The 55,728-nt window shown below is 71.3% G+C and carries 49 protein-coding genes and 1 pseudogene; 10 read left to right on the forward strand and 40 right to left on the reverse strand.

What is annotated here, in order from left to right; all coding sequences use genetic code 11:
• The 8 genes and pseudogenes from C1J01_RS51140 to C1J01_RS08205 all read right to left on the reverse strand — a co-directional run.
• Positions 1-659, reverse strand: a pseudogene (locus tag C1J01_RS51140) (hypothetical protein); the annotation flags it as partial.
• Between the two features lie 52 nt (positions 660-711).
• Positions 712-1,191 (reverse strand): Holliday junction resolvase RuvX, encoded by a 480-nt coding sequence (gene ruvX, locus C1J01_RS08175; RefSeq protein ID WP_111177699.1) that lies wholly within the window; start codon positions 1,189-1,191, stop codon positions 712-714.
• 1 nt (position 1,192) lies between these two features.
• Positions 1,193-3,865, reverse strand: a complete 2,673-nt coding sequence (gene alaS, locus C1J01_RS08180) for an alanine--tRNA ligase (protein WP_111177701.1) — start codon at positions 3,863-3,865, stop codon at positions 1,193-1,195.
• Positions 3,866-3,887: 22 nt separating this feature from the next.
• Positions 3,888-4,118: a hypothetical protein gene (locus C1J01_RS08185; protein ID WP_111177703.1), complete on the reverse strand. Its 231-nt coding sequence runs from the start codon at positions 4,116-4,118 to the stop codon at positions 3,888-3,890.
• Positions 4,115-4,504 carry a DUF948 domain-containing protein gene (locus C1J01_RS08190; protein WP_111177705.1) on the reverse strand — a complete coding sequence of 130 codons (390 nt, stop codon included), beginning with the start codon at positions 4,502-4,504 and terminating at the stop codon, positions 4,115-4,117. The genes C1J01_RS08185 and C1J01_RS08190 overlap by 4 nt, the downstream gene beginning before the upstream one ends.
• A gap of 234 nt (positions 4,505-4,738) precedes the next feature.
• Positions 4,739-5,479: a cyclase family protein gene (locus C1J01_RS08195; protein ID WP_111177707.1), complete on the reverse strand. Its 741-nt coding sequence runs from the start codon at positions 5,477-5,479 to the stop codon at positions 4,739-4,741.
• Positions 5,480-5,530: 51 nt separating this feature from the next.
• Entirely contained in the window at positions 5,531-6,772 is a 1,242-nt protein-coding gene (locus tag C1J01_RS08200; RefSeq protein ID WP_438943106.1) for a replication-associated recombination protein A, read from the reverse strand.
• A gap of 100 nt (positions 6,773-6,872) precedes the next feature.
• Entirely contained in the window at positions 6,873-7,355 is a 483-nt protein-coding gene (locus C1J01_RS08205) for a DUF2231 domain-containing protein (protein WP_111177711.1), read from the reverse strand.
• A gap of 169 nt (positions 7,356-7,524) precedes the next feature.
• Between C1J01_RS08205 and C1J01_RS08210 the strand changes: the two genes are divergently transcribed.
• Positions 7,525-8,433 carry a peptidylprolyl isomerase gene (locus C1J01_RS08210; protein WP_111177713.1) on the forward strand — a complete coding sequence of 303 codons (909 nt, stop codon included), beginning with the start codon at positions 7,525-7,527 and terminating at the stop codon, positions 8,431-8,433.
• A gap of 66 nt (positions 8,434-8,499) precedes the next feature.
• Here the strand turns inward: C1J01_RS08210 and aspS are convergent, their stop codons facing one another.
• From aspS to C1J01_RS08225, 3 genes are all read right to left on the reverse strand, one after another.
• A complete protein-coding gene (gene aspS, locus C1J01_RS08215) occupies positions 8,500-10,233 on the reverse strand; it encodes an aspartate--tRNA ligase (RefSeq protein WP_111177715.1) in 1,734 nt (577 codons plus the stop codon).
• A gap of 67 nt (positions 10,234-10,300) precedes the next feature.
• Positions 10,301-11,557 (reverse strand): histidine--tRNA ligase, encoded by a 1,257-nt coding sequence (hisS, locus tag C1J01_RS08220; RefSeq protein WP_111177717.1) that lies wholly within the window; start codon positions 11,555-11,557, stop codon positions 10,301-10,303.
• Complete coding sequence (locus C1J01_RS08225) at positions 11,557-12,237, reverse strand: MBL fold metallo-hydrolase (RefSeq protein ID WP_111177719.1); 681 nt, start codon at positions 12,235-12,237, stop codon at positions 11,557-11,559. Before C1J01_RS08225 ends, hisS begins: the two co-directional genes overlap by 1 nt.
• Before the next feature lie 138 nt (positions 12,238-12,375).
• Here C1J01_RS08225 and C1J01_RS08230 point away from each other — a divergent pair, with 138 nt between their 5' ends.
• The 3 genes from C1J01_RS08230 (at position 12,376) to C1J01_RS51955 (ending at position 15,730) form a co-directional block, all read left to right on the forward strand.
• On the forward strand, positions 12,376-13,245 hold the full coding sequence (locus C1J01_RS08230) for a peptidylprolyl isomerase (protein WP_328589606.1): 870 nt from the start codon (positions 12,376-12,378) through the stop codon (positions 13,243-13,245).
• A gap of 62 nt (positions 13,246-13,307) precedes the next feature.
• Positions 13,308-14,537, forward strand: coding sequence for a DUF349 domain-containing protein (locus tag C1J01_RS08235; RefSeq protein ID WP_111177780.1), 1,230 nt, complete (start codon positions 13,308-13,310; stop codon positions 14,535-14,537).
• Positions 14,538-14,641: 104 nt separating this feature from the next.
• Positions 14,642-15,730, forward strand: a complete 1,089-nt coding sequence (locus C1J01_RS51955; RefSeq protein ID WP_235854325.1) for a cupin domain-containing protein — start codon at positions 14,642-14,644, stop codon at positions 15,728-15,730.
• A gap of 1 nt (position 15,731) precedes the next feature.
• Here the strand turns inward: C1J01_RS51955 and C1J01_RS08245 are convergent, their stop codons facing one another.
• From C1J01_RS08245 to pgsA, 22 genes are all read right to left on the reverse strand, one after another.
• Positions 15,732-17,921: a RelA/SpoT family protein gene (locus tag C1J01_RS08245; RefSeq protein WP_111177723.1), complete on the reverse strand. Its 2,190-nt coding sequence runs from the start codon at positions 17,919-17,921 to the stop codon at positions 15,732-15,734.
• A gap of 180 nt (positions 17,922-18,101) precedes the next feature.
• Complete coding sequence (locus C1J01_RS08250) at positions 18,102-18,620, reverse strand: adenine phosphoribosyltransferase (RefSeq protein WP_111177725.1); 519 nt, start codon at positions 18,618-18,620, stop codon at positions 18,102-18,104.
• A 183-nt stretch (positions 18,621-18,803) separates the two neighbouring features.
• Complete coding sequence (gene secF, locus C1J01_RS08255) at positions 18,804-19,796, reverse strand: protein translocase subunit SecF (RefSeq protein WP_111177727.1); 993 nt, start codon at positions 19,794-19,796, stop codon at positions 18,804-18,806.
• A 1-nt stretch (position 19,797) separates the two neighbouring features.
• The gene (gene secD / locus C1J01_RS08260; RefSeq protein ID WP_111177729.1) at positions 19,798-21,573 is read right to left on the reverse strand and encodes a protein translocase subunit SecD; all 1,776 of its coding nucleotides are present in this window, start codon (positions 21,571-21,573) and stop codon (positions 19,798-19,800) included.
• Between the two features lie 91 nt (positions 21,574-21,664).
• A complete protein-coding gene (gene yajC, locus C1J01_RS08265; RefSeq protein ID WP_111177731.1) occupies positions 21,665-22,039 on the reverse strand; it encodes a preprotein translocase subunit YajC in 375 nt (124 codons plus the stop codon).
• 213 nt (positions 22,040-22,252) lie between these two features.
• Positions 22,253-23,284, reverse strand: a complete 1,032-nt coding sequence (gene ruvB / locus C1J01_RS08270) for a Holliday junction branch migration DNA helicase RuvB (protein ID WP_111177733.1) — start codon at positions 23,282-23,284, stop codon at positions 22,253-22,255.
• 495 nt (positions 23,285-23,779) lie between these two features.
• Positions 23,780-24,400 carry a Holliday junction branch migration protein RuvA gene (gene ruvA, locus C1J01_RS08275; protein ID WP_111177735.1) on the reverse strand — a complete coding sequence of 207 codons (621 nt, stop codon included), beginning with the start codon at positions 24,398-24,400 and terminating at the stop codon, positions 23,780-23,782.
• Positions 24,401-24,557: 157 nt separating this feature from the next.
• A complete protein-coding gene (gene ruvC / locus C1J01_RS08280) occupies positions 24,558-25,088 on the reverse strand; it encodes a crossover junction endodeoxyribonuclease RuvC (RefSeq protein ID WP_111177784.1) in 531 nt (176 codons plus the stop codon).
• Between the two features lie 111 nt (positions 25,089-25,199).
• Positions 25,200-26,342, reverse strand: a complete 1,143-nt coding sequence (locus C1J01_RS08285; protein WP_235854326.1) for a GNAT family N-acetyltransferase — start codon at positions 26,340-26,342, stop codon at positions 25,200-25,202.
• A gap of 12 nt (positions 26,343-26,354) precedes the next feature.
• Positions 26,355-28,220 (reverse strand): carbohydrate ABC transporter permease, encoded by a 1,866-nt coding sequence (locus C1J01_RS08290; protein ID WP_111177737.1) that lies wholly within the window; start codon positions 28,218-28,220, stop codon positions 26,355-26,357.
• A gap of 135 nt (positions 28,221-28,355) precedes the next feature.
• Positions 28,356-29,105: a YebC/PmpR family DNA-binding transcriptional regulator gene (locus tag C1J01_RS08295; RefSeq protein ID WP_111177739.1), complete on the reverse strand. Its 750-nt coding sequence runs from the start codon at positions 29,103-29,105 to the stop codon at positions 28,356-28,358.
• 3 nt (positions 29,106-29,108) lie between these two features.
• Entirely contained in the window at positions 29,109-29,687 is a 579-nt protein-coding gene (gene pdxT / locus C1J01_RS08300; protein ID WP_111177741.1) for a pyridoxal 5'-phosphate synthase glutaminase subunit PdxT, read from the reverse strand.
• A gap of 643 nt (positions 29,688-30,330) precedes the next feature.
• The gene (locus C1J01_RS51960; protein ID WP_235854327.1) at positions 30,331-30,768 is read right to left on the reverse strand and encodes an MFS transporter; all 438 of its coding nucleotides are present in this window, start codon (positions 30,766-30,768) and stop codon (positions 30,331-30,333) included.
• Positions 30,735-31,118 (reverse strand): MFS transporter, encoded by a 384-nt coding sequence (locus C1J01_RS51965; protein ID WP_235854331.1) that lies wholly within the window; start codon positions 31,116-31,118, stop codon positions 30,735-30,737. The genes C1J01_RS51960 and C1J01_RS51965 overlap by 34 nt, the downstream gene beginning before the upstream one ends.
• A 108-nt stretch (positions 31,119-31,226) precedes the next feature.
• Positions 31,227-31,649 carry a MarR family winged helix-turn-helix transcriptional regulator gene (locus C1J01_RS08310; RefSeq protein WP_111177743.1) on the reverse strand — a complete coding sequence of 141 codons (423 nt, stop codon included), beginning with the start codon at positions 31,647-31,649 and terminating at the stop codon, positions 31,227-31,229.
• 90 nt (positions 31,650-31,739) lie between these two features.
• Positions 31,740-33,422 (reverse strand): alkaline phosphatase D family protein, encoded by a 1,683-nt coding sequence (locus C1J01_RS08315; RefSeq protein ID WP_111177788.1) that lies wholly within the window; start codon positions 33,420-33,422, stop codon positions 31,740-31,742.
• Between the two features lie 265 nt (positions 33,423-33,687).
• A complete protein-coding gene (gene pdxS, locus C1J01_RS08320) occupies positions 33,688-34,602 on the reverse strand; it encodes a pyridoxal 5'-phosphate synthase lyase subunit PdxS (RefSeq protein ID WP_111177745.1) in 915 nt (304 codons plus the stop codon).
• Between the two features lie 116 nt (positions 34,603-34,718).
• Positions 34,719-35,735, reverse strand: a complete 1,017-nt coding sequence (locus C1J01_RS08325) for a DUF3048 domain-containing protein (RefSeq protein ID WP_235854328.1) — start codon at positions 35,733-35,735, stop codon at positions 34,719-34,721.
• A gap of 63 nt (positions 35,736-35,798) precedes the next feature.
• Positions 35,799-36,335, reverse strand: coding sequence for a LemA family protein (locus C1J01_RS08330; protein WP_220039797.1), 537 nt, complete (start codon positions 36,333-36,335; stop codon positions 35,799-35,801).
• On the reverse strand, positions 36,332-37,462 hold the full coding sequence (locus C1J01_RS08335) for a glycosyltransferase family 4 protein (RefSeq protein ID WP_111177749.1): 1,131 nt from the start codon (positions 37,460-37,462) through the stop codon (positions 36,332-36,334). Before C1J01_RS08335 ends, C1J01_RS08330 begins: the two co-directional genes overlap by 4 nt.
• The gene (locus C1J01_RS08340; RefSeq protein WP_111177751.1) at positions 37,459-38,367 is read right to left on the reverse strand and encodes a phosphatidylinositol mannoside acyltransferase; all 909 of its coding nucleotides are present in this window, start codon (positions 38,365-38,367) and stop codon (positions 37,459-37,461) included. Before C1J01_RS08340 ends, C1J01_RS08335 begins: the two co-directional genes overlap by 4 nt.
• On the reverse strand, positions 38,364-38,987 hold the full coding sequence (pgsA, locus tag C1J01_RS08345) for a phosphatidylinositol phosphate synthase (protein WP_111177753.1): 624 nt from the start codon (positions 38,985-38,987) through the stop codon (positions 38,364-38,366). The genes C1J01_RS08340 and pgsA overlap by 4 nt, the downstream gene beginning before the upstream one ends.
• Positions 38,988-39,130: 143 nt before the next feature.
• On the opposite strand from pgsA, the gene C1J01_RS08350 reads away from it, so the two are divergent.
• The 3 genes from C1J01_RS08350 to C1J01_RS08360 all read left to right on the forward strand — a co-directional run bounded on the left by C1J01_RS08350 (position 39,131) and on the right by C1J01_RS08360 (position 45,206).
• Entirely contained in the window at positions 39,131-41,269 is a 2,139-nt protein-coding gene (locus C1J01_RS08350; protein WP_181448629.1) for an elongation factor G-like protein EF-G2, read from the forward strand.
• A gap of 124 nt (positions 41,270-41,393) precedes the next feature.
• A complete protein-coding gene (locus C1J01_RS08355; RefSeq protein WP_111177756.1) occupies positions 41,394-42,947 on the forward strand; it encodes a glycoside hydrolase family 10-like protein in 1,554 nt (517 codons plus the stop codon).
• Between the two features lie 183 nt (positions 42,948-43,130).
• Positions 43,131-45,206 (forward strand): hypothetical protein, encoded by a 2,076-nt coding sequence (locus tag C1J01_RS08360; protein ID WP_235854329.1) that lies wholly within the window; start codon positions 43,131-43,133, stop codon positions 45,204-45,206.
• Here the strand turns inward: C1J01_RS08360 and C1J01_RS08365 are convergent.
• Positions 45,162-45,692, reverse strand: coding sequence for an HIT family protein (locus tag C1J01_RS08365; RefSeq protein WP_235854330.1), 531 nt, complete (start codon positions 45,690-45,692; stop codon positions 45,162-45,164). The genes C1J01_RS08360 and C1J01_RS08365 overlap by 45 nt on opposite strands.
• A gap of 79 nt (positions 45,693-45,771) precedes the next feature.
• Between C1J01_RS08365 and C1J01_RS08370 the strand changes: the two genes are divergently transcribed.
• Both C1J01_RS08370 and C1J01_RS08375 read left to right on the forward strand, forming a co-directional pair.
• On the forward strand, positions 45,772-46,260 hold the full coding sequence (locus tag C1J01_RS08370) for an Asp23/Gls24 family envelope stress response protein (protein ID WP_111177762.1): 489 nt from the start codon (positions 45,772-45,774) through the stop codon (positions 46,258-46,260).
• Positions 46,261-46,311: 51 nt separating this feature from the next.
• Complete coding sequence (locus C1J01_RS08375) at positions 46,312-47,034, forward strand: PIG-L deacetylase family protein (protein ID WP_111177764.1); 723 nt, start codon at positions 46,312-46,314, stop codon at positions 47,032-47,034.
• 52 nt (positions 47,035-47,086) lie between these two features.
• Here C1J01_RS08375 and thrS read toward each other — a convergent pair whose 3' ends face one another.
• From thrS to C1J01_RS08390, 3 genes are all read right to left on the reverse strand, one after another.
• The gene (gene thrS, locus C1J01_RS08380) at positions 47,087-49,048 is read right to left on the reverse strand and encodes a threonine--tRNA ligase (RefSeq protein WP_438943105.1); all 1,962 of its coding nucleotides are present in this window, start codon (positions 49,046-49,048) and stop codon (positions 47,087-47,089) included.
• Between the two features lie 66 nt (positions 49,049-49,114).
• Positions 49,115-49,723 (reverse strand): glycoside hydrolase family 25 protein, encoded by a 609-nt coding sequence (locus tag C1J01_RS08385; protein WP_181448630.1) that lies wholly within the window; start codon positions 49,721-49,723, stop codon positions 49,115-49,117.
• A 30-nt stretch (positions 49,724-49,753) separates the two neighbouring features.
• Positions 49,754-50,653: a TIGR03564 family F420-dependent LLM class oxidoreductase gene (locus C1J01_RS08390; protein WP_111177768.1), complete on the reverse strand. Its 900-nt coding sequence runs from the start codon at positions 50,651-50,653 to the stop codon at positions 49,754-49,756.
• 100 nt (positions 50,654-50,753) lie between these two features.
• Between C1J01_RS08390 and pgm the strand changes: the two genes are divergently transcribed.
• Positions 50,754-52,385 carry a phosphoglucomutase (alpha-D-glucose-1,6-bisphosphate-dependent) gene (pgm, locus tag C1J01_RS08395; protein WP_111177770.1) on the forward strand — a complete coding sequence of 544 codons (1,632 nt, stop codon included), beginning with the start codon at positions 50,754-50,756 and terminating at the stop codon, positions 52,383-52,385.
• A gap of 23 nt (positions 52,386-52,408) precedes the next feature.
• On the opposite strand, the gene C1J01_RS08400 is transcribed toward pgm, so the two are convergent.
• From C1J01_RS08400 to C1J01_RS08410, 3 genes are read right to left on the reverse strand one after another with little or no spacing between them, the layout of a single operon-like run.
• A complete protein-coding gene (locus tag C1J01_RS08400; RefSeq protein WP_111177772.1) occupies positions 52,409-53,173 on the reverse strand; it encodes an SDR family NAD(P)-dependent oxidoreductase in 765 nt (254 codons plus the stop codon).
• Between the two features lie 5 nt (positions 53,174-53,178).
• The gene (locus C1J01_RS08405) at positions 53,179-54,531 is read right to left on the reverse strand and encodes an MFS transporter (protein WP_111177776.1); all 1,353 of its coding nucleotides are present in this window, start codon (positions 54,529-54,531) and stop codon (positions 53,179-53,181) included.
• Positions 54,532-55,569 (reverse strand): Ldh family oxidoreductase, encoded by a 1,038-nt coding sequence (locus tag C1J01_RS08410; RefSeq protein ID WP_111177778.1) that lies wholly within the window; start codon positions 55,567-55,569, stop codon positions 54,532-54,534.
• Positions 55,570-55,728: the final 159 nt, after the last annotated feature.

A 55,728-nucleotide genomic window follows, 5' to 3' on the forward strand; every position in this document is an offset into this window, starting at 1 on the left:
CCCCCGGAACGGCCAGGCTCCGCCGCACCATCGAAAGCCCCACCGGCCTGCACCGCGCCATCGAAGGACTCGCCACCTTGAGCCGCGCCGTCGAAGGACTTGCCGGCCTGCGCCCCCGCAGACCGCCTGCCGCCCTCGTGAGCTCGCTCACCGCCTCCCGCCACGACGCTCCGGCCAGCCTCCGCCTGCCCAAGACCATCCACCGGCCGCTCAGAGGCACCCTCCTGCCCAGCACCACCCCTCTGACCGGAGCCGTCCGCCGGCTGCTCGGGGGCGTCCGTCTGACCAGAGCCACCCGTCAATCGCTCGGGTGTGGCGTCGCGGCCGGCGCCGCCGAAGGCGCCGCTCGGTTGTTCGCAGCTCACCGCAGAATCGGGCGGCATGGCCGGATGCTGAGCGCCCGGCTCTCGCTCGCCGCGCGTTGGACCGTCCACGGCCTCGGGACGGGTGTCTCCCTCCGGCTGCCGATCGCCGGTACCGGAGGGGCGCTGCGTGGGGTCGGTCGTGCCGTCGACCGGTGCCGCAGTGGCAGCCGGGGCGTCGGGGAGCTCTCCCCCGTCGGTGGTGCCGCTGGGCGGGGACTCCGCGTCGGGCTCGGAGTCGTCCCGCTGGAACGGGATCATGTCGCCGAGATCGCCGTCCTCCGGGATCCTGGTCACGCGACCACCCCGCCGGCGAGCCGGGCCTGCGCCCGGGTCCTGTGCCGCGCCCTCATGAGGCAGGTCCGTCGGCCGCGGTGGGCGGTTCGACGGGCCTGCCTGGTGGTCTGTCTGTGGCACGTTCGGAGTCGAGGGCGTCCTGCAGCAGCACGACCGCGGCCGCCTGGTCGACGACGCCCTTCTGCTTCTTGGCGCGCACGCCGCTGGCCCGCAGGCCGTGCTGCGCCGCGACCGTGGTGAGCCGCTCGTCGAACAGCCGCACGGGCGTCGGCGCCAGCCGGGCCGCGAGCCTGGCGGCGAACTCGCGCGCCAGCCCGGCCGCCTGGCCCTCACGCCCCGACAGCGAGGTGGGCAACCCCACCACGACCTCGATCGCCTCGTGCTCGGCGACGATCGCGGCGATGCGGTCGAGGTCGCCCTTGCCCCGCCTGACTGTCTCCACCGGCGTGGCCAGCAGCCCCGAAGGGTCACTGCGGGCCACCCCGATGCGTACGGAACCGACGTCGACGCCGATCCGCGAACCGAACCTCATGTCAGCCGAGCTGCCCCGCGACGGCCTCCTCAACCAGGCGCAGCGCGTCGCCGATCGCCTCCGGTCGTGAGCCGCCACCTTGCGCGACGTCGTCCTTGCCGCCACCGCCACCCCCAAGAGCCTTGGCGGCGACGCCGACCAGCTGCCCGGCCTTGAGCCCCCGCTCGCGCCCCGCCTCGTTGACCGCGGCAACCACCACGGGCCGGTCGGAGGGGGCACCGGCGATCACGACGACCGCCGGCCGGTCGGCCGGGAACCTGCCACGCACGTCAAGCGCGAGCTTACGCAGGTCGTCGGCACCGGTTCCATCAGGCGCGCGGTGTGTCACCACGGAGACGCCCCGCAGGTCACGGGCCTGGGAGACGAGATCGCCGGCCACCTGGAGCACCTGGGCCGAGCGGACCTTCTCCAGCTCCTTCTCGGCCGTGCGCAGCCGGGTGACGATGCCCTCAATGCGCTCGGGCAGCTCCTCGCGGCGGGCCTTCAGCTGCTCGGTGAGCTGGGCGACGAGCACGCTCTCCCGCGCCAGGAAACGGAAGGCGTCGATGCCGACGAGCGCCTCGACGCGGCGCACGCCCGCGCCGACCGACTGCTCGCCCAGCACCTTGACCAGACCGAGCTGGCCGGAGCTGTGGACGTGGGTGCCGCCGCACAGCTCGCGGGAGTAGTCGCCGATCTCGACGACGCGGACCTCGTCGCCGTACTTCTCGCCGAACATCGCCAGGGCGCCCATCGCGCGGGCCTCCGCCTGCGAGGTGTAGAAGGCGTTGACCTGGAGGTCGTTGATGAGCACGGCGTTGACCTCGTCCTCGACGTCGCGCAGCACGCTCGCCGGCACCGCGCCCGCCGCGGTGAAGTCGAAGCGGAAGCGGCCAGGGGAGTTCTCCGAGCCGGCCTGCGCCGCCGTCTCGCCGAGCGCGTTCTTGAAGCCGCGGTGGACGAGGTGGGTGGCGCTGTGGCTGCGCGAGATCGCGCGGCGGCGCTCGATGTCGATCTCGGCCTGCGCCTCGTCGCCGACCCTGAGCTCGCCGATGCGGATCTTGCCGCGGTGGACGATGAGCCCGGGCAGCGGCTGCTGCACGTCGAGGATGTCGACCTCGGCGCCGCTGGTGCGGATCACGCCCTGGTCGGCGAGCTGGCCACCGCCCTCGGCGTAGAACGGCGTGCGCTGCAGCACCACCTCGACGGTGGAGCCCTCGCCCGCCACCGGCACCGACGCGCCGTCGACGAGGATGCCGACCACGCTGGTGTCGGCCTCGGTCTGGTCGTAGCCGAGGAACTCGACCTTGCCCGCGCTCTCCAGCAGGTGGCCGAAGACGGAGATGTCGGCGTTGCCGGTCTTCTTCGCCGCGGCGTCGGCCTTGGCCCGCTGCCGCTGCTCCTTCATGAGCCGGCGGAAGCCCTCTTCGTCGACCTTGAGGCCCTGCTCGGCCGCCATCTCCAGGGTCAGGTCGATCGGGAAGCCGTAGGTGTCGTGGAGCTGGAACGCCTGCTCGCCCGAGAGCGTCGAGCCGGACTTGCGCTTGGTCTCCTCGACGGCCACGTCGAAGATCGCGGTGCCGGTGCGCAGGGTGCCGAGGAACGACGCCTCCTCGGCGTCGATGACCGCGTGGATCTGCGGCGCGTCGGCCTTGAGCTGGGCGTACTGCTCGCCCATGACGTTGATCGCGACGTCGGTGAGCTCGTGCATGTAGCGGTCGTCGCCGGAGCCGAGCAGGCGCAGGTTGCGCACGCTCCTGCGCAGGATGCGGCGCAGGACGTAGCCGCGCCCCTCGTTGCTGGGCAGGACGCCGTCGGCGACCAGCATCGTGCCGGTGCGGACGTGGTCGGCGACCACCCGCAGGCTCACGTCGGCGCGGCTGTCACGGCCGTAGCGGGTCTTGGTGAGCTCGGCCGCCTTGTCGAGGATCTTGTAGGTCGTGTCGATCTCGTAGATGTTGTCGACGCCCTGCAGGATCGCCGCCATGCGCTCCAGGCCCATGCCGGTGTCGATGTTCTTCGCCGGCAGCTCGCCCGCCACGTCGAAGTCGACCTTGGTGCGGACCGTGCTCAGCTGGTACTGCATGAAGACGAGGTTCCACACCTCGAGGTAGCGGTCCTCGTCGGCGACGGGGCCGCCCTCCTTGCCGTATTCGGGGCCGCGGTCGTAGTAGATCTCGGAGCAGGGGCCGCCGGGGCCGGCCACGCCCATGTGCCAGTAGTTGTCCTCCAGGCCGCGGCGCTGGATGCGCTCGGCGGGCAGGCCGACCTTGTTGCGCCAGATGTCGTAGGCCTCGTCGTCGTCGAGGTAGACCGTGGCCCACAGCTTGTCCTCGGGGAAGCCGAAGCCGCCGTCGGACTCGGAGCGGGTGAGCAGCTCCCACGCGAACGGGATGGCCTCGGACTTGAAGTAGTCGCCGAAGGAGAAGTTGCCGAGCATCTGGAAGAACGTCGCGTGCCGCGTCGTCTTGCCGACCTCGTCGATGTCGGGCGTGCGAACGCACTTCTGCGCCGTGGTCAGCCGTGACGCCGGAGGCTTGCGCTGCCCCAGGAAGTACGGCTTGAACGGCACCATACCGGCAGGAACCAGGAGAAGCGTGGGGTCCTCAGCGATCAGGCTGGCCGAGGGCACGACCTTGTGCCCACGCTCCTCGAAGAAGCGCAGGAAGCGGCGGGCGATCTCTGCCGACTCCATGGTGGCCATCCTTTACGTTTAGTCAGTTGTGGTTTTCAGGGTTGCCGAGCTCGAAACGCGCTCGCAACTCGGTTTCGCGCTCCGCGGCCTCGCCGAGCACGTCGTGGGTAAAGTCTCTCACCTGCTGGAGCATGCCCGTCGCGCGGTGGGCCGCCCGGCGGGCGACGTGGTCGGGCTGCAGCGCCTGCAGTCTGCGCACCACCCACAGGGTAAGGAACGCGCCGAGCGACAGGTAGAACAGCCGCCTGATCACCGCGGCCTCCCCGTCCGGACCGGGCGCGGCCTGGTCGTGCGGCGGGCCTCGATGGCCCGGCGCACGCCGTGACCCAGCGCCGACACCTTGATCAGCGGGCCGGTGAAGATGGTCTGCGTCACACCGCTGAGCTTGGCCGCGTGGCCGGTGACCTGCTTGACGTCCTTGGCGATGGCCTCGACGGCGACCAGCTGCCGGTTGGTCTCGTTGACCGTGACGCTCACGTCGTCGAGCAACGGCCGCAGGCGCTCGTTGAGGTCGGAGACCGCCTTGGTGGTCTCGGTGAGCAGCCTGGCGAGCTTGACGAGCACCATGGCCATCACGCAGACCAGGACTATCCAGCCCGTGGCCGCGATCAGCCCGGCGACCTCTCCAGCGGTAAGCATCCGCGCATCTCCCTCGTACGCTGGGCCGGAACGGCAAGACCCTATCGCGTTCGGGTGACAACGTTAGTGCGGAAACCCACCCGGATCAGGCAGCCACGTCGGCCTCGGCCGCGTCGGCGGCCGCGCGCGCGAGGACGCGTGCGGCCCTGACCTCGGCCGGCCCGGGTGTCGCCGGGCACGTCGGCGGCCGGTTCGGAAGCTCGCGAGCGGGGCCGGACGCGCGCGGCAGGCCGTTCACTGCGGCACGCGGGCGTAGGCGCGTACCGGGGCGCGCGGCACGCCCATGAGGCGGGGAGGCGGGGCGGCGAACAGCGCCCCGGTCGGCGGCAGCCCCTCCAGCCCGCCCAGTCCCTCGACCACGGGGACACCCGCGCCCAGCAGCCGTTCCCTCGCGGTCGTGCGCCCCTCCGCGCCCCTGAGCTCGTCGCTGTCGGTGCCGACCAGCGCGGCGCCGTGCTCCACCAGCCACGCCGCGGCGGCGTCGGTGAGGACGAAGCCGTCGTGCGCTCCGGTGTGCAGCAGCACGGCGTGGCCGCGTACGTCGAAGGCCGCCACCGCGCCGACGTCGACGGCACGGGCGGTCGCGCCGGCCACCCGCACCACGACGGCGGGCAGATCCACACTCCGGGAGAGCGGAACGGCGGCGAGGTCACCACCGGGCGCCTCGATGAAGGGCCCGCTTTCCGGGACGGCACGGTCGAGCTCGACCGGCGCGGTCGTTCCCGGCGCACCCTGTGCTCGGCCGCGGTCGGACGGTCCGCCCCTGGTGCCCTTGTGCGGCTCGGGAAAGATCCGCACGTCGGCGAGCTCCACGGTGTCCGCCATCAGCAGGCCGAGCGAGGCCACGAACAGCGCGGCGATCTCGCTCTCCGTGGCGTCGGGCCCGGGCAGGTCGACCCGGAACCCGTGAACGGTCAGATCGCCGCCGTTGCCGAAGGTGATCGCCGCGTCGAAGGAGGCACGATAGTCGGGCATGACGCGCAAACCTACCGCCGAACGGGCCCGGGACCGCTCGGGTGCCGGGGGTCAGGAGCCGCGCAGGAAGTCGCGGATCCGGGACCAGCGCTCCGCCACCGGGGCCTCGGCGCCGTGGCGGGTCGGCTCGTAGTAGCGGCGGTCGCGCACCTGCTCGGGTGCGTACTCCTGCCGGACCAGGCCGTGGTCGAAGTCGTGGGGGTATTTGTAGCCGTCGCCGTGACCGAGCTTGGCGGCGCCCTGGTAGTGGGCGTCGCGCAGGTGCTGGGGCACCTGGCCGATGAGCCCCTTGCGCACGTCGCCGATCGCCGCCCCGATGGCCTTGACCACCGCGTTGGACTTGGGCGCCAGCGCGCAGTGGATGACCGCGTGCGCCAGGTTGATCTGCCCCTCGGGCAGCCCGATGAGCTGCACGGCCTGCGCCGCGGCCACCGCCGTCTGCAGGCACGCCGGGTCGGCCATGCCGACGTCCTCGGAGGCGAAGATGACGATGCGGCGGGCGATGAAGCGCGGGTCCTCCCCGGCTTCGATCATGCGCGCCAGGTAGTGGAGCGCGGCGTCGGCGTCGGAGCCGCGCATCGACTTGATGAACGCGCTGATCACGTCGTAGTGCTGGTCGCCCTGCCGGTCGTAGCGCACGGCGGCCTTGTCGACGGCCTTCTCCACCACTTCGACGGTGATGTCGTCGGCCAGCAGCGCCGCCGCCTCGAGGTACGTCAGCGACCGCCGCGCGTCGCCGCCCGCCAGGCGTACGAGATGGTCGAGGGCCTCAGGCGCGAGGGTGGCGCGCCCGCCGAGGCCGCGCGGGTCGGACACGGCCCGCTCCAGCACCGCGCGCACGTCGTCGTCGGACAGCGACTCCAGCGTGAGCAGCAGCGAGCGGGAGAGCAGCGGCGAGATGACCGAGAAGAACGGGTTTTCCGTGGTGGCGCCGATGAACGTGACCCAGCGGTTCTCCACGGCCGGCAGCAGGGCGTCCTGCTGGGCCTTGTTGAAGCGGTGCACCTCGTCGACGAACAGCACCGTCTGGCGGCCGGTCATGCCGAGCTCGCGGCGCGCGTTGTCGATCGCGGCCCGCACGTCCTTGACGCCGGCGGACACGGCGGAGATCTCGACGAAGCGGCGCTTGGTGACGTTGGAGACGACGTAGGCCAGCGTGGTCTTGCCGGTGCCGGGCGGCCCCCACAGGAACAGCGACATGGGAGCCTCGCTCTCGACCAGGCGCCGCAGCGGGGTGCCGGAGCCGAGCAGGTGACGCTGGCCGATCACCTCGTCGAGTGTGCGGGGGCGCATCCGCACCGCGAGCGGCTGCGGCGTGGCCTCCTCGGCCGCGGTATCGAACAGGCTGTCCACAACGCGAGATTACACGCTGCGCCGGGCCCGGCGGTCCCGGTCACATCCCCCACACGGCCCTGGCTCCGCTGTCGCCGGCCTGGAAGACGAAGTAGCCGGCGACGACCGCCAGCACCACCGTCAGCGCCGTCAGGACGAGCGTGACAGGACGGCCGAAACGGTCGCTGCCGACGGAGGCGCGGGCCGGGCTGGTGGCGTACACGAGCACAAGTGAGGCCACGGTGAGGCCGAGCACCGACAGCAGCAGCGGGGTGGCGAAGCTCTCGTGGGAGGAGATGCGGGCGGCCAGCTCGCCCTCGGCCGAGCCGAAGCGGGCCTGCTTGAGGCTCTCGCCGCTCTGCCTGGCCGCGAAGACCGCCACGGGGGCGGCCAGGGAGAGCAGCACGAGCGCCCAGGCCGTGTTCGCCCGCCAGCGGGGCGCCAGCGCGTAGACGACCGCCACACCGACCAGCAGCGGGGTCAGCACCACGGCGAAGTGGATGATCAAGGGGTGGGCCGGCAGGCCGAGGATCTCGTCGAACATGCTCTCTCCTTAGTGCTCATTTCAACTACGCATGGGAGCACGATAAGGTTCGCGACCTCAGCAGTCAGTCCGCGTGGGTTTCGTCACTTACGTCCGTCACATATCGGGGGCCGGTAGCATTCGCGGAGTTGTTTACGTCAAGCCTTGGCAAAAGTGAAGGGACATAGCGGTGAGCGGCGACGACCGCCAGAACGAAGAAGACCGCCAGAGCGAGCTGGCGCGGGCGCACAAGGAACGGCAGGCCAAGCGGGCAGCCGAGCAGACCGGCAAGGCCAGGCGGAACACCTTCATCGGCGCGGGCGTGGCCGTGGTGCTGGTGGCGGGCGGTATCTTCGCCGCGACCACCCTGGTCAACAGGGACACGGAGCAGCCGGTCGCGGCCGAGAGCAGCGCCTCGCCCTCGGCGAGCGCCTCCACGGGAGTCCTGCCCGATCCGTCTCCGAGCCCGACGAGGACGGGCCCGGTGACGTGCACGTACAAGCGGGACGACTCGGTGCCCAACAAGTTCGTCGGGTTGCCGCCCAAGAAGCCGAACATGAAGTGGAAGAAGATGACGATCACCCTGAACCAGGGCACCGTCGTCGTCGACCTCATGACGGACGCCGCGCCGTGCGCGATCAACTCGATGAACTTCCTGACGAAGAAGAAGTTCTACGACGACATGAAGTGCCACCGCCTGGTCACCCCTGACGTGGCCGGCGTGCACATGCTGCAGTGCGGCGACCCGCAGGCCAAGGCCGACGGCAAGAACCCGACCGACGGTCAGGGCACGGCCGGCTACGTCTACGCCGACGAGAACATCGACATCCCGCTCGGCAAGGGCGTCGTCTTCATGACGCAGCCGGGTGAGGCGGCCGGCCAGAACAACAGCCAGTTCGCGTTCTCCCTGTCGGACGAGAACTACCAGATCGGCTCGGGCTACTCGGTCATCGGCATGGTCAGCGAGGGCATGGACACCCTGCTCGGGCTGGCCAGGAGCGGCGAGGACCTGATCGTCAACGAGGCCGACATCACCGGCGACGGCGGCACCACGGCCCCGAAGAACCCGGTGATCATCAAGAAGATCACCTTCTCCTGAGCCTGACAGGCGCGGACCGCAAACGCGGAGGGCGGGCGTCACACCTGACGCCCGCCCTCCGCGTTGCTACTGCTGCTTGGGCGCGGCGTCGACGCCGGCCTCCTTGCGCTGGTCGGCCGTGATCGCCGTGGGCGCGCCCGTGAGCGGGTCGAAGCCGGAGGCCGTCTTCGGGAACGCGATCACGTCGCGGATGGACTCACCGCCGGACAGCAGCATGCAGATCCGGTCCCAGCCGTAGGCGATGCCGCCGTGCGGGGGCGGGCCGTACTTGAACGCCTCCAGCAGGAAGCCGAACTTGCTCTCCGCCTCCTCCTTGGAGATGCCGAGCACGTCGAACACGCGCTGCTGCATCTCGGCCCGGTGGATACGGATGGAGCCGCCGCCTATCTCCATGCCGTTGCAGACCATGTCGTAGGCGTAGGCCAGGGCCTCGCCCGGGTGGTCCTGGAAGTTGTCGGCCCACTCCGGCTTCGGGCCGGTGAACGGGTGGTGCACGGCCGTCCAGCCGCCCTCGCCGTCCTCCTCGAACATGGGCGCGTCGACGACCCACAGGAACGACCACTGCGACTCGTCGATCAGCCCGCAGCGCCGCCCGATCTCCAGGCGGGCCGCGCCGAGCAGGTCGCGGGAGGCGTTCCTGGCGCCGGCGGCGAAGAAGATCGCGTCGCCGGGCTCGGCCCCGACCTTGGCGGCCAGGCCCGACAGCTCCTGCTCCGACAGGTTCTTCGCGACCGGGCCGCCGAGCGTGCCGTCCTCCTGCACGAGCACGTACGCCAGGCCCTTGGCGCCGCGCGAGCGGGCCCACTCCTGCCAGCCGTCGAGCTCCTTGCGGGTCTGCGAGGCGCCGCCGGGCATGACCACGGCGCCCACGTAGTCGGCCTGGAAGACGCGGAACGACGTGTTGGCGAAGTAGTCGGTCATCTCGACGAGCTCCTGGCCGAAGCGCAGGTCGGGCTTGTCGGAGCCGTAGCGGGCCATGGCGTCGGCGTACGTCATGCGGGGCAGCGGAGTCGGCAGCTCGTAGCCGACGATCTCCTTCCACAGCCGGCTGATCAGCGTCTCGCCGACCGCGATGACGTCCTCCTGGTCGACGAAGGACATCTCGACGTCGATCTGGGTGAACTCCGGCTGCCGGTCGGCCCGCAGGTCCTCGTCGCGGTAGCACTTGGCGAGCTGGTAGTAGCGCTCCAGGCCGGCCACCTGCAGCAGCTGCTTGAACAGCTGGGGCGACTGCGGCAGCGCGTACCAGTTGCCCGGCTGCAGGCGCACCGGCACCAGGAAGTCGCGCGCGCCCTCGGGCGTGGAGCGGGTCAGCGTGGGCGTCTCGACGTAGACGAAGCCGAGCTCGTGCATCACCTCGTTGGCCAGGTAGGTGGCCTTGGAGCGCACGCGCATCGCCTGCGCCACCTGCTGGCGGCGGATGTCGAGGTAGCGGTACTTCAGCCGCGCCTCCTCCGACACCCCCACGTTGCCCTCGATCGGGAACGGCAGCGGCGCCGACTCGCTGAGCACCTCGACCTTGTCGGCCACCACCTCGATCGCGCCGGTCGGCAGGTCCGGGTTCTCGTTGCCCTCGGGCCGCACCCGGACCTGGCCGACGACCTGCACGCAGTACTCGGCGCGCAGGTCGTGGGCGTGGTCCTCCTCGCGGAAGACCACCTGCGCCGAGCCGGAGGCGTCGCGCAGGTCGATGAAGACGACGCCGCCGTGGTCACGGCGGCGCGCCACCCATCCCGCGAGCGTCACCTGCTGCCCGGCGTGCTCCTCACGGAGCGACCCGGCCATATGCGTGCGGATCACTGCACTTTCCCTTCATGCGGAGAGGAGGGGAAGGGAGGCGGCGACCCGGCCCGCGCCGACCTGCGAGTCACTTCACCTTTCCCTTCAGTACGTCGACGACCTTGGCCAGCGGCACCTCTGCCTGCTCGGCGGTGGCCAGGTCTTTCACTTGCACGACCTCGGCGGCGAGGTCGCGCTCGCCCAGGATCAGCGCGAACGCGGCACCGGAGCGGTCGGCGCCCTTCATCGCGCCCTTGAGCCCCTTGCCGCCGAATGCCATGTCGGCGGCGACGCCGGCCGCGCGCAGCTCGCTCACGAGCTTGAACATCGCCCGCGCCGCCTCGTCGCCCAGCGCCACACCGTACACCTCGCAGCGCGGCGGCAGGTCGAGGGCGACGCCTTCGCGCTCCAGCGCGATGACCGTGCGGTCGAGGCCGAGGCCGAAACCGATGCCTGGCAGGCGCGGCCCGCCGATGGCCTCCGACAGCCCGTCGTAGCGGCCGCCGCCGCCGATGCCGGACTGCGCGCCGAGCAGCGGGTGGTCGAACTCGAAGGTGGTGCGGGTGTAGTAGTCGAGGCCGCGCACCAGCCTGGGCGCGTCCTCCCACGGGATGCCGAGGTCGCCCAGCAGCTGCTTGACCTGGCCGTGGTAGGTCTTGCAGGCGGCACAGAGGTGGTCGCCGATGAGCGGCGCGTCCTCCAGCTGCGCGCGCACCTCTGGACGCTTGTCGTCCAGCACGCGCAACGGATTGATCTCGATCCGCGCCCTGGTGGCCTCGTCGAGGTCGAGAGCACGCAGGAACTCCTGCAGCCGGGCCCGGTAGATCGGGCGGCACTCCGCGCAGCCCAGTGAGTTGAGCATCAGCCGGACCTGGGTGAGGCCGAGCGCGGTGTACCACTGCCAGGCCAGCGCGACGGTCTCGGCGTCGACCGCCGGATCCTCGCTGCCGATCGCCTCCAGGTCGAGCTGGTAGAACTGCCGGTAGCGGCCCTCCTGGGGCGCCTCGGCGCGGAACACCGGCCCGTCGGTCCAGACCTTCACCGGGAGCTGGCCGCGGTGCAAGCCGTATTCCAGGACCGCGCGCAGCACGCCCGCGGTGAACTCCGGGCGCAGTGTCAGCGACCTGCCGCCGCGGTCGGTGAAGGTGTACATCTCTTTGCTGACGACGTCGGTGGACTCGCCCACCCCGCGCGCGAACAGCTGGGTGTCCTCGAAGACCGCGGTCTCCAGGTAGGAGTACCCGGCGCGCCTGGCCGTCTCCGCGAACGCCCCGCGAATCGCGTAGAACGTCGAAGCCTGCGGTGGGACGTACTCCTTGACGCCTTTGGGTGCTTGGAAAGTCATTAGATCCCTCGTGTGGGACCGGCGTGCGGCGCCGCCTCTTTCAGGTACGGGTTGGCGGCGCGCTCGCGGCCGATCGTGGTCTGTGGTCCGTGGCCCGGCAGAACGACCGTATCGTCAGGCAGCGTCAGACACTTGGCAGCCAGGCTGCGAAGAATGGTCGCGTAGTCGCCACCGGGCAGGTCGGTGCGGCCGATGGAGCCGGCGAACAGCAGGTCGCCCGCGAACATGATCGCGTCGTCCGGCAGGCGGAAGCTCACCGACCCCCTGGTATGGCCGGGCGTGTGGTCGACCACGAGCTCCAGCCCGGCCAGCGTCAGCACGGCGCCGTCGGACAGCTCGCGCACGTCGTCGGGTTCGCTCAGCCGCAGGTCGCCGAAGAGCGACGCGCTCGTGCCGGACCAGCCGGCGGCCGGATCGGACAGCAGGTGGCGGTCGTCGGGGTGTATCCACGCGGGGATGTCGCGCGCGCCGCAGACGGGGGCCACCGACCAGACGTGGTCGAGGTGGCCGTGGGTGAGCAGGACGGCGACGGGCTTGAGCCGGTGCTCGCGCAGCAGCTCCTCCACGCCCTGAGTGGCGTCCTGACCTGGGTCGACGATGACGCACTCCTCACCGGCGGCGGGCGCGACGACGTAACAGTTGGTCTGGAAGGCCCCTGCGGGGAAGCCGGCGATGAGCATCTGCCTCAGGTGATCTCGTCGAAAAGCCAATGGGAATGTAACCGAAGGGTACCGGTGCGGGTCGCCGGGCTGCGAATCATTACCCGTTGGCCGATACGATTCGCCCACCTCAGTTGATTGACTATGGGAGGCAAAGCGGTGGCCACGGGGAAGGACCGGCAGAAGCAGCTGGCACGCGAGCACTACGAGCGGCAGATGCAGCGCCGCAAGGAGCGTGAGCAGAAGGCCAAGCGCGCGGCGATCATCGGCTCCACCGCGGGCGTCGTGGTCGTGGTCGGCGGCATCGTGACCGCGGTCGCGATGCTGGGCGGCAACGACACGGGCACGGAGGCGGCGTCCTCGTCGTCCTCGTCGCCGGCCGCCACCGCGCAGGCGACGGCGGCGGCGGGCCCGAAGCCGTACGACGCGACGACGGGCACGTGCGACTACGTCGCCGACACCTCCGGCGGTCAGGTGAAGGACGTCGGCATGCCGCCGGCGAAGGCCGACACCAAGCCCGCCGAGAAGACGATGACGTTCAAGACGAATCTCGGCGACATCGTGGTCGAACTGAACAACGCCAAGGCTCCGTGCACGACCAACTCTCTGGAGTTCCTGGCGAAGAAGAATTACTACGACGGCAGCAAGTGCCACCGGCTCGGCAGCGACAACTTCCCGATGCTGCAGTGCGGCGACCCGACCGCGAAGGCCGACGGCAAGAGCCAGGACGGCTCGGGCGGCCCCGGCTACGTGATGGCCGAGGAGAACCTGCAGGGCGCCCAGTACAAGCGCGGTGTGATGGCCATGGCCAAAACCTCCGCCCCGGGCTCCACGGGAAGCCAGTTCTTCCTCGTTTACGGCGACATCGGGCTCACCCCCGATTACACACCGGTGGGTACGATCACCAAGGGGCTCGACATCTTGGACAAGGTGAACAAAGCGGGCATCATCACCGACATGGGAGACGGGACTGGCGCACCTAAGCAAACCGTCGAAATCAAAGACGTGACATTCGCCGGCAAGAGCTGACGTAATACAAACTAGGGACGAAGTAGTCCCGAAGGGTCTGATGGAGAGTGCGGGAGGACACGGTGAGCACCGACCCGTGGGGCCGGGTAGACGACGACGGCACCGTCTACGTGCGTACGGCTGAGGGAGAACGGGCCGTCGGCTCCTGGCAGGCCGGTGAACCTGAAGAGGCGCTGGCCTACTTCCATCGCAAGTACGACGAGCTGGCCGGCCAGGTGCAGCTGCTGGAGCAGCGCGTGAAGGGCACCGACCTCGCCCCGGCCCAGGCCGAGGCGAGCATCGCCAAGCTGCGCGAGGCCGTGGCCGACGCCCACGCGGTGGGCGACCTGGCCGCGCTGACGGCCCGGCTCGACGGCCTGACGGAGCTGGTCGCGCAGCGGCGCGAGGAGGTCAAGGCGGCCCGCGAGCGGGCGCGCGCCGAGGCCAGGGCGGTCAAGGAGCGCATCGTCGCCGAGGCCGAGCGCATCGCGGAGGAGACCACCCACTGGAAGTCCGGCGGCGAGCGGCTGCGCCAGCTCGTCGAGGAGTGGAAGGCCGCCGACCGCATCGACCGGGTCACCGAGGCCCAGCTGTGGAAGCGGCTGTCGGCCGCGCGCACGGCGTTCGCCAAGCGGCGCAAGGTCTACTTCGCGGGCCTGGACGAGCAGCGCGAGGGCGTGCGGGCGGCCAAGGAGCGCATCGTGGCCGAGGCGGAGGCGATCTCCGGCTCGACCGACTGGGGCGCGACCGCGGCGGCCTACCGCGACCTGATGCAGCAGTGGAAGAGCGCCGGTCGCGCCTCGCGCGAGGCCGAGGACGAGCTGTGGGCCCGTTTCAAGGCCGCCCAGGACCTGTTCTTCCAGGCCCGTTCCGCCGTCTTCGCCGAGCGCGACGCCTCGCTGGCCGCCAACGCGCAGGTCAAGGAGGAGCTGCTGGCCGAGGCCGAGAAGATCCTGCCGGTGACCGACGCGCGCACGGCCAGGGCGGCGCTGCGCGGCATCCTCGAGCGCTGGGAGGCCGCCGGGCCGGTGCCGCGCGACCAGCGCGACCGGCTCGAGGGCGGGCTGCGCAAGATCGACGAGGCCGTGCGCAAGGCCGAGGACGCCGAGTGGAAGCGCTCCAACCCCGAGGCCAGGGCGCGCGCCCAGAGCACGGTCGACCAGCTCCGCACGTCCATCGACCAGCTGGAGAAGCGGCTGTCCAAGGCCCAGGCCGCCGGGCGCGCCAAGGACGTCAAGGAGGCAGAGGAGGCTCTGACCGCCCGCCGTTCGTGGCTGGCGGAGGCGGAGCGCACCCTCGCCGAGTTCAGCTGAGGTCCTTCTCCCGCACTCCTCCCTCGCCGATCCGCCCGCCGGCGCCCGCCCCCTGTCGGGGAATCGGGCGGCGGCGGGCGGGGGCGGAGACCTAGGCTGAGGGCATGGATCCCGTCACCGCAGCGCGCGCCCTCGTCGAGGAGATGTTCCCGGGCGCCCTGTACGCCTTCGTCGGCGGCAGCGTGCTCACCGAGCACCGCACGTCCACCTCCGATCTCGACGTCGTCGTGGTGCTCGACGGCCTGGCCGTCCCCTACCGCGAATCGCTGCGGTGGCACGACTGGCCGGTCGAGCTGCTCGTGCACAGCGAGACGAGCCTCGAGGCCTACCTCGACAAGGACTTCGACCGCCGCCGCCCGACGCTGGCGCGCATCTGCGCCGAGGGCGCGGTGCTCACCGACCGGACGGGCGGCCGGGCCAGCGACCTGCAGGGCGTGCTCGGCGAGCGCCTGTCGGCGGGCCCCGGCGGGCTGACGCCGGGCCAGGCCGAACGCGCCCGTTACGAGCTGTCCGACGTGCTCGACGACCTGGCGGGGGCGAGCGATCCCGGTGAGGAGGCGTTCATCCGCTGGGAGGTCGTGCAGGCCGCCGCCCGCACGGCGCTCGGCCTGGGCCGCAGGTGGCAGGGCAGCGGGAAGTGGCTGCTGCGCGAGCTGCGCGCGCACGACCCCGCCCTCGCCGAGGAGCTGCTCGCCGCCCATGACGACCCCGTACGCCTGACGGCCGTCGCCACGAGAGTGCTCGAACGGGCCGGAGGACGTCTGTGGGAGGGTTACCGGGCCGAAGGCGACCCCTTCCACCAGACGCTGCGTCACGTGCCCGCAGGAGAGCTCTCGGAAGAGACGGCTCAGAGCTCCGGCATGCGCCGGCTGGCCGCGATCAGCGGCGCGACCACCGGATCGGCGCGGCTGTGGATGGGCCAGACCCACGTCGCCCCCGCCACGCGCTCCTCCGACCACCACCACGGCGCCTCCGAGACGGCCATCTACGTGGTGAGCGGCACACCGTCGTTCGTCTTCCTGGAGGACGGCAAGGAGACGCGCGTCGACGCCGAGCCGGGCGACTACGTGTTCGTGCCGCCGTACGTGCCGCATCGCGAGGAGAACCCCGACCCGGCGCGCGAGGCCGTCGTCGTGATCGCGCGCAGCACGCAGGAGGCCGTCGTGGTCAACCTGCCGAGCCTGAAGGGCTAGCTCAGCCGCCGGCGCCGCTCACGCGGTAGACGTCGAAGACGCCCTGGATGTTGCGGACGGCCTTGAGCACGTGACCGAGGTGCTTGGGGTCGCCCATCTCGAAGGTGAACTTGCTGATCGCCACCCGGTCGCGCGAGGTCGTGACGGAGGCGCTGAGGATGTTGACATGCTGGTCGGACAGCGTACGCGTGACGTCCGACAGCAGCCGCGGCCGGTCGAGCGCCTCCACCTGGATGGCCACCAGGAACACGCTGTCGTCGCTCGGCGACCAGCTGACCTCCACCAGCCGGTCGGGCTGCGCCTTGAGCTGCTGGATGTTGCTGCAGTCGGCGCGGTGCACCGAGACGCCGTGGCCCCGGGTGACGAAGCCGACGATCTCGTCGCCGGGCACCGGGGTGCAGCACTTCGACAGGCGTACCCACACGTCGGCGTCGCCCGCCACGACCACGCCCGCGCCGCCGCCGCGGGGACGGCCGCGCAGCCGGGTCGGCAGCGAGGTCTCGGCGATGTCCTCCTCGGCGCTGTCGACGCCGCCGATCGAGGCCACCAGCTTCTGCACGACCGACTGCGCCGCGATGTGCCCCTCCCCCACGGCCGCGTAGAGCGCGGACACGTCGGGATAGTGCAGGTCGCGGGCGAGCGCCAGGAGCGCCTCGCCGGACATGAGCCGCTGCAGCGGCAGGCCCTGCTTGCGCATGGCCCGCCCGATGGCCTCCTTGCCCGCCTCGATCGCGGTCTCGCGGCGCTCCTTGGAGAACCACTGCCGGATCTTGTTGCGGGCCCGGCCCGACTTGACGAACTTCAGCCAGTCGCGCGACGGCCCGGCGTCGGGCGACTTGGAGGTGAAGATCTCGACCGTGTCGCCGTTGCCGAGCCGCGACTCCAGCGGCACCAGCCGCCCGTTGACCCGCGCGCCGATGCAGCGGTGACCGACCTCGGTGTGCACGGCGTAGGCGAAGTCGACCGGCGTGGCGCCCTCGGGCAGGGCGATGACCTGGCCCTTCGGGGTGAACACATAGACCTCGGAGACCGACAGGTCGAAGCGCAGCGACTCGAGGAACTCGCCCGGGTCGGAGGTCTCCTTCTGCCAGTCGAGGAGCTGGCGCAGCCAGGCCATGTCGCTGCCCGGCTTGACCTTGCCGGTGGGGCCGGGGACACCGACCTCCTCTTTGTACTTCCAGTGCGCGGCCACGCCGTACTCGGCCCTGTGGTGCATCGCGTGGGTGCGGATCTGCAGCTCGACCGGCTTGCCCTCGGGACCGATCACCGTGGTGTGCAGCGACTGGTACATGTTGAACTTGGGCATCGCTATGTAGTCTTTGAACCGCCCCGGCACCGGGTTCCACCGCGCGTGGATCGTGCCGAGCGCCGCGTAGCAGTCGCGTACGGTGTCGACCAGCACGCGGATGCCCACCAGGTCGTAGATGTCGTCGAACGCCACGTCGCGCGCGATCATCTTCTGGTAGACCGAGTAGTAGTGCTTCGGCCGGCCCTTGACCACGGCGCGGATCTTCGCCTCGCGCAGGTCGCCCGAGACCTTCTCGATGACCTCCTGCAGGAAGAGATCGCGGCGCGGCGCCCGCTCCGACACCATGCGCGCGATCTCGTCGTAGCGCTTGGGGTAGAGCATCGCGAAGGCGAGGTCCTCCAGCTCCCACTTGATCGTGTTCATGCCCAGGCGGTGGGCCAGCGGGGCGAAGATCTCCAGCGTCTCGCGGGACTTCTGGTGGCGTTTGTGCTCCGGCAGGTAGCGCATCGTGCGCATGTTGTGCAGCCGGTCGGCCAGCTTGATGATCAGGACGCGGATGTCGCGCGACATGGCGACGACCATCTTGCGCACGGTCTCGGCCTGCGCGGCGTCGCCGAACTTGACCTTGTCGAGCTTGGTGACCCCGTCGACCAGTGACGCGATCGTGTCGCCGAAGTCGCCGCGCAGCTCGTCGAGGCTGTAGGCGGTGTCCTCGACCGTGTCGTGCAGCAGCGCCGCGCACAGCGTCTCGTCGTCGGTGCCGAGCTCGGCCAGGATGGTGGCCACGGCCAGCGGGTGGGTGATGTAGGGGTCGCCCGACTTCCGCTTCTGGTCGCGGTGGTGGTAGGCCGCGACGTCGTAGGCGCGCTCGATCAGGCGCAGGTCGGCCTTGGGGTGGGTGGCGCGGACCGTGCGGAACAGCGGCTCCAGCACCGGGTTCATCGCCCCACCCCCAAACCGCCGCCGACGCACCGCCGGTGCGCCGGGCGCCTCGGCGTTGTCGGTTACGTCGGGCACGACCGCATCACGGGGCACACAGACTCCTCACGCAGTGACTCCTCACGTTCGAGTCCAGATCCCCCCAGTGTATCCAGGCGCCGCACCTGGACTTTCGCGGGCCGATCAGACGGTCACGAGAGAGCGCACGTCCACTCCCGCCAGCCGTTCCCGTCCCTTGAGGAAGGCCAGCTCCATCAGCACGGCGAAGCCGGCGACCTCGCCCCCGGCCCGCTCCACCAGCTCCACCGCCGCCTTGGCGGTGCCGCCGGTGGCCAGCACGTCGTCGACGATGAGCACCCGGTCGCCGGGCGCGAAGGCGTCGCGGTGGACCTCGATGGTGGCGGAGCCGTACTCCAGATCGTAGGACTCCTCCAGCGTCGCGGCGGGCAGTTTCCCCTTCTTGCGCACGGGCACGAACCCCGCTCCCGCCCGGTACGCCACCGGCGCGGCCAGGATGAACCCGCGCGCCTCGATCCCCACGATCTTGTCGGCCTGGAGCGTGCCGGCCAGCTCCTCCACCACGGCCGCCATCGCGACGGGGTCGGCCAGGAGCGGGGTGATGTCCTTGAACACGACTCCCGGCCTGGGATAGTCGGGGACGTCCCTGATGCGCTCCAGGATCATCGTGCTCAGCTCGGTCATGGCGCTCCTCGCTCGTCGTGTGCCGGGCTCCATGATGGTGCATTCCGGCCCCCGCCAGAACCGCCCGCGGGCGTGAGAACACTCTCAGGACGCCTGAGAGGCCCGCTGACGCCCTCGCGCCGCCGTCCCGGGACACGAAGACGCCCCCGCCCGGACAACGGGCGAGGGCGTCGTACGGGGCTGCTAACCCTTGGCTACCGCTGCGCTTTTGGAACTTTTCGTCCCCTTGCCACCGCTGGTGGAGGCGATCCTCCTGGCGATGGCCTGGTACTTCGGCTCGCGCTCCTTCAGCGTGACCAGCAGCGGCGTGGCCACGCAGATCGAGGAGTACGTGCCGACGATCATGCCGACGAACAGGGCCAGCGACAGGTCCTTCAGCGTGCCGGCGCCGAGCAGGGTGGTGCCGATGAACAGGATCGCCGCCACCGGCAGGATCGCGACCAGCGAGGTGTTCAGCGACCGGATGAGCGTGTGGTTGAGCGCGTCGTTGGCCGCCATCGAGTAGGTCTGCTTCGACGTGTGGCCCAGCTTGGCCGTGACCTCCTTGATCATGTCGAACACCACGACCGCGTCGTAGAGCGAGTAACCGAGGATGGTCAGGAAGCCCAGCAGCGTCGCGGGCGTGACCTCGAAGCCCGACCAGGCGTAGATGCCGGCCGTGATGACCAGGTCGTGGAAGAGCGCGACGATGGCGGCGAGCGCCATCTTCGGCTCGAACGCCATCGACAGGTACAAGATGATCGCCAGCATGAACACGCCCAGGCCGATCCAGGCCTTCTGGGAGACCTCACCGCCCCAGGACGGGCCGATCGACTGGATGCTGATCTCACCCGCCGGGGTGTCGAGATCCTGCGCGATCGCGGACTGCACCTGCGCCGTGGTGTTCTCCGGCAGGCTCTCGGTGGTCACCCGCCAGCCGTCGCCGGCTTCCTGGACGATCGCCTGGTGCACGCCCTCGTCGAGGACCGTGGCGCGGACCTGCTCGACGGTGGCCTGCGGGGCCTTGAACGAGAAGACCGTGCCGCCCCTGAACTCCACGCCCAGGTTGAGCCCGTTGAACACCAGACCCGCGATCGAGATGAGCAGCAGGATGGCCGACAGGCTGTACCAGAGCCTCCACTTGCCGACGAAGTCGACGTCGATCTCGCCTCGGTAGAGGCGGCGCCCCAGTCCCATCTCAGGCCTCCTGCGGGGTGGTCGTGCGGCCGGTGTGCGTCTCGCTCATGCGCTCGGCGTCGAGACCCGACAGCGGGTGGCCCTTGGCGAAGAACTTCACCCTCGCCAGCAGGGCGATGAACGGCTTGGTGAACAGGAACACCACCACGATGTCGATCAGCGTCGTCAGGCCCATCGCGAACGCGAACCCGGCCACACCGCCCACCGCGAGGAAGTACAGCACGATGGCCGCGATGAACATGACGGCGTCGGCGATCAGGATCGTGCGCCGGGCACGGACCCAGGCCACCTCGACGGCCGCGCGGAGCGTGCGTCTGCCTTCCTTCATCTCGTCGCGGATGCGTTCGAAGTAGACGATGAAGGAGTCGGCGGTGATGCCGATCGAGACCACCAGGCCGATGATGTGCGGCAACGACAGCCGGAAGCCGGCGTTGTGGCCGAGCACGACGACCGAGGTGTAGGTGATGATCGTGGCGACCACGAGGCTCAGCACCGCCACGATGCCGAGACCGCGGTAGTAGAGCAGACAGTAGACGACCACGAGGACGAGACCGATGAGGCCCGCGATCAGGCCGCCGAGCAGCTGGTCCTGGCCGAGGGTCGAGGAGACCGTGTCGACCGAGCTGCGGTTGAACTTCAGCGGCAGCGCGCCGTACTTGAGCTGGTCGGCCAGGGTGGTGGCGCTGGCCTGGTCGAAGCCGCCGGTGATCTCGGCCCGCCCGCCGGGGATCGGGCTGATGATGTTGGGGGCTGTGATGACGACGCCGTCGAGCACGACCGCGACCTTGTTACGCGGCTCGGGCGAGTTGAACGCCTCGGTGGTGAGCTTGCTCCACTCGCTGGCGCCCTTGCTCTTGAAGTCGAGCTGGACGACCCACTCGACGGTGCCCTGGCGGACGCCCGCGGAGGCGGTGTCGATGTCGGTGCCGACGACCTTGGCGACGTCGAGGACGTACTTGAAGCTGCCGTCGGTCTCGCACGCGGCGTACTGCTTGTTGGGGTCGTCCTGGACACCCTGGCCGCGGTTGGCCGGGTCGGAGCAGTCGAGCTTGTTGAACTGCTCGAGCACCGCCGGGTCGATGCCGGTGGTGTCGATGCCGAGCTCCTCAGGCGACGGCGTGCCGCTCTGGCCGGTGGGGCTCGGCGACGGCGTGGCCTTGGCGTCCTGGTTCTTGGCGTCCTGGTTCTTGGCGTCCTGGTTCTTGGGGGCGTCCTTCTGGCTGCCGCCCTGACCGCGCGAGGGCTGCTCGGAGGGCTCGGCGGAGCCGGACGGGGCCGGCGTCGGGGCCGTCAGCGCGGACGACAGCGCCTTGCCCGTCGGGGAGGCGCTCGGCTGGGCGCTGGTCTGCGGCGCCCCGGCCGACTGCGAGGCGGACGGGCTCGCGGACCCCGACGGCGAGGCCGAGGGGGTCGGGGCGTTGGTGGCGAGTTCCTGCGGGAGCTGCGTTGCCGCCATGGCCAGCACCTGGCGGAAACGCAGCTCCGCGGTGGTGGCGACCAGCTTGATGGCCTCGCTCTGCCCGACTCCCGGGATGGAGATGATGATGTTGTCGCCAGACTTGGCGACCTCCGCGTCGGAGATCCCGGTGCCGTTGACCCGGTCGCGGATGATGCTCACCGCGCGGTCGAGGATCTCGTCCGGCGGAGCCGCGTTGTTCTGGGTCACCGGTGACAGAGTCACCGTCGTGCCGCCGGCGAGGTCGAGCCCCAGCTTGGGCGTGTACGCCTTCTGCAGGAACATCGTCCCGCCCAGGGCGAGGATGAGCGCCAGAAGCACGAGGAGCGTACGCCCCGGTCGGCTGTGGCTGCTGGTCGATCGGGCCACTGGTCGTCAGTTCTTTCAGATAGAGGTTTGTCGCAGAGCTTAGTCAGGACCGCTTGGTGTTGGAGTCCTGGTCCCCGTTACGCTCCACGGCGGCCTCGGACTCCGTCTTGTCCTCCTCGCCGGACCCGTCGGCGACCGGCTCGTCCGCCGGAGCGTCGCCTGGCGTCACGACCCGACCGATGGCCGCCTTGACCCAGCGGGTCTCGATCCCTGGCGCGACCTCGAGGATGACATCCTCATTGTCCACCGCGACGACGGTAGCGAACAGACCGGTGGTCGTCATGACGCGGGTGCCGGGCGTCAGGGAGTTCTGCATCTTGATCGCCTCTTGCTGACGCTTGCGCTGAGGCCGGATCAGCAAGAAGTAAAACACCACCACCAGCAGAATCAGCGGCAGGATGCTAGTGAGTTGGTCCATAAGGGGCGACCTTCCAATTGTCGTACAAGGAGTTGACACCGGCCTGGCGCCGGAAATTCCGTGCGCAGCGTCGGGCCGCGCCGCATCAGCCCGTCAGCCTACACAGCCAGCCAAGCCACGGAGTGTAGGCGCTTGTTGCGAAACGCGGCAACGAGGCAGCGTTTCGGCACGCGGGGAAGTTCCCATTTTGAAACGGTTGCAACCGATCTGTGATCAGGCCAAATCGGTCGCTCCGAACGCATCAGGCGGCGGGGTCAGCCCGAGGTGGATCCAGGCCGCCGCGGTGGCCACCCGGCCGCGCGGGGTCCTGGCCAGCAGGCCCTGGCGTACGAGGAACGGCTCGGCCACCACTTCCACCGTTTCCGGCTCCTCCCCCACGGCCACGGCCAGGGTGGACAGGCCCACGGGGCCGCCGCCGAAGTTTTTCAGCAACACGCCGAGGACCGCCCGGTCGAGCCGGTCCAACCCTTCGGCGTCAACTTCGTAAAGATTCAGCGCCGCCGCTGCAATTTCCCGATTTATCACTCCATCAGCGCGAACGTCCGCAAAGTCGCGTACGCGCCTCAGCAGCCGGTTTGCGATGCGCGGTGTGCCGCGGGAGCGGCGTGCGATCTCATGGGCGCCTTCCACGGGAAGCGTGACGCCGAGCAGCCGGGCCGAACGGTAGAGCACCTGTTCGAGCTCGGCGACGTCGTAGAAGTCCATGTGGGCGGTGAAGCCGAACCTGTCGCGCAGCGGTGCGGGCAGCAGCCCGGCGCGGGTCGTGGCGCCGACCAGGGTGAAGGGCGCGATCTCGAGCGGGATGGCGGTGGCGCCCGGGCCCTTGCCGACCACGATGTCGACCCGGAAGTCCTCCATGGCGAGGTAGAGCATCTCCTCGGCGGGCCTGGCCATCCGGTGGATCTCGTCGATGAACAGCACCTCGCCCTCGGTGAGGGTCGACAGGATGGCCGCGAGATCGCCGGCGCGCTCCAGCGCCGGGCCGGAGGTGATGCGGAGCGGGGCGTTCAGCTCGGCTGCGATGATCATCGCCAGGGTGGTCTTGCCCAGGCCGGGAGAGCCGCTCATCAGCACGTGGTCGGGCGGCCGCTGCCGGCGCAGCGCGCTCTCGAGCACCAGGGACAGCTGCTCACGGACGCGCCCCTGGCCGATGAACTCACTGAGGCGCTTGGGCCGCAGCGCCGCCTCGATCTGCAGCTCGTCGCCTCCGGCGTCGGGCGACAGGATCTCCCGCTCAAACCCCACGCCGGCACCTCCTCCCTTCACGCACACCACCGGCCCACTCCCTACCACAACCCCCGCCTCCCGTCTCATCCCTGCGGCCCGGCAGGCCGGCGTACCCGACGAGCCGATACGGGCTACCCGAGACGCCGCGCTCGGACGAAAGGCAAGGGCCACCCGAAGCGCCGCGCTCAGGCAGAAGGCGCGGGGCCCCCAGAGCGGGGTGCTCCGGCAGGAGGCGAAAGCCACCCGAGATGCCGCGCCCCGGCAAAAGGCGAGAGACACCCGAGGCACCGTGCCCCAGCAGAAGGCGAAAGCCACCCGAGGCGCCGTGCTTCAACGGAAGGTGGCAGACGCCCGAGATGGCGTGCTCGGACGGAAGCTCCGGGGCAGCCGAAGCGTCGTCCTTGGGCCGAAGGCGAGAAGCCCTCAAGCCGCCGTACCCGGGGCGAAGGCGACGAGCCCATCGGGCGGTGTGCCCGGACGGATGGGGAGGTGCGTCCAAGGCAGGGTGAGGGGTCATCGGATGCTCAGGGATCGCAGGGCGGCCTTGAGGAGGGCGGCGACCTGGGGCTGGCGGCCGGCGGCGAGGTCGGCGTCGGCGTCGGGCTCCACGGCGGCGATCGCCTGGTCGGCGTCCTTGCTGGAGTAGCCGAGGCCCACGAGCCCCGAGTGGACCTGCTCGCGCCACGCCGCCGAGTGCCGCTCACCGTTGAGGGCCGCGTTGACGGCCGCCTCGGGGGTGCCGAGCCGGTCTTTCAGCTCCAGCACGATGCGCTGCGCCCCCTTCTGGCCGATGCCCGGCACCATGGTGAGCGCCTTGAGGTCGGCGGCGGCCACGGCGGTGCGCAGCGCGTTGGGCGTGTGGACGGCGAGCATGGCCAGCGCCAGCTTGGGGCCGACCCCGCTGGCCGTCTGCAGCAGCTCGAACACGACCCGCTCGTCGTCGGTGGCGAAGCCGTACAGGGTGAGCGACTCCTCGCGGACGACCAGGGACGTGGCCAGCCTGGCCTCCTCCCCCATCCGCAACGTCGCGAGCGTGCCCGGAGTGCAGTGGACGAGGATGCCGACACCGCCGACCTCGATCACGGCCCCGTCGGGCGCGATCGCCGTCACCTTGCCCGCCACCGACGCGATCACAGCAGCCCGCCTCCCGTCACTGCCTCTCCCGGCCCGCTGGTCATGGTCATGGTCATGGTCATGCGAGTATCCCGCTCGATCGGCCCGCCCGTTGACTCCGGCCGCGGTCGGCGCGCCGGACCCGGTGCGGGCCCCACTGCCGGACACGACGCGGGCCTCACGGCTGGGGGCTCTTTCGGGTGGCTCTGGCCACGGCTTCGGCCAGGCGGTGCTGGGCGCCGCCGCGCCAGACGTGGCAGATGGCCAGCGCGAGCGCGTCGGCGGCGTCGGCGGGCTTCGGCATCTCGCTCAGCCGCAGCAGGCGGGTGACCATGGCGCCGATCTGCTTCTTGTCGGCCGTGCCGCTGCCGGTGATGGCGGCCTTGACCTCGGACGGCGTGTGCAGCGCCACGGGCAGCCCGCGCCGGGCGGCACAGAGCACCGCGATGCCGGCCGCCTGGGCGGTGCCCATCACCGTGCGGACGTTGTGCTGGCTGAAGACGCGCTCCACGGCCACCGCGTCGGGCCGCACCTCGTCGAGCCAGCGCTCGATCCCGGCCTCGATGCCGACGAGCCGGGCGCCGAGCTCCTCGTCGGCGCCGGTGCGCACCACCCCGACGGCCACCATCGACAGCGGCGCCCCCGGCCGGCCCTCGACCGCGCCGAGGCCGCATCGGGTCAGCCCCGGATCGACGCCCATCACCCGCACCGGCATGCCCTCCCGCCCGCCGAACACCTGTTCGCACGAGACTCTACCGCTGCCGGAAGGCCCGCGCACCGCGAATCGCCCGTCCAGCGCGGGCCTGCCGGGTGTGGCGCCTCAGAAATAGTCCAGCATGTACGGCTTGGCGGCGAAGGCCGCGTCGAGGGCCTCGTCATGGCGGTCGTCGCCGGACATGAGCCCGCTGAGCCGCAGCGTGGCCGTCGGGACGCCGGCGTACAGGGCGGAGAAGCCGTTGACGGTCAGCCGGGGGCCGGGCCCGTCGACCGGCGTGGCCGCGCCAGAGCCGCCCGCGAGCTCCAGCCGCCACGTGCCCCCGCCCCTGACCGGGTCGTCCACGGTGACGACGGCCTCGCAGGAGGCGTGGGCCGGGTAGCCCCTGCGCTCCACGGCGGCGGGCACGTCGAGCACCCGGAACATCCACCGGATCTGGGCGACCTCCTCCTTCGTGCGCTCGCGCAGCAGCCACAGCACCGGATCGTCGGGCGTCACGGCGGCCACGACGTGGCGGGCGACGGAGGACGCGCTGCCGACCAGGGACCACAGGGCGCGCAGGGTCTCGCCGGAGGCGGCGACGAGGTTCTCGACCTCGATGTCGTCGCCCTTCCAGCGGTAGACGACGTAGCCGTCGTCGGCGAGGTAGAGGAAGTCGTCCGCGTCGCCGAGCCGGACGCCCCAGGTGTGCTCGTCCCAGGAGATCGGGCCGCTGGAGCGGGCGAGGGCGTGCACGCGGTGGAGCACCGACACGACCTCGGCGGCGTCGCCGGGGCCCATCCTGCGCAGCTTGACCTGCCCCGCAGGAGTGATCCGGCGCAGGTCCTCGGCGGGCAGGCGCACGGTGTGCAGGGCTCCGGCGTGCTCGTAGCCGATCCGCCGGTAGATGGCGGTGGTGGCCGGGTAGAGCGCGGAGACCGCGTCGCCGAGCGCCGCCGCGCGGTCCACCACGGCCTTCATGATGAAGGTGCCGACGCCGCGGCCTCGGTCCTCCGGATTGACCGTGACCCCGGCGACCCCGGCCATGGGCTGCGGCTTGCCGTGCCACCACTGCGTGAACCGGCGCAGCCGCGCCGCGGCGGCCAGCCGGGTGCCGTCGAACACCCCGAGGTAGCGGCCCTCGCCGAGCGCGGGCAGCACCATGCGGCGCCACTTCTCCCGGCCGGCCGCGGGTATCGGGCCGAAGGCGCGTCTGCGCGCGTCGATGACGTCGTCGAGGTCTGCTTCGGTCAGGTCACGTATCTCCACGAGCAGCCAACCCTACGCAGCGGGGGCGGACGAGGGCGAACCCTGACCCCCGTCCCTGGCCGTGATCGCGAGGCGATCGAGGTAGAGGAGCTGGGCGGCGACGAGGGCGGCCAGCGCGACGGCGACCACGAGCAGCGGCGTGCCGGCGCCGACGTCGGGTGTGCGGGCGGCGTACGAGCTGAGCTGGTGCATCTGGCCGACCGGGGCGGTGAACAGCTCGGGATGCTGGGCGACCAGCAGCGGCCACAGCAGGTCGTGGGCGTTCACGAGCGTGACGGCGCCGGTGAGGATGCCCGCCATGGGCAGCGACGGCAGGAACACGCCGCCGAAGAAGTCGCGGTCGGTGCGCTCGGCCAGCCCCTTGCACAGCAGCGTGAGCACCAGCAGGGCCGGCACGCTCACCAGCACGGGCGGGATGAGGGCGGGGAAGGTGTCGACGAGGCCGAGGTTGCGGGCGTTCTGCCAGTTGGCGACGCCGAGGACGCCCGTGCCGGCGAACAACCACGGCGCGAACAGCAGCAGCAGCCACTCGCTGCCCCGCCCCAGCGGGCGCAGGCCGCCGATGCCGAGCGCGGCCAGGTAGGCCACGCCCACCGAGACGATCGCTCCGGCGAGGGCGGGCACCCAGGTGTTGACCTGGGCGCGCAGGCTGCCCGCCGGGCCGGCGGGCGAGGCCAGCACGCCGTCGATCCACGGCCAGGCGCACAGCAGCGCGACGGCGACCACGACGACGAGCGCCGTCACCCCGGCGGCCACGGCGGCCGGCCCGGCCGCCCGCCGCACGGGCGCGGCGTGCCCTGTGCCGGCGACCGCCTTGGCGGGCTCGGCGGGCAGGATCTCCGCCCCCGCGGCTCCGTACGGGGACGCCGCGGCGTCCTGGCCCGTCGCGGAGAACACGCCGTACGGGCCGGCCGCGCCCTGCCCGGGGGATCCGCCGTAAGGAGGCGCGGGGAGTTGGGTGGCGGCGGCGCCGGAGGGCACGCCGTACGGGCTCGGGGCCTCGTCGTGCGACGCCCACGAGGAGGCGTCGGCGCCGGGGGCCGCCTCGCGCGGCGTCAGGGTGATGCGCAGCCGGAAGGCGACCGCGACGACCGCGGCGGCGACGCCGAGCACGGCTAGGAGCGCCCACGTGAGCGCCGCCACGGCCGCACCGGGGCCGAACTCGGCCATCCGGAAGGCGTAGTCGTAGGACAGGCCCGCGAGCGTCTCTGTGGCCCGCTGAGGGCCTCCCCGGGTGAGCACCATGCCGAACGAGAACGCCTGCAGCCCGACGGCGACGACGGCGAGCGCGAGCAGCGCCCCGACGGCGAGCAGCGCGGGCCCAGGGGTGCCGCCGCGCAGGACCGGCAGGTACGCGATGAGGGCCAGCGCGCACACGACGCCGAACGTGGCCGCGGCGACGACCAGCCGCAGCGAGCCGGGGGCGGTGGCGGCCTCGCGCAGCCCCTCGGCCAGGGTGACGACGCCGGACGCGTTGGGCATCAGGCCGCGCGTCCAGGCGGCCGCGACCCCGACCGGCGCGAACGTGACGACCGCGAACGACAGCGCGATGCGTGCGGCCCGCCTCGGCCACGTGCCGGCGCGATCGAGCGCCAGCGCCAGCAGCGGGCCGACCACCACGGTCACCAGCAGCGGGATGAGGGTCAGGGACAGCGTGAACCCCAGCGCCCGCCAGAACTCGCCGCCGCCGAGCAGCTCGGCGTAGTTGGCCGTCCCCGCGTAGGTGCTCTCCCGCAGGACGCCGCCGCGCTGGAAACTGAGCCAGATCGTCTGACCCGTGGGCAGGACGAGCGTGATGAGGGTGCCCAGCAGCGCGGGCACGGCCAGCAGCCAGCCGAGCGCGGGAGACGCGGAGTGTGGGGGGTTGGGGGAAGTCACGTCGCCCGACCCTACGCCGACCCGGCCACCTCGCGCACGCCGAAAAGCCGTCGGCTCGCGAGGGGCGAACAAGCCCCCGGCACACGAAGGGGCCCGGCGGAGAACCGGGCCCGTGGCGTGTGCGGCGCGGGGCCGTCAGTCGAGGGCGGCCAGGACCTCGTCGGAGACGTCGAAGTTGGCGAAGACGTTCTGCACGTCGTCGCTGTCCTCCAGTGCCTCGATGAGGCGGAACACCTTCTTGGCGCCCTCCTCGTCGAGCGGCACGCTCATGGTGGGCACGAAGCTGGACTCGGCGGAGTCGTAGTCGATGCCGGCGTCCTGCAGCGCCTTGCGCACCGGCACGAGGTCGCCCGCCTCGCAGATGACCTCGAAGGAGTCGCCGATGTCGTTGACCTCCTCGGCGCCCGCGTCGAGGACGGCCATCAGCACGGTGTCCTCGTCGAGGCCGTTCTTGGGGACGATCACGACGCCCTTGCGGTTGAACATGTACGAGACCGACCCGGGGTCGGCCAGCGAGCCGCCGTTGCGGGTCAGCGCCACGCGCACCTCGGAGGCGGCGCGGTTGCGGTTGTCGGTGAGGCACTCGATGAGCACCGCGACGCCGCCGGGCGCGTAGCCCTCGTACATGATCGTCTGCCAGTCGGCGCCGCCGGCCTCGAGGCCGCCGCCGCGTTTGCGGGCGCGCTCGATGTTGTCGTTGGGCACGGAGTTCTTCTTCGCCTTGAAGATGGCGTCGAAGAGGGTGGGGTTGGCGTCCGGGTCAGGGCCACCGGTCCGGGCCGCCACTTCGATGTTCTTGATGAGCTTGGCGAACAGCTTGCCGCGCTTGGCGTCGAGCGCGGCCTTCTTGTGCTTCGTCGTCGCCCATTTGGAGTGGCCGGACATTACCTAGAGCTCCCTCACCATGTCTACGAAGTAACGGTGCACGCTGACGTCCCCGGTGAGCTCGGGGTGGAACGACGTCGCGAGCAAAGGCCCTTGACGGACCGCGACGATCCTATCCCCAGGCTCGCACCTGCCCAGCACTTCGACGTCGGCGCCGACGGATTCGACCCACGGGGCGCGGATGAAGACCGCGCGCACCCGCTCGCCGGCGAAGTCGAGGTCGGACTCGAACGAGTCGACCTGGCGGCCGAAGGCGTTGCGCCTGACCACCATGTCGATGCCGCCGATGGTCTGCTGACCGGCGATGCCGTCCTCGATGCGGTCGGCCAGCATGATCATGCCGGCGCAGGAGCCGTAGGCGGGCATGCCTTCCTTGATCCGCATCCGCAGGGGCTGCAGCATGTCGAAGGTCTCGGCGAGCTTCCACATCGTGGTCGACTCCCCGCCGGGGATGACGAGGCCGTCGACCGCGTCCAGTTCGGCGGGACGCCGCACGGCGACGGCCGCGGCGCCGACCTCTCCGAGCATGCGCGCGTGCTCGCGCACGTCGCCCTGGAGAGCGAGTACACCGATCGTGGGCACAGCCGATCCTTCCGTCCGGGTACGGGTTTCCACAATTCAACACCAAAACGCCCTGCCATCTTCCTTTAGGGCCGCCCGCGGAGCCACCTCCATGAAGACGTCCTCGTGGTCGGAGACCCCGGCGCACGGTCCCTCTCGGGGCGAACATCCCTGCGCGGCGGCGGGTCGACGTGGCGCACTGGGCGGGAGACCCGCGAGGGCAGGAAGCCGACCACCGACGTCGAGGTCGCCGCCGCCGACGGTCCGGTATCCCCACGTCGGAGTTGGAGCAGGCACCGGATCTGCCGGGTGCGGTTGGGGGCGCAGGCCTGATGGGCGTCGTAGGAGGAGCTGACGAACAGGTCGATACCGCAGATCCGGAGGAGGGAAGGGTGGCGCGGAGGGCACGCGCGACGGACCGGCGCGGGGCGGGCAGCGCGTGGGGTTCGACGGCGACCCGCGCGCCCGTCCACCGCGGCCGCGGTGCTCTGCGCGCCTCGCGGGTGGTCGAGGCGGGTCGGGACGGCAGGCGTACGGTGTGGCCGCCGTGGAAGGTCAGCTCCACGAGCCGGTGCGCCCGTGCGGAGGCGGCGGCTCGGGGCGGGAGCCGCCTCTGCGGCGAGCGTCAGGACCGGTCCCCCACGGCATGGGGACCAGGCGGAGGTCAGGGCGCGGGAGCCGGGCGGACGCCGAGGACGGCGTGGTCGGCGTCCACGCGGACCAGGGCTCGCAGGTGGCGGCGGCGCAGCACCAGGACGGCCATGCCGATCGCGCAGCGGGCGGCGCCGGCCCAGTACGGCAGCCCCGGGTCGATCTCCTCGCCCAGCTTGGTCGCGATGAACGGCGCCGGCGCGCCACCGGTCCAGCGCACGAGGTTGTAGCCCGTCGAGGCGACGGGCCGCGGGGCGTCGGAGACCGCCATGGCCGACTCGGTGAAGACGGTGTTGTTCAGGCCGATGGGGATGCCCGCCAGGACGGTGAAGACGACGACGCCCGCGTGGCCGGACAGCGCGATGCCGATCTGGAGGACGGCCAGCAGCGCCAGCGCCGGCGCGCCGAGCCCGGTCCTCACCGTCGGCCTGGCGCCCGGCTCGAGCAGCACGGCGAGAAGCCGGCGGCCATGAGCGTGGCGGTGCCGAAGAACGGCGCCCGCCAGCTCCAGTCGCCGAGCAGGGCGCCGACGAGGGGGCCGGTGGACAGGCCCAGGCCGAGCGCGGCCTCGTACAGGATGATGGCCGATTCCGCGCCGCCGCCGGCGGCGTCGACGATGACGGCGAGCGCGGTGGCCACGAACAGGGCGTTGCCGAGGCCCCGGCCCGCACGGAAGCCGACCAGCTCGGCGACGCCGGTGGAGGTCCCGGCCAGCGCGGCGAAGTGGACGACCAGCGCCAGGCCGGCCGGCAGCGTGCGCCTGCCGCCGATGCGGCTGGAGACCCAGCCGGTGACGAGCATGGCCACGGCCGTCACCAGGAAGTAGCCGGTGAACAGCAGCGAGACCTGGCTCGGCGTGGCCTCGCAGACGGGCGCTGCCGACGACTGCCGACGACTGCCTACGACTGCCTACGAGCGGCCGAGCTTGGCCAGGACGGGCAGGGCGGCGGCGAGGGTGGCGCGCTCCTCCTCGGTGAGCGCGGCGAGTTCGCGGGTGAGGTTCGCGATCCGCGTCCTGCGGACGTTCTGCAGCCGTTCGCGGCCCTCGGCGGTGAGCTCGACCGTCCTGACGCGGGCGTCGGACGGGTCCGTGCCGCGCGCCACGAGGCCCGCGTCCTCCAGCCGGTTGATCTGGACCGTCATCGTGGGGAGCTGCACGGCGTGCTCCTCGGCGAGCGCCGTCATGCGCCGGGGGCCGTGTTCGAGCGAGCCGAGCACCCCGTACTGCTGGCTGGTCAGGGGCTGGCCGGCGGAGTAGCGCCTGAGCAGGTAGACCAGGTGCCGCAGCTCCACGGCGACCTGCTCGGCCAGGTGGGTGGGATCGTCCCTCATGCTTAGCCCAACTAACTTAGTTTTCTAATATTCCGTGACATGACATGAAAAGGCCCGGCCCCGGACTCCGGAGCCGGGCGAGCGCCCACCTTACGGGCGTTCGGTCTCCAGGCGGACGGTCTCCTCCACCGTCATCTCCTGCCTGATGCGCAGCGCCGGGTCGAGCGGGCGCACGTACGCCTGCTGCACGCCGGGCACGCGGTCCTCGATGACGAAGGTGGCCCGGGTGTACGCCTCGGCGCCGGGCGTCTGGACCCGCGGCACGACCTTGAAGTCGGCCGTCATCCGGTCGCGCTCGATCGTGGTGAGCACGTAGCCGCGCTGGTTGTTGTAGAACTTCAGGTGCGGGTTGATCCCCAGGAACGGGTGTTGCGCCGGGTCGGAGTCGGCCCCGTCCCCGCCGGTCGAGATCGACGTGGCGACCAGCTCCGAGCCGACCGTGGGCCCGGTCGGGTCGTCGTAGTCGAGCTTGAGGTCGCTGGCCCAGTGGGCGTGCACGTCGCCGGTGAGCACCACCGGGTTGCGCACCTCCGCGTCGATCCAGCCCTGCGTGATCCGCTGACGGGAGGCGACGTAGCCGTCCCAGGCGTCCTGCGAGGTGATCTTCGCGGGACCGGCGTTGTTGTCACGCTGGGCGAAGAAGACCTGCTGGCCGAGGATGTCCCACTGGGCCCGCGACTTGCGGAAGCCGTCCAGCAGCCACGACTCCTGCTCGGCGCCGGTGATCGAGCGGGCCGGATCGACCGCGGCCGGGCAGTCGCGGTAGCCGTCGCCGCAGCCCTGGTCGTCGCGGTACTGGCGGGTGTCGAGCATGTGGAACGTGGCCATCCGGCCCCACCGGATGCGCCGGTAGAGCTGCATGTCGATGCCGCGCGGGATCGAGGTGCGGCGCAGCGGCATGTTCTCGTAGTAGGCCCGGAAGGCGGCCTCGCGGCGGGCGAGGAAGTTCGGCTGCGGGTTCTCCGGCCGTTCGGGCACCTCGTCGGCCCAGTTGTTGTCCAGTTCGTGGTCGTCCCAGACGACCAGCCAGGGCGCGGCGGCGTGCGCGGCCTGCAGGTCGGGGTCGGCCTTGTACTGGGCGTGACGCTGGCGGTAGTTGGCCAGGGTCTCGGTCTCGGGGCCCTCGTGGTGGCGGACGTTGCCGCCGGGGATCGTGTAGCTGTTCCTGGTGTACTCGTACTGGTAGTCGCCCAGGTGCAGGACGAGGTCCGGGTGGTCCTCGGCCAGGCGGCGGTACGACGTGAAGTAGCCGTGCTCGTACTGCGCGCACGAGACGAACGCCATCGACAGGGCGCCGCCGTACGACCCCGGTGCCGGGGCGGTGCGGGTGCGGCCGAGCGGCGAGACGTACGGGCCGACGCGGAAGCGGTACCAGTACTCGCCGTCGGGGCGCAGCCCGTCCACCTCGACGTGCACGCTGTGGCCCCACTCGGGCGCGGCCACGGCCACGCCGGAGCGGACGACGCGGCGGGCGCGTTCGTCGGCGTACACCTGCCACTGCACGGTGAAGGGCCGCTGCGGCATGCCGCCGAGCCCGTCCTCGGCCAGCGGTTCCTGGGCGAGGCGGGTCCACAGCACGAAGCCCTCGTGGTCGGGGTCGCCGCTGGCGACGCCGAGAGTGAACGGGTCGGTGCGCAGGCCGCGCGAGGCGAGCGTCCTGGCGGTCTCGGCGGCGGGGTCGGGGTCGGCGTGCGCGGTGGCGGCGGGGATCGCTGCGGCGGCGCCCGCCGCTAAGCCGGTGACGAGGAAGTGCCTTCGGTTCAGTCGGGACACGTGTGGCTCCTGCTCGACGATCAAGGGTGCCGGACGCCCCGAGCTTGACTGGGAATCATGACGAGTCGGTGAACTCCAACCGACAAAAAAGACGACATCCTTCGCGGATGCCGCCTTTTCCTGAAATTTCCGCCGTCAGGCTGTGGCGCCCCCGCCGGGCCGGGCCGTGCGGCCCGCCCCGCCGCGAGGGATCATGTCACAGGAGGATCTGTGGCCTGCGCAGACGCGCCGAACGCCCTCTGGAGGGGCCCTGACGCCTGGACGCCTACCAGCCGCGCTCGGCCAGCCGGTGCGGCTGCGGGATCTCGTCGACGTTGATGCCGACCATGGCCTCGCCCAGGCCGCGCGAGACCTTGGCGATGACGTCGGGGTCGTCGTGGAAGGTCGTGGCCTTGACGATGGCCGCGGCGCGCTTGGCCGGGTCGCCCGACTTGAAGATGCCGGAGCCGACGAACACGCCCTCGGCGCCGAGCTGCATCATCATCGCGGCGTCGGCCGGGGTGGCGATGCCGCCCGCGGTGAACAGCACCACCGGCAGCTTGCCGGTCTTGGCGACCTCGGCGACCAGCTCGTACGGCGCCTGCAGCTCCTTGGCGGCGACGTACAGCTCGTCCTCGGGCAGCGAGGTGAGGCGCTTGATCTCGCCGCGGATGGTGCGCATGTGGGTGACGGCGTTGGAGACGTCGCCGGTGCCGGCCTCGCCCTTGGAACGGATCATGGCCGCGCCCTCGGTGATGCGGCGCAGGGCCTCGCCGAGGTTGGTGGCCCCGCACACGAACGGCACGGTGAACTGCCACTTGTCGATGTGGTTGGCGTAGTCGGCGGGCGTCAGCACCTCGGACTCGTCGATGTAGTCGACGCCGAGCGACTGCAGCACCTGGGCCTCGACGAAGTGGCCGATGCGGGCCTTGGCCATCACGGGGATCGACACGGCGTTGACGATGCCGTCGATCATGTCGGGGTCGCTCATCCGGGAGACGCCGCCCTGGGCGCGGATGTCGGCGGGCACGCGCTCAAGGGCCATGACGGCGACGGCGCCGGCGTCTTCGGCGATCTTGGCCTGCTCGGGGGTGACGACGTCCATGATGACGCCGCCCTTGAGCATCTCGGCCATGCCGCGCTTGACGCGCGCGGTTCCGGTGACGGGGGTGCTTTCTGGCGTGCTGCTGGACACGGTCATCCTCACGGCTCTCACGGCGGATCGGTACGTTTGTCAGGACTATCGTAGGTCCTGACGGACCCGTCCCCCGACATGCCACTATGTCAGGATTTATCCAGACGTCCGGACAGTCTGGCTCAGGGGATGACGGGCTTGCGGCTGGCCAGCGCCACCCAGACCTGCCCGGGCGCGAAGTTCATCGGCTCACCGCTCTCAGTGGTGAACGTCGTGCCGCCGTCCTCCGATTCCCGCTCCCACTTCGCCTTGTACGCCTTGCCGTCGCGCAGCACGATCGCCGAGCCCTTGCCGGTGGTGTGCACGAGCGGCGTGTAGCTGTCGTTGGAGTCGTGGAACTCCGAGCGCTCGGTCTTGGTGTACTGGATGACGACGGTCGGCGCGCTGAGCTGGCCGCCCTCCGCGGCCATGTCCTTCTTGCCGTCCTGCGCGATCATCCACTGCTCCTTCGCCTGCGACCAGGTGAAGGTGAAGCGCGCGGCGGGCCACCTGACGGTGTACGACTTGCGCTCCACGCCGCCCTCCGCGGGCGGGTCACCGAAGGTGAAGCCGATGTCCTTGGCCTTGCTCGCCTTCGGCGCCGCGGACAGCAGCTTCTTGGTCCGGGCGAACAGGTTGTAGGGCGCGCTGCGGCCCGGCTCGCGGTAGTACGCGCCGGGGTTCCTGGTGTCGCCCACGTCGAACAACGACGCCTCGGCGATGTACGGCAGCAGCTTGCTCTGCGCCCCCGAGTAGGCGAAGGCCGGCTTGCCGAACTGCGGCGCGATGTGCAGGTCGGAGATCCGGGCGCTGCGCACCGGGCCCACCTTGGGCGGGATCTTGGAGGAGAAGATCGCCATGAGCCGGGTCAGGCCGGCCTCGACCTGCTCGACGTAGACGATGTCGGCGCTCTTCAGGCCGAGCTGCGGCTTGCCCGCCGCGGTGTTCTCGATCTTCACCGCGACCACGGGCTTGAGCGACTCGTACGGCATGCCGGTGAACGGATGGGTCTTGACCGGCTCCTGCTCCTGCGCCTCGGGCGCCAGCGTGGCGGCCTGCGGCGCCTTGCCCGGCGCCGGTTCGCTGGAGGAGCAGGCCGCGACGGGCACCACCACGGCGGCGCCCGTCAGCCAGATCATGATCATCCGGGGTAGCCGCACGTGACAACACTCCTTGCTTCGACCCTTAAACGGGATGAAGCTTACTGGCTTCACCAAATCAGGTCATTCGGTTGCCATAGTCGCCGGCGGATTGTCATCAATCTCGAAGAATCGCGGGTAGGCGGTGTGTCCGGCCAGGCGCAGGGTCCTGGCCAGCCAGCGCCGCTGCGCCGTACGGGTGACCGCGACCGCGTTGTTGTAGAAGCGGCGCGAGTAGACGACCTTGGCCACGGCGGTGTCGAGCTCCTCCAGCAGCTCGCGGCCCGCGGCCGACTCCGCCAGCTTCTCGCGGAAGCGCTCCTGGTCGACCACCGCCCGCAGGGCGCGCGACAGGTCGCTCTCGGCGTGTTCGCGCTCCTCGGGCCCGGCCGTCCTGGCCTCGTGGGCCGCCGCGGCCAGCACGAGCGACGTGGCCGGGTCGAGCAGCCGCGAGCCGGCCAGCTCCAGCACCACGGCGCGGCGCCGCATCAGCGCGGCGTCCAGTGACTCCTGGGCCAGCTCCAGCCGGATGTGCAGGCGGTCGAGCCGGCCCGCGCGCCAGGAGATGTAGACCGCCGTGAGCACGACGACGATCCCCACGATCAGGATGGTCGTGATCACAGGTCTTCCTCCACCCGGCCGGCGCCGCTCGTGGTGACCGTCTCGTAGACGCGCACGACGTCGCGGGCCACCGTGGACCAGTCGTACTTCCTGACCGCCACGAGCGCCTCGGCCGCCAGCTTGGCGCGGCGCTCGGGGTCGTCGAGCAGCGCGGCGGCCTCGCGCGCCAGCGAGGCGGGGTCGCCGTTGGCGAACAGCGCGCCCGCCTCCCCCTCCCCCAGCACCCTGCGGAACGCCGGGATGTCGCTGGCCAGCACCGTCGCGCCGGATGCCATCGCCTCGGCGAGCACGATGCCGAAGCTCTCGCCGCGCGTGTTGGGCGCGCAGAACACGTCGACCGAGTGGTAGGCGCGGATCTTGTCGGCCTCGCTCACCATGCCGAGCACGGTCACCCGGTCGTGGAACTCCTTCGGCACCCGTTCGTAGACGTCCTTCGCGTCGCCGGGGCCGGCGATGAGCAGCTTGAGGTCGCGGCGCTCGGCCGCGAGCGCGCGGAAGGCGTCGAGCAGGATCGGCAGGCCCTTGCGCTCCTCGTCCATGCGGCCGAGGAAGCCGATGGTGGCGCCGTCGGGGCCCCAGCCGTCGAGCGGCTCGGCCTCGGTGTAGCGGGAGACGGTGACGCCGTTGGGGATCAGCACCGCGTCGCCGCCGAACTGCTCCACCAGGCTCTTGCGCGCGGCGTCGGAGACGGCGATGCGCCCGCTCAGCTTCTCCAGCGCGCTCTGCAGCACCGGCTCGGCCACCGCGATGGCGCGCGAGCGCTGGAACGACGCGTGGAACGTCGCCACGATCGGCCCCCTGGCCGCCCAGCAGGCCAGCACGCCGAGACTCGGGATCAGCGGCTCGTGGATGTGCAGCACGTCGAACCCGCCCGTACGCACCCAGCGCCGCACCCGCGCGGCCGACAGGAACCCGAACGACATCCGCGCGACCGACCCGTTGTACGGCACCGGCACCGCCCGGCCCGCCCCCGTCACGTACGGGGGCAGCTCGTCGTCGTCGGCCGCCGGGGCGATCACCGACACCTCGTGTCCCTGGGTCATGAGCGCCTGGGCCAGGTCGTCGATGTGCTGTTTGACGCCGCCCGGCATGTCCCAGGAGTAGGGGCAGACGATGCCGACCTTCATCGCGGCAGGTCCTCCAGCCAGAGCCGCTGGAGCATGTGCCAGTCTTCGGGGTGCTCGGAGATGCCCTTCTCGAACACCTCGGTCATGCGCTGGGCGAGGAAGGCGACCTTCTCCTGCCGGGTGCCCTCCTCGGGGACGGGCACCTCCTCGTGGATGTGGATGCCCCACTCGTCGCCGACGAAGTAGACGACGGCGGGCAGCAGCGCCGCGCCCGTCTGCACGGCCAGCAGCGGCGGTCCGGCGGGCACCTTGGTGGTCGCGCCGAAGAAGCGCACCTCGATGCCGCTCTTGGTCAGGTCGCGCTCGGCGGGCAGGCAGACGGCACGGCCCTTGCGCAGCCGCGAGGCGAGGGTGCCGAAGTTGTGGCCGTCGCCGCCGGTCAGCGGCAGCACCTCCATGCCGAGACCTTCGCGGAAGGCGACGTAGCGCCGGAACAACGACTCGGGTCTCAGCCGCTCGGCCACGGTGGTGAACGGATGGCCCACGCCCACCAGCCACGCGCCGGCGGCGTCCCAGTTGCCCATGTGGGGCAGGGCCAGCACGACGCCCCGGCCCGCCGCCAGGTTGTCGTGGATGTGCTCGGCCCCGATGACGTGGGTGCGGCGCACGATCTCCTCGGAGCTCATGGACGGCAGCCGGAACACCTCGTGGAAGTAGCGGAAGTACGAGCGCATGCCGGCCCTGGTGAGCTCGCTCAGCTCACGGTTGCCCGGCTCCAGCCCGGTCACCCTGGCCAGGTTGGACTCCAGCCTGCGCACCGACTTGCCGCGCCGGCTCCAGACCCGGTCGGCGAGGAACCGGAAGACCGCGGCCGTCGGGCGCTCAGGCAGCAGCGGCACGAGCTTCCATCCGGCCGCGAAGCCGGCGGCCACCACCCGGTCCCCGAAAGACACCTTCTCGCTCATGTCTGCCTCGTCTGCTGGTAGACCGCCATGACGCGCTGCCCCACGGTGATGACGCTGGCCGCCGCGAGCAGCCACATGCCCGCGGCCAGGACGTACGGGACGCCGAGCCCCGACAGGAAGGTCGCGACCAGCGCCACGACGAGCCGCTCCGGCCGCTCGGCCAGCCCGACGTCCGCCGTCAGCCCGAGCCCTTCGGCCCTGGCCTTGGCGTAGGAGACCAGAGCGCCCGCGATCAGGCACAGCAATGTCACCGCCGCCATCAGCGTGTCGTCTCTGGACATGAAATACAAGATCAGGCCCGCGAAGATGGCGGAGTCGGCCACCCGGTCGAGCGTCGAGTCGAGAAACGCCCCCCAGGTGGTGCCCCCCTTCCCGCCGAGCCGGGCCACCACACCGTCGAGCAGGTCGAACAGCACGAAGACGGTGATGACGAGGGCCCCCACGGTCAGGTGGCCAAGGGGGAAGAAGAGCAGAGCCGACACGACCGTGCCGAGGGTGCCGGCCGCCGTGACGGCGTCCGGGCCGATCCCGCGGCCGACGAGTGCCCTGCCCAGCGGGGTGAGTATCCGGGTCACGGCCGGGCGCAGGAGTTTGAGCATCGCCGTCCGATCGTAGGCCATCGGAACCTGACAACTTTCTTTGCTCCGGCCCCCTTGTGATATCCGCCACACGGGTATTTGGTGAACACACCGCGTCCATGCGGTTTCTACTCGCTCCGCGCGGGCGCGGCGTTGGACCCAACCGACGTACGCGGGAGGCTGATGTGGCGGAGAAGAACGCGGGCGGCACCGTGGGAGCCGCGGGCAGGGCACTCGCGGCCGACCGGGCTGATGCGATTCGCAATGTCGTGCTGGTCGGCCACTCAGGAGCGGGAAAGACGACTCTCGTCGAGCACCTGCTGGCCGCGACGGGAACCGTCCAGCGACCCGGACGGGTCGAGGACGGCAACACGGTCAGCGACTTCGACGAGGTCGAGGTCAGGCAGCAGCGGTCGGTCAACCTCGCGGTGGCCCCGCTGACGTACGGCGGCGTCAAGATAAACCTCCTCGACACCCCCGGCTACGCCGATTTCGTCGGAGACCTGCGCGCCGGGCTGCGCGCCGCCGACGCCGCGCTGTTCGTGGTGTCGGCCTGCGAGGGCGTCGACGGGCTCACCCAGATGCTCTGGGAGGAGTGCGCCCAGGTCGGCATGCCGCGCGCGGTCGTCATCACCAAGCTCGACCACCAGCGGGCCAACTTCGAGGAGGTGCTCGTCACCTGCCAGGACGTCTTCGGCGACGGCGTGGCCCCGCTGTATCTCCCGGTGATCACCAACGGTCACGTCAACGGGCTGATCGGGCTGCTGTCGCAGAAGTTCTACAACTACGCCTCGGGCGACCGGGCGGAGAAGGACCCCGGCGCCGAGTACGCCGCGCAGATCGAGACGTACCGGGGCGACCTCATCGAGGGCATCATCCAGGAGAGCGAGGACGAGTCGCTCATGGAGCGCTACCTCGCCGGCGAGCCGATCGACGGCATCATGCTCATCGAGGACCTGGAGAAGGCCGTCGCTCGCGGCAGCTTCTACCCCGTGCTCTGCACCGGGTCCGGCGTGGGCGCGACGGAGGTGCTGGAGCTCATCACGCAGGGCTTCCCATCTCCGCTCGAACACTGCCAGCACGAGGTCAGCGACCTGTCCGGCAAGCCGGTCCAGGACATCGCGTGCGACCCGGAGGGCCCGCTCCTGGCCGAGGTCGTCAAGACCACCAGCGACCCGTACGTGGGCCGCATCAGCCTCGTACGTGTCTTCTCCGGCACGCTGCGGCCCGACATGACCGTGCACGTCTCCGGCCACGGCCTGGCCGAGCGCGGCCACGAGGACCACGACGTGGACGAGCGCATCGGCACGCTGTCGTGCCCGCTGGGCAAGCAGCAGCGCACCACGCCCAAGGCCATCGCGGGCGACATCGTGGCCGTGGCCAAGCTGTCGCGCGCCGAGACCGGCGACACGCTGTCCGACGTGGAGCGGCCGCTGTGCATGACGGCCTGGAGCATGCCCGAGCCGCTGCTGCCGGTGGCCATCAGGGCCAGGTCGAAGGCCGACGAGGACAAGCTGTCACAGGCCCTGGCCCGGCTGGTGGCCGAGGACCCGACCCTGCGGCTGGAGAACAACGCCGAGACCCGGCAGCTGGTCCTGTGGTGCATGGGCGAGGCGCACACCGACGTGGTGCTCGACCGCCTGGCCAAGCGCCACGGCGTCGAGGTCGAGCGGATCGAGCTGCGGGTGCCGCTGCGCGAGACGTTCGGCGGCAAGTGCCAGGCGATGGGCCGCAACGTCAAGCAGACCGGCGGCCACGGCCAGTACGCGATCTGCCACATCGAGGTCGAGCCGCTGCCGTCCGGCTCGGGCTTCGAGTTCGTCGACAAGATCGTCGGCGGCGTGGTGCCGCGGCAGTTCATCCCGTCGGTGGAGAAGGGTGTGCGGGCCCAGATGGAGCGCGGCGTCGTCGCCGGCTACCCGATGGTCGACCTGCGCGTCACCCTGTACGACGGCAAGGCCCACCCCGTCGACTCCTCCGACATGGCCTTCCAGATAGCCGGGCAGCTGGCGCTCAAGGAGGCCGCGTCGAAGGTGCCGACGCTGCTGCTGGAGCCGGTGGACGAGTTGTCGGTGCTGGTGGCCGACGACTACGTGGGCTCGGTGATGTCCGACCTGTCGTCACGGCGCGGGCGCGTGCTCGGCACCGAGCCGGTCGGCACCGGCCGGACCCTCGTCAAGGCGGAGGTGCCCGAGCTGGAGATCACCCGTTACGCCATCGACCTGCGCTCGATGTCGCACGGCACCGGCACCTTCCACCGGAGCTTCCTGCGCTACGAGCCGCTGCCGCCGAACCTGGCGAGCAAGGTGACCGCCGCCGACTGACGGCCGTGCCGGGAGGGAATGTCCCTCCCGGCACAATTTTAGTCATTTATCACAGAAGTATCACGAGTCTATTTCGATTTTCCGTCCCGACCATGGCGGCCCGGGTGTCACACTGGGTGGCACTATGCGTACTGGACGGCCCCTCCTAGCCGCCGCCGTGCTCGCGGTCGTGACCACCACGGCCGCCTACGCCTTCGGCCCCGACGCCGAGCTGAGCCCCGCGGCGAGCCAGAAGAAGACGACCACCTCCACGCCCTATCCGGCCTGCAAGGCCGACGCGCGCTATCCGAAACGGGAGCTGCGCGGGGTGTGGATCGCCACGACCCAGAACATCGACTGGCCCTCCAGGGCCGGCCTGCGGCCCGAGCGGCAGCGGGCCGAATACGTCAAGATCCTGGACAGCGCCGCCAAGCGCAACCTCAACGCGGTCTTCGTCCAGGTGCGCCCGGCCTCCGACGCGCTGTACAAGTCGTCGCTCGAGCCGTGGTCGCAGTACCTGACCGGCACCGAGGGCAAGGATCCGGGCTGGGACCCGCTGCCGTTCCTCATCTCCGAGGCCCACAAGCGGGGCATGGAGTTCCATGCCTGGTTCAACCCGTATCGCGCGTCCTACAAGGACAGCGTCTCCAAGCTGCCCCGCAACCACCCCGCCCGCCGGCATCCGGACTGGGCGGTCGAGTACGGCGGCCGCCTCTACTACAACCCCGGCCTGCCGGCCGTGCGCGAGCACGTGGTCAAGGTCATCAACGACGTCGTCAGCCGCTACGACATCGACGGCGTGCACTTCGACGACTACTTCTACCCCTATCCGGTGGCGGGCGCGACGTTCGACGACAGGGCGGCCTTCCGCAAGTACGGCGAGGGCAAGAAGCTCGCCCAGTGGCGGCGCGACAACGTCGACACGCTCGTCGCCGAGGTCGACAGGACCGTCCATCGTGCCAAGCCCCACGTGCGCTTCGGCATCAGCCCGTTCGGCATCTGGCGCAACAAGTCCAACGACCCGACCGGCTCGGCCACCTCGGGCATGTCCGCGTACGACTCGATCTACGCCGACGCGCGGGCCTGGGTCAAGGACGGCACGGTCGACTACCTGCTGCCGCAGCTCTACTGGCCGCGCGGGCACCGCCAGGCCGACTACAACACGCTGGTCCGCTGGTGGTCCGACGAGGTCAAGGGCAGCGACGTGCAGCTCTACATCGGCCAGGCCCTCTACCGCGTCGGCACGCGCGACGACCGCGCCTGGACGCGTCCGGGCGAGCTGGCCGCCCAGGTCGGCGTCAACCGCGCCTCCAAGCAGGTCGACGGCGAGGTGTTCTTCAGCGCCAAGCAGCTTCTGACCAACCCGCTGCGGGCGATGGACCGCGTCGCCACCTCCTACTACAGCCGTCCCGCGCTGCCGCCACCGGCGCCCGACGCCGGCGGCCAGGCGCCCGCGGCGCCGCAGGGGGCCAGGGCGCAGGGGACGGCGCTGTCGTGGACTCCCGCGCAGGGGGCCCGCGCCTACGCGGTCTACCGGTTGCCGAAGTCGGGGCGCGACTGCCACACCGCCGACGCCCGCGACCTGGTGGCCGTGGTGGGTGCCCCGTCCTACACCGCGAAGGCGCCCGGCACCTACCTGATCACCTCGATCGACCGCGCCTCCCGCGAGAGCGACGCCGTCCGGGTGAAGACGGGCTGACAAGCGTCTGAACGTCCGTGGCCGGGGCCGCTCTTCGGGCCTCGGCCATCGGCGTTCGGGGGGTGTGCGCGAGGGGACCGGCGGGGTGCCGGTGCATGAGAAGGTAGTCGCGTCCGGTGGCGCCGGAACATGACCTTGCTCTACCGTGCCACGGAACCGAAGCGACCACGGGAGGTCATCGGCGTGAGGCGTGCGCTCATCGTGCTGGCCGTGCTGGTCGGCCAGCTGCTGGCCGGGCACGGCCCGCTCGCCGGGCCGGCCAGGGCGGACGACGCCGGCGGCAGGGTCGCTCTCATCGGCGTGCCCGCCCTGCACTGGAACGACATCACCCCGTCCGACACACCCCACCTGTGGAAGCTGGCCGCCTCCAGCGCGATCGGCTCCCTGTCGGTGCGCACGGTCGGCAACGTGACCTGCCCGTACGACGGCTGGCTGACCGTGTCGGCCGGCACCAGGTCGGCGGCCGGCTACCGCTGCGGCGCGCCCCCCACGCCCGAGAAGCAGGGCGACGGCGCGGTCATCCCCGGCTACCGCTACCTCATCGACGTGGCCGGGCAGCGCTACGCCGGCACCCTCGGCCAGTCGCTCAAGACGGCCGGCCAGTGCTCGGTCGCGATCGGCCCGGGCGCCGCGCTGGCGCTGGCCGACCAGCAGGGCGCGGTCCGGAGCTACCGCGACTCCGCCACGGGCCTCACCACCGCCGACCTGGAGCGCTGCCGGATGGTCGCGATGGACGTCGACGACCTCGTCGCCCCCTACCTCAAGGACGGCCCGCTGCCCGCCGAGCCAGAGCTGCTCGGCCCCGCCGAGCGGCGCCAGGCGCTGCGCCAGGCCGACGCCGAGGTGGGCGCGCTGCTCACCGCCCTGCCCGCCGGCACGACGGTGCTGCTGGCGGGGATGTCCGACCACGGCTCGGTGCCCCACCTGCGGGTGTCGGCGCTGCAGCGGCCGGGCGCCGAGGGCCGCCTGCTCGGCGCCGCCTCCACCCGCCGCGACGACATCTCGATCCTGCCCGACCTGACCGCCACCGTGCTCGCCGAGCTCGGCGTCGCCGTGCCGCCTACCGTCGTGGGCGTGCCGCTGCGGGTCGGCGACCCCGGCGCCACCGTCGAGCAGCTGCGGCGGGCCGACGCCAGCGCCCAGACGATGCGCTCGGCCAAGGGCCAGTACTTCACCGCGCTGGCGGTGATCCAGGTCCTGTTCTACGTCGGCGCCTTCCTGCTGCTGCGCCGCCGCACCCACTGGCGCTGGCTGCGCGTGGCGGCCGTGGCCGTGGCGGCCCTGCCGGTCACCTCGTTCCTGGTCAACCTGCTGCCGTGGAGCGACCACGTGGGGCTGTTCGGCGGCATGCTCGCGTGGTGGGCGGCGATCACCGTGCTGGCGCTCGCCGGGCCCTGGCGGCGCAGGCCGCTCGGCCCGCTGGCCGTGGTCGCCGGCGTCACCGCGCTGACGCTCGTCGCCGACCTGCTCACCGGCACCACGCTCCAGCTCAACAGCTTCATGGGCTACAGCGCCGAGCAGGGCGCCCGCTACTTCGGCCTGGGCAACATCCCGTTCGCGCTGCTGGCGACCGGCACGCTGCTGAGCACCACCGTGATCGCGCACCGGTGGCCGGGCAAGGTGGGCGTGGCCGCGATCGTGGTGCTGGGGGCGATCGCGATGGTGCTGGGCGGGTCGGGCCTCGGCAGCGACTTCGGCGGGGTGATCGCGTTCGTGCCGGGCATCGCGGTGACGGCGCTGATCCTGTCGGGCAAGCGGGTGTCGCTGGCGAAGCTGGCGGCGTTCTGCGTGGCCGGCGGGGTGATCGTGATGGGCTTCGCCTGGTACAACTACCTGCAGCCGCCCGCCGAGCAGACCCACCTCGGCAGGTTCGTCGGGCAGGTGCTGACCGGGGAGGCGTTCGATGTCATCTGGCGCAAGCTGGAGGCCATGCTGGCCACCCTGCTCAGCCCCAACCTGATGCCGATCGTGATCGTCGCCGTGGCGTTCCTCGTCTACGCGATCCTGCGGCCCGAGCAGGCGTCGGCGGGGGTGGTGCCGGCGGCGTTCGAGCACTCCCCCGCGCTGCGGGCCGGGCTGATCGGCACGCTCGTCAGCGGCGTGGTCGGGATGCTGGTCAACGACTCCGGCGCGGCCGTGCTGTCCATGGCGCTGGCGCTGGCCGTGCCGCTGCTGCTGGCCACCGGCATCGGCGCGGTGGCCTTCGGCCGTGGGTCAGCCCCAGGCGTCGGCGAGCAGTTGTCGGGTGTCCCGAAGTAGCTGCGGCAGCACCTTGGTCTGGGCGACGACCGGCATGAAGTTGGTGTCGCCGCCCCACCGGGGCACGACGTGCTGGTGCAGGTGGGCGGCGATGCCGGCGCCCGCGACGTGGCCGAGGTTCATGCCGACGTTGAAGCCCTGCGCGCCGCTGGCCTTGCGCAGCGCCCGCAGCGACTTCTGGGTGTACTCGCCGAGCTCGGCCACCTCGGCGGCGTCGAGCTCGTCGTAGTCGGACACATGCCGGTACGGCACCACCATCAGGTGGCCGGAGTTGTACGGGTAGAGGTTGAGCACCGCGTAGACCGCCGCGCCCCTCGCCACGATCAGGCCGTCCTCGTCGCTCATCGTCGGGATGACGTCGAACGGGCATCCCTCTCCGGGGTCGCTGCCGGTCGGCTTGTTCTCGCCCTTGATGTAGGCCATGCGATGCGGGGTCCACAGACGCTGGAAGTTGTCGGGGGCCCCTGCCCCTGCCTGATCGTGCATAACTAGCAGCATATGACCACGGACAAACGGGGTGCTCTTCCGGCACAATCCTGATCATTCCCCCCGACAGGAGATCGCCATGACCGACACCGTGACCGAGCAGTCCGCCCCCGAGCAGTCCGACGGGCCTTCGTACATCGAGGCGCCGGCCACCGACTCGGCCGTGAAGGGGCGCATCAAGGTGGCCGACGAGGTGGTCGAGAAGGTCGCCGCGCTGGCCGCGCTGGAGGTCGAGGGCGTCGCGGACATGGGCGGCGACCTCGCGCGCGCCTTCGAGTCCGTACGCGACCGCATCGGCCTCGGCTCACGCCGCGCCAACCAGGGCGTCAACGCCCAGATCCACAACGGCGAGGTGGCCGTGAGCCTGACGATCGTGGTCGAGTACGGCCACGTCGTCATGGACGTCGCCTCCGAGGTCAAGACCAACGTGGCCATGATCGTCAGCCGGATGCTGGGCATGCGGGTCATGGAGGTCAACGTGACCGTGGACGACGTCCGCCTTCCCGGCGACACCCGACCCGCCCCGGGCGACCCGGCCGCCGACGAGGAGCCCTCTTCCGCCGCCTGACGGGGCGTTTCCCGGGTTCACATCCGGCGTGCGGCTGTCAGGATGAGACACATGACGGATCAGCTCGAGCCCATGCCCGAAGACTGGCAGCGTGCCCTGGCCATCGTGGCCCACCCCGACGACCTCGAGTACGGCTGCGCCTCCGCCGTGGCGGTCTGGACCGACGCGGGGCGCGAGGTCGTGTACGTGATGGTGACCCGCGGCGAGGCGGGCATCGACACCCTCGAACCGGTCAAGGCCGCGGCGGTGCGCGAGCAGGAGGAGCGGGCCAGCGCGGCGGTCGTCGGGGTCGGCCGGGTGGAGTTCCTCGGCCACGCCGACGGCGTCGTCGAGTACGGTACGGCGCTGCGCCGAGACCTGGCCGCCGCCATCCGCCGGCACCGCCCCGAACTGGTGATCACCCTCAACCCCGCCGACACCTGGCAGGACACGTACTGGAACACGCCCGACCACCGGGCGGTCGGCCGGGCCGTGCTCGACGCGGCCGGTGACGCCGGCAACCGCTGGATCTTCCCCGACGCCGGCGGCGAGCCGTGGGACGGCGTGCGCTGGGTGGCCGTGGCCGGCAGCGACTCCCCCACCCACGCCGTGGACGTGACGGACGGCCTGGAGCGGGGTGTGCGCTCGCTGCTGGAGCACCGTGCCTACATCGAGGCGCTGACCGACGAGGACCCGGAGGCGTACGCGCGCGGCCTCATCGAGGGCTTCGCCCGGCAGGAGGCCGAACGCTTCGGCGGGCGCCCGGCGGTCACGTTCCGGCTCTTCCCCCGCTAGCCCCGTCGGGCGGCGGAGCGGCCTCTACGGGAGCCGCTCCGCCGGCGGCCGGTCAGACCTGGACGCGGTGCTCGACGGCGCTGACGATCTCGGCGATCGCGTCGTCGATCGGGACGCCGTTCTTCTGCTCGCCGTTGCGGTAGCGGAACGACACCGCGCCGCCCGCGATGTCGTCGTCACCCGCGAGCAGCATGTACGGCACCTTGGCCTTCTGCGCGTTGCGGATCTTCTTCTGCATCCGGTCGTCGGAGGCGTCGACCTCCACGCGGATGCCGCGCTCACGCAGCCGCTTGGCGACGTCCTGGAGGTAGGGCACGTGGGCGTCGGCGATCGGGATGCCGACGACCTGCACCGGGGCCAGCCAGGCCGGGAAGGCGCCCGCGTAGTGCTCGACCAGCACGCCGAAGAAGCGCTCGATCGAGCCGAACAGCGCCCGGTGGATCATCACGGGACGCTTGCGGGTGCCGTCGGCCGCCTGGTACTCGAGCTCGAACAGCTCGGGCAGGTTGAAGTCGAGCTGGATGGTCGACATCTGCCAGGTGCGGCCGATCGCGTCGCGGGCCTGGACGGAGATCTTGGGGCCGTAGAAGGCGGCGCCGCCCGGGTCGAGCACGAGCTCGAGCTTCTCGGCCTCGGCCACCTCGCGCAGCGTCTGGGTGGCCTCCTCCCACACCTCGTCGGAGCCGACGAACTTCTGCGGGTCCTTCGTCGACAGCTCGAGGTAGAAGTCCTCGAGCCCGTAGTCGCGCAGCAGGGCGAGCACGAAGCGCAGCAGCGAGGTCAGCTCGTCGCGCATCTGCTCGTGGGTGCAGTAGATGTGGGCGTCGTCCTGCGTCATGCCGCGCACGCGGGTGAGGCCGTGGACCACGCCGGACTTCTCGTAGCGGTAGACCGTGCCGAACTCGAACAGCCGCAGCGGCAGCTCACGGTAGGAACGCCCGCGCGCCCGGTAGATCAGGTTGTGCATCGGGCAGTTCATCGGCTTCAGGTAGTAGCGCGCCCCCTCCAGCTCCATGGGAGGGAACATGCCGTCCTTGTACCAGTCGAGGTGGCCCGAGACCTGGTAGAGGTGCTCCTTGGTGATGTGGGGCGTGTTGACGAACTCGTAGCCCGCCTCCTCGTGGCGGCGGCGCGAGTAGTCCTCCATCACCTTGCGGACCACGCCGCCCTTGGGGTGGAAGACGGCCAGGCCCGAGCCCAGCTCGTCGGGGAAGCTGAACAGGTCGAGCTCGGCGCCCAGCTTGCGGTGGTCGCGCTTCTCGGCCTCCTCCAGCAGGTGGAGGTAGTCGTCCTGCTTCTCGCGCGACTCCCAGGCGGTGCCGTAGATGCGCTGCAGCTGCGGGTTCTTCTCGCTGCCGCGCCAGTAGGCGCCGCCGGAGCGCATGAGCTTGAACGCGGGGATCGACCGGGTGGACGGCACGTGCGGGCCGCGGCACAGGTCCTTCCACTTCAGCTCGCCGGTCTTGGGGTCGAGGTTGTCGTAGATGGTCAGCTCGCCGGCCCCCACCTCGACGGACTCCTCGTCGGCCGCCCCGCCCTTGAGCCCGATCAGCTCCAGTTTGTACGGCTCGGCCGCCAGCTCCGCGCGCGCCTCCTCGTCGGTGACGACCCGGCGGGAGAACAGCTGCCCCTGCTTGACGATCTCGCGCATGCGCTTCTCGACGCGCTTGAGGTCGTCGGGGTGGAAGGCCTGCTTGACGTCGAAGTCGTAGTAGAAGCCGTTCTCGACGGGCGGGCCGATGCCCAGCTTGGCCTCGGGGAACAGCTCCTGCACGGCCTGGGCCATGACGTGGGCGGTGGAGTGGCGCACGATCGCCCGGCCGGCGTCGCTGGAGACCTCGATCGGCTCGACCACGTCGCCGTCGGCCAGCGACCAGGCGAGGTCACGCGGCTCGCCGTTGACGCGGGCCGCGATGACGGTGCGGCCGTCCGCCTCCAGCGCCTGCCCGGCCGTCGTGCCGGCCGCGACCACACGCTCGGCTCCGGCGAGGGTGATGCGTAGCTCGGCTGACACGGTGACTCCCTTGGGATCGCGCTCGATGACGGGCACCGAGGCTGGTTCGAATGGTGAACACCGATGCTATCGCGGGCGAAACCCCATCCTGGTCAGCTCCTTGCGGCTGCCGTGGAAGACGTTGCGGTCGAGGGGCCTGTTGTCGTACTGGTGGATGGTCCAGTCGTTCCAGGGCTGGGGTATCGCGGGCTCCCCGCGCGGGCGCTCCGGGCTGGCGATCCACAGCGGATATTCGGCCAGCCCGGCGCAGTGGCCGTTCTGCGCGAACGTGTGGAAGGTGTAGATGAACGGCCGCACGCCGGTGTGCCGTTCGACGTAGTGGCACCACCGGCGCGCGTAGCGGGCGACCCGCTCGGGGCGCAGCCCGTCGTTGGTCTCCAGGTCGAGCGCGATCAGGTCGCCGCGGCGCAGGCCGCCGGCCGACCTGATCACGCCCAGGAAGTGACGCGCCTGCTCCAGGGGGTCGCCCTTGGGGCGGGCGAAGTGGTAGGCGCCGCACACGATCCAGCTTTCCCGCATGCCGTTCCAGTTGCGCGGAAACCACTTGTCGGTGTAATCGCCGCCCTCGCTCGCCTTGGCGAAGGCGAAGGCGACTCCTCGGTCGGCGTGGCCGGCCCAATTGACCGTGCCCTGCCAGTTCGACACGTCTATGCCCTGCAGCAAGCGCTTCTTCACCTTGCCGGAGTTTATTGAGACCTGCCCTGATCAGCCCTTCGCCGCGCCGATCAGGAGGGTACGGGTGCGTTCCCGGTTGGCGAACGGGGAGGCCACGAAGTCGGTCACGCCGGCCTGCCGCAGCTCGTCGAGCTTGGCCAGCACGGTGTCCTCGTCACCCACGATCGCCACGTCGCCGGGCCCGGCCGCGCCCTCCCGGTCGAGCATCGCGCGGTAGGACGGCAGGCGGCCGTACATCGAGAAGATCTCGTTGGCGCGGGCGACGGCGCCGGCCGGGTCGTCGGTGACGCAGATGGGCAGCGCGCACACGACGCGCGGCTCGTCGCGCCCGGCCTCGGCGGCCGCGGCCCTGATGGTCGGGGCGATGTGCTCGGCAACCGTCTTCGGCCCGGTCATCCACAGGACGGTGCCGGCGGCCACCGTGCCTGCCAGCTTGAGCATGCGCGGCCCGAGCGCCGCCACGAGCACGGGGACGCCGGCGCCCGGCGCGGTGATGCGGATGTTGGCCTTGAGCGTCTCACCCTCGTAGGAGACCTGCTCGCCCTTCGCGGCGGGGACGAGGATGTCGAGGTACTCCTTCATGTGCCGGCCGGGGCGCTCGAAGCTGTAGCCGAAGACGTTCTCGATGACGACCTTGTGCGACAGGCCGATGCCGAGGGTGAACCGGCCGCCGAGCGCGGCGTTGGCGGTCATGGCCTGCTGGGCGAGCACGGCCGGGTGGCGCGGGTAGGTCGGCACCACGGCGGTGCCCAGCTCGATGGGCGGGGCCTGCGCGCCCGCCGCGGCCAGGGCGGTGATGGCGTCGAGGCCGAAGATGTTGGACAGCCAGGCCGAGGTGAAGCCGTCGTCCGCCGCGCGGGCGATCTGGTCGCGGAGGGCGCCGATGGGGTCGTCCCCCTGGGGTTCGGCGAGGAGGTATCCGTAGCGCATAGAACAGAACTCCGTTCTGGTGACTGAGGCGAATGTATCTCGTCTCCGCCCGGCCGGGCGGTACCCGGCCGGGGCGCGGCCGATTTGTAAAGTGGGCTGCATGACGCACGAACGCGCGGGACAGCCCGCCCGGCCTTCGGACCTGGTCGACGTCGCACGGCTGGTGACGTCCTACTACGCCCTGCGTCCCGACCCCGTGGAGGTGGGGCAGCGGGTGGCGTTCGGCACGTCGGGGCATCGCGGGTCGTCGCTGAGGACGGCGTTCAACGAGGAGCACATCCTCGCCACGACGCAGGCGATCTGCGAATACCGGCGGGCGCAGGGCACCGACGGACCGCTCTTCCTCGGCATCGACACCCACGCGCTGTCGGAGCCGGCGCGGGTGTCGGCGCTGGAGGTGCTGGCCGCCAACGAGGTCGAGGTGCTCATCGACACGCGCGACGGCTACACGCCGACGCCCGCCGTCTCCCACGCCATCCTGCGGCACAACCGCGACCGCGCCTCCGGCCTCGCCGACGGCGTGGTCATCACTCCGTCGCACAACCCGCCGTCCGACGGCGGGTTCAAGTACAACCCGCCGCACGGCGGGCCCGCCGACACCGACGCGACCTCCTGGATCCAGGACCGCGCCAACCGGCTGCTGCAGGACGGCCTCAAGGGCGTGCGCCGAATCCCCTACACCGCCGCGCTCTCCCGGGCCGGGCGTCACGACTTCCTCGGCGCGTACGTGGACGACCTGCCGTCCGTGGTGGACCTCGACGCCGTCCGGGCGGCCGGCGTGCGCATCGGCGCCGACCCGCTGGGCGGGGCGAGCGTGGCCTACTGGGGCGAGATCGCCGAGCGGCACCGGCTCGACCTGACCGTGGTCAACCCGCTGGTCGACCCGACGTGGCGGTTCATGACGCTCGACTGGGACGGCAAGATCCGGATGGACTGCTCGTCGCCGTACGCGATGGCCTCGCTCATCGAGAACCGCGACAGGTACGACGTCTCCACGGGCAACGACGCCGACGCCGACCGGCACGGCATCGTCACGCCCGACGGCGGGCTGATGAACCCCAACCACTACCTCGCCGTGGCCATCTCCTACCTGTACGCCCACCGCGACGGCTGGCCGTCCGCGGCCGGGGTGGGCAAGACCATGGTCAGCAGCGGGATCATCGACCGGGTGGCCGAGTCGCTGGGCCGGCGGCTGTACGAGGTGCCGGTGGGCTTCAAGTGGTTCGTGCCGGGGCTGCTGGACGGCTCGCTGGGGTTCGGCGGCGAGGAGAGCGCGGGGGCGTCGTTCCTGCGCCGCGACGGGTCGGTGTGGTCCACCGACAAGGACGGCCTCATCCTGGCGCTGCTGGCCTCCGAGATCCTGGCCGTCACCGGGAAGTCGCCGAGCGAGCACTACCGCGAGCTGACCGGGCGCTTCGGGGAGCCCGCGTACGCGCGGGTGGACGCGCCGGCCACGCGCGAGGAGAAGGCCGTGCTCGGCAGGCTGTCGGCCGAGCAGATGACGGCCTCGTCGCTGGCCGGGGAGCCGATCACGGCGGTGCAGACGTCGGCGCCGGGCAACGGGGCCGCGCTGGGCGGGGTGAAGGTCTCGACGCGGAGCGCCTGGTTCGCGGCCCGGCCGTCCGGGACCGAGGACGTGTACAAGATCTACGCCGAGTCCTTCAAGGGCCCCGACCACCTGGCCAAGGTCCAGGAGGAGGCCCGCTCCCTCGTCTCGGCCGCCCTGGGCTGAGCGGCCGGGACGGTCGGTGGGGGTCAGTAGGTGAGGTGGCGGCCGCCGTCGCCGACGAGGGTCTCGCCGGTCACCATGTCCGACTCCAGCAGGGCGGTGACCAGCTGGGCGACGTGCTCGGGGCGGGCCGTGCGGCGCAGCGGCGCCTTCAGCTCCTCCTTCGTCGCCATCTCCGCGAACACCTGCTCCCCCACCCGGTCGATGTGCCAGCGGGTCGCGACCATGCCGGGCGCGACCGCGTTCACCCGGACCTCCGGCGCCAGCGCCGCCGCGAGGTCGCGGGTGAGCTGGAGCAGGGCGGCCTTGCTGACGCCGTACGCGATCGAGGAGCCGGTGGGGTGCAGCCCGGCGACGGAGGCCACGTTGACGATCGCGCCGCGCGCCGCGCGCAGGTCGGGGGCGAAGGCGCGGGCGCAGTAGAAGGCGCCCATGAGGTTGACGCCCATGATCTGCCGCCACACGTCGTCGGTGAGCCCCTCCAGGTCGGGGAACGGCACCCACCTGGTCATGCCCGCGTTGCACACCAGGACGTCCACCCGGCCGTGGGCGGCGCGCACGCGCTCGGCCATCCGGCGTACGGCGGCGTCGTCGGAGACGTCGGCGGCCAGCGCCTCGGCCTTGCAGCCCAGGCTCTCCAGGCGGGCGACCGTCTCCTGCGCCTCGCCGGCCGAGCGCGAGTAGCCGACGACCACCGCCGCCGCGCCCTTCCTGGCCAGGCGCTCCGCGACGGCCGCGCCGATGCCGGTGCCGCCGCCGGTGATCACGGCGACCGTGCCTTTGAGGTCCATGCTCCTCACTCCTCCGCCACGGGCTTGCGCACCGGGTCGATGCCGGCGATGTCGATGTCCGCTATGTCCGCTATGTCGATGTCCTTGGTCTCGCGCGAGGCGTAGAAGGCCACGAAGGAGATGACCGCCGTCCCGATGAGGAAGGCCGCCACCAGCCACGGGGCGCCGTCGAGCCGGGCCGCGAGGGCCGCGCCGATCAGCGGCGAGAACCCGGCCAGCGCCGCGCCCAGCTCGCGCGAGGCCGCGAAGCCGGTGTAGCGCACGCGGGCGCCGAACAGCTCGGCGTAGAAGACCGGCTGCACGGCGACCTGCGGGGCGAACCCGAACGCGCCCATGATCATCATGGCCAGCCACACCAGCCACGGCACCCCGGTGTCGACCATGAGGAAGTACGGGTAGACGAATAAGGCCACGAACACGACGCTGAACAGGTTGAGCGGGCGCCGTCCCACCCGGTCCGACAGGTTGCCGTAGACCGGCTGGAGCACGATGACGGTCAGCGCGAAGAGGATCACGCCGAACAGCGCGCCGTGGTTGGACATGCCGAGCTCGGCGGTGGCGTACGCGACGCTGAAGGTCGACAGCGTGTAGACGATGGCCGTGTCGTTGATGTGGGCGCCGACGCCGACGAGGAAGTTGCGCGGGTGGCGGGCCAGCGCGTCCTTGATCGGCAGCCTGACGATCTCGCGGGTCCGCTCCATCTCGCGGAACACCGGCGACTCGGCGACGCGCAGCCGTACGTACAGGGCCACGCCGATCAGCGCGAAGCTCACCAGGAACGGCAGCCGCCAGCCCCACGCCAGGAAGTCCTCCTCCGGCAGCAGCTGGACGAGCAGGAACGCCGAGGTGCCCAGCACCAGCCCGATCTGCACGCCGGTCTGGGCGAAGGAGGCGTAGTAGCCGCGCCGGCCGGGCGGGGCGTGCTCGGCCAGCAGCGTCGCCGCGCCGCCGAACTCGGCGCCCGCGCCGAGGCCCTGGCAGACGCGCAACAACGTGAGCAGGATCGGCGCCCACACGCCGATCGCGGGATGGGTGGGCAGCAGGCCGATCAGACCGGTGGACACGCCCATGATCAGCGTGGTGATGATCAGCGTGGAGCGGCGGCCGATCTTGTCGCCGAGGTGGCCGAAGAGCACGCCGCCGAACGGCCGGACCACGAAGCCCACCCCGAACGTGGCGAAGGCGGCGATGGTGCCGGCGGCGGGGTCGGAGTCGGTGAAGAACAGGCGGTTGAAGACGAGGGCGGCGGCGGTGCCGTAGATGAAGAAGTCGTACCACTCCAGGGCGGTGCCGACGAGGGCTCCGGTGACGACGCGCTTGAGCTCGGGTGAGGAGGTGGGGGGCGGCGTGGCGGACATCTAACCTCCAGGGGGCATGTCAGGCCAGGGAACGCCGAGCCGCGAGGCGAGACCCGTTAACTCCGCCCACACCGGCGCGGGCACCGGGATGCCCTCCTTCAGCCGCTCCGCGCGCGTACCGGCCTCGGGCTCCCCCGGGACGACCACTCCGGGGCCGGACGCGCGCAGCGCCTCGCAGAAGGATTCGACCTGGGCGACGTAGTCGTCCAGGGGGACGAACGCCGTGACGTCCACCGCGGTGACCACCGTGCCGAAGGTGCCGTCGTACTCGGGCGAGCAGGCGGTGCCGGTGCCGGTGAGCAGGCCGCCGACCAGCTCGATGAGCACGCTGAGCCCGTACCCCTTGTGGCCGCCGAACGGCAGCAGCGCCCCGCCCCGGTAGAAGTCGGCCGGGTCGGTGGACGGGCGGCCCTCCGGATCGACGACCACGCCCTCGGGGGCCGGCGAGCCTGCCGCGCGCAGCAGGCCGAGCTTGCCCTCGGCCATCGCGGCGGTGGCCCAGTCCATGACCACGGCCGCGCCGCCGGCCCGCGGCACGGCCCAGGCCATGGGGTTGGTGCCCAGCATCCGGCGGTGCCCGCCGTACGGGGCCACGGTCGGATCGGCGTTGCCGACGATCTGCGCGATGAGGCCCTGGCGGGCCAGCGCCTCGGCGTACTCGCCGAGCCGGCCGACGTGGTTGCACTCCCGGATGGCGACGACGCCGACGCCGTGGGCGGCGGCGAGCGCGGCCGCCTCGGCGGCGGCCAGGCGGGCGGCCGGTTGCCCGAAGCCGCGCCGTCCCGACACCACGGCCGTGGCGCCGCGTCGGGAGACGACCTCGGGCACGGCGCCGGGCCGGATGACCCCGGCGTCGATCTGGCCGAGGTACGGCACGATCCGGCGTACGCCGTGCGAGCCGTGACCGGCCAGGTCGGCCTCGACCAGCGATCCCGCGACGACCTCCGCGGCGCCGGACGGGACGCGCGCGGCGGTCAGCAGGTCGCGGGCGAGATCGCGCAGGAGGTCGGCGGTGATGACATGTGCGGATGCGTTCACGGTGACCCGCCTCGCTCTGGCAGGACTGACGTTCCGTGTGCGCGCTTATGCCCGCTTCCCGCTCCGCCAAACGGATCTCGGGAAAGGGCTTACCGCGCGGCATGGTCGGGCAGCTCAGGGGACCGCGCGGCGGTCAGGTCAGGGCGGGGGGTGGTGTGG

The sequence above is a fragment of the Nonomuraea aridisoli genome (assembly GCF_003236395.1).
Taxonomy (GTDB): domain Bacteria; phylum Actinomycetota; class Actinomycetes; order Streptosporangiales; family Streptosporangiaceae; genus Nonomuraea; species Nonomuraea aridisoli.

Excerpts from the sequence above, each read along its gene's own strand:
- C1J01_RS08200 (WP_438943106.1), bottom strand. The coding sequence starts at position 6,772 with ATGCGCCCCCGCACACTCGACGAGGTGATCGGCCAGCGTCACCTGCTC.
- C1J01_RS08310 (WP_111177743.1), bottom strand. The coding sequence starts at position 31,649 with ATGAGGGACGATCCCACCCACCTGGCCGAGCAGGTCGCCGTGGAGCTG.
- C1J01_RS08335 (WP_111177749.1), bottom strand. The coding sequence starts at position 37,462 with ATGAAGGTCGGCATCGTCTGCCCCTACTCCTGGGACATGCCGGGCGGC.
- secF (WP_111177727.1), bottom strand. The coding sequence starts at position 19,796 with ATGGGACTGGGGCGCCGCCTCTACCGAGGCGAGATCGACGTCGACTTC.
- C1J01_RS08190 (WP_111177705.1), bottom strand. The coding sequence starts at position 4,504 with ATGCTTACCGCTGGAGAGGTCGCCGGGCTGATCGCGGCCACGGGCTGG.
- C1J01_RS08245 (WP_111177723.1), bottom strand. The coding sequence starts at position 17,921 with ATGAACCCGGTGCTGGAGCCGCTGTTCCGCACGGTCCGCGCCACCCAC.
- ruvX (WP_111177699.1), bottom strand. The coding sequence starts at position 1,191 with ATGAGGTTCGGTTCGCGGATCGGCGTCGACGTCGGTTCCGTACGCATC.
- C1J01_RS51965 (WP_235854331.1), bottom strand. The coding sequence starts at position 31,118 with ATGCTCGTCACCGGCTGGGTCTCCAGCCGCATCGGCGGCAGGCGCACG.
- C1J01_RS08355 (WP_111177756.1), top strand. The coding sequence starts at position 41,394 with ATGCGTACTGGACGGCCCCTCCTAGCCGCCGCCGTGCTCGCGGTCGTG.
- C1J01_RS08400 (WP_111177772.1), bottom strand. The coding sequence starts at position 53,173 with ATGGACCTCAAAGGCACGGTCGCCGTGATCACCGGCGGCGGCACCGGC.
- C1J01_RS08365 (WP_235854330.1), bottom strand. The coding sequence starts at position 45,692 with ATGCACGATCAGGCAGGGGCAGGGGCCCCCGACAACTTCCAGCGTCTG.
- pdxS (WP_111177745.1), bottom strand. The coding sequence starts at position 34,602 with ATGACCGTGTCCAGCAGCACGCCAGAAAGCACCCCCGTCACCGGAACC.
- C1J01_RS08205 (WP_111177711.1), bottom strand. The coding sequence starts at position 7,355 with ATGTTCGACGAGATCCTCGGCCTGCCGGCCCACCCCTTGATCATCCAC.
- C1J01_RS08225 (WP_111177719.1), bottom strand. The coding sequence starts at position 12,237 with ATGCTCATCGCCGGCTTCCCCGCAGGGGCCTTCCAGACCAACTGTTAC.
- C1J01_RS08295 (WP_111177739.1), bottom strand. The coding sequence starts at position 29,105 with ATGTCCGGCCACTCCAAATGGGCGACGACGAAGCACAAGAAGGCCGCG.
- C1J01_RS08375 (WP_111177764.1), top strand. The coding sequence starts at position 46,312 with ATGACGGATCAGCTCGAGCCCATGCCCGAAGACTGGCAGCGTGCCCTG.
- C1J01_RS08390 (WP_111177768.1), bottom strand. The coding sequence starts at position 50,653 with ATGCGCTACGGATACCTCCTCGCCGAACCCCAGGGGGACGACCCCATC.
- alaS (WP_111177701.1), bottom strand. The coding sequence starts at position 3,865 with ATGGAGTCGGCAGAGATCGCCCGCCGCTTCCTGCGCTTCTTCGAGGAG.
- yajC (WP_111177731.1), bottom strand. The coding sequence starts at position 22,039 with ATGGACCAACTCACTAGCATCCTGCCGCTGATTCTGCTGGTGGTGGTG.
- C1J01_RS08370 (WP_111177762.1), top strand. The coding sequence starts at position 45,772 with ATGACCGACACCGTGACCGAGCAGTCCGCCCCCGAGCAGTCCGACGGG.
- pgm (WP_111177770.1), top strand. The coding sequence starts at position 50,754 with ATGACGCACGAACGCGCGGGACAGCCCGCCCGGCCTTCGGACCTGGTC.
- C1J01_RS08250 (WP_111177725.1), bottom strand. The coding sequence starts at position 18,620 with ATGACCGAGCTGAGCACGATGATCCTGGAGCGCATCAGGGACGTCCCC.
- pgsA (WP_111177753.1), bottom strand. The coding sequence starts at position 38,987 with ATGGCCTACGATCGGACGGCGATGCTCAAACTCCTGCGCCCGGCCGTG.
- C1J01_RS08195 (WP_111177707.1), bottom strand. The coding sequence starts at position 5,479 with ATGCCCGACTATCGTGCCTCCTTCGACGCGGCGATCACCTTCGGCAAC.
- C1J01_RS08405 (WP_111177776.1), bottom strand. The coding sequence starts at position 54,531 with ATGTCCGCCACGCCGCCCCCCACCTCCTCACCCGAGCTCAAGCGCGTC.
- hisS (WP_111177717.1), bottom strand. The coding sequence starts at position 11,557 with ATGACTTTCCAAGCACCCAAAGGCGTCAAGGAGTACGTCCCACCGCAG.
- C1J01_RS08340 (WP_111177751.1), bottom strand. The coding sequence starts at position 38,367 with ATGAGCGAGAAGGTGTCTTTCGGGGACCGGGTGGTGGCCGCCGGCTTC.
- C1J01_RS51955 (WP_235854325.1), top strand. The coding sequence starts at position 14,642 with ATGGATCCCGTCACCGCAGCGCGCGCCCTCGTCGAGGAGATGTTCCCG.